A 48,393-nucleotide genomic window follows, 5' to 3' on the forward strand; every position below is an offset into this window, starting at 1 on the left:
GGGTGCTACAGGTGAAGGTTCTATTGCAGATTTAATTAAATCTGTCACATTGAATGATGATGTAGATGCTTCTGGAAAATTAGATACAAGAGAAGTTGGTCATGACGGTTTAACCAGTATTAAAATTCAGCTTAACGATCCTACAATGAATCAATTGGTTGCTGGAAATGTTGTGGTGATTAATGGTCAACCACATATTTTAACTACGGCAGAGATTGCGGCAGCAGAGCTTGATGTATTGGTTGCAGTTAAATCAGGAATGAATGCAATTGTCGTTGAAGTGACCAATAGTAAAGGTCAAGTTGAGCGAGATATTAAAGTTGTTGAAGTGATTAATTCAGATCTAATCGGTACTGTAACAGTTGTCGAAGATTTGAATAGCGATAATATTTTAAATAGCAGTGAAAAACCTACAGATAATTTAGTAGACCTCAGCGTTGAGTTAGGTGCTGACATTCAAGTCGGTGACATTATCGAAGTGGAAGGAATTACGCACACTGTTACACAAGCTGATTTGGATCAAGGTTTTGCATTAATTGAAAATGTTGGACCTCTAAAAGAAGGGATCAACAATTTTGAAATCAGCTTAAAAGATGCGGCAGGTCAGTTGATTGAGGAAATGATCATTCCTGTAGTTGTAGATACCAAAGCAACTGATTTGATTGATCAAATTAGACTTGTACAAGACCAAAATGGAGATGGTGTACTTAATCTCAAAGAGCTAGGTACAAATACGACCTCTACAAAAGTTGAAGTACTTTTAGGACAAGATGCCCAAGCAGGCGATACCATTACCATTAATGGGCAAACTTATACAATTACACAAAGTGAATGGTTGGCTGGCAAAGTCATTAAAGATGTTCCAATTAATGCGGATGCTAATACGATTACAGCAAGCATGACCGATGCTCAAGGTAATGTTGACAGTGAAAAACTTGACTTTATCGTTAATACGATAGCTACAGATTTGGTTGGAGCAATTGGTTTATTGGATGACCTTGATCCAACGGATGGTGCAATTAATCAAAAAGAATTGGGCAATGACAATAAAGTTGATATTTCAATTGCACTCACCAATGCAAATCAAGCGGGCGATATTATCAATGTCAATGGTGATAATTATGTTCTACAACAAGCGGATATTAATGCAGGACAAATAGAAGTATCTATCACTGTCCGTGAAGGCAATAATCAAGTTGTAGTGAAAGCCACTGATCAACAAGGTAATGTAGATAGCTCCGCATTAACTTTCCTTGTTGATACTAAGACTGTCAATCCTGTGGTGACGGGTATTACCACAATTGGTGGAGGGACATATGGAAATGACCAAGCCATTAATGCGGATGAGCTTGCAAATCCAGTGATTATTCAAGGGACTGCTGAGCCAAATGCAACTGTTGTGGTATCGATAGCGGGTTTAAATACACCGTTTACTGTGACTGCAAATGCAACAGGTGTTTGGAGTGTGCCGCTTACAACAAGCGATTTAACAACTTTAAATAGCTATCAACAGCAACAAGCAGATGCATCATTAAATATTGAAATTACAGCAACAGATACTGTAGGTAATGTGAGTGCAATTGTTCAAGATGATTCTATAGTCTTAGATACGGAAGCACCTGAAGTTACCATTCAGATTAATGCAAAAGGTGTGGTTGAAATCGTTACAACAGAGCCATTGTTTAAACTGGATAATGGTGCGGTGACTCCTGTTGATTTACAAGACATTGCGGATCAGCTCACGAGTGACCAAGGTAAATTTATTGTTGTGACTCCAACAGGGTCTGTACAACCTTATATTCAGTTCGTTCCAATGGATCCAAATAGTGCCATTGATCCGACAACTGTTGATTTGGCAAAGGTTGATTTTTATGGACCTGTGACTGTTGATCTTGCAATAGATACATTTACAGATGAAGTTGGCAATGGAAATCTTGCAGGGCAAAGTTCAGCCGTGACTGTCGATATGAGCTTGCCACCAACATTAACCATTACTTCTGATCGTTATGTGGTGGATGCAACTGACGATACGACGATTATTACATTTGAATTCTCTGAACTAATCACTGGCTTTGACTTGAGCGATGTCAAAGTTACGGGTGGTACATTGTCGAATTTACGTCAAGATGTAAACAATCCTGAAATTTATACGGCAGTATTTACACCAAATCAAAGTAACAATGTTGTGGGTAAAATCTCCGTAGATCCAAATGCATTTCATAGTGTGACTACAGGTAAGAGTAATGATCAAACAGCCTCACTTGCAGCACCAGGAGAGATTACTGGCGATGTTGTTGCACCTGCATCAGTTGAATTAAGTTTATTAGAAGATACTTTTGCAGTGACTTCTGGGGCTATTTCAGAGCATCAAAAACAAGATGGTATTACCAATAATCCAACGATTAAAGTCAGCGGTTTAGAGGCAGAACTAGGTTGGGAATATTCAACGGATGGTGGTCTAACATGGCTTGAAGGTGCTGCAAAAGGAAGTACTGCAACGACAGGTCAGTTTAATTTACCTGCTGCTGGCAAGTATGAATTAGGTGACATCCTTGTCCGTCAATACGATGGTGCATCTGCAAATGATGCAAATACCACAGTGAGCATATTTGATAAGGTTGTGACGCTTGATACTCAAGCACCTACTGTAAGCATTACAGAAGTTGCTGATGGGGATGGGATTGATCAGGCAGAGCGTCAGTTTGGCTATGAAGTTAAGGGAACAAGCGAAGCCAACGGAATAAAAGAAGCCAATGTACAAATCACTATTACGGTTACAGGTGCAAGTGGTAATCCGCATACCGCAACTGTGATGACAGATGCTAAGGGCAACTGGAGCTATAAAGTTCCTGCCAATGCAGTGACATATCCAAGTTCGGAGAATACTATTTCAATTAGTGCTGTAGCAAAAGACAGTGCGGGTAATGTATCAGCGTCTGTGAGCAGAACTGAAGTAGTGACTGATCTTGATAATGGCTTACTTGTTGCTGCAAATGCAACCATTGGTGTGGTTGCAGGAGATAACATCATAAATGGTGCAGAAAGTGCTGCTGCGGTGAAGATTTATGGTGATACCAATCTTGGATTAACCTACGCACGTATTTTCAAAGTCAATGCAGATGGTACGAAAGGTACACAAATTTTCCAACTCGATGGTTCTGGATGGAAGACAGGTAGCCTAATAAGTTCACAAATTACATCTCAAAATACATGGAGCGCAGATTTAACAGCTATACAGCTCGCAACAATGACGGATGGTAAATATCGTATTGAAGTTTATAACGACAATGGATCAACTAGACTTGCTAGCCGTGATTTTACGGTGAAGAAAAGTATTGCAGTGCCGACATTTGAAGTTCGTGATGATTCAGCACAAAATATCCTGACGGATAAAGCAGGCTATAGTAATGATCCAACACCAACATGGTCTGGTACAACTGAGCCAAAAGCGATTGTTGAAATCAAAGTCGGTAATATTTCCTATGGTACGGTTGTGGCAGGCGAAGATGGTTCATGGAGTATAACAGCACAACAACCGCTGCCTGAGGGCACAAATAATGTCATAGTTCAAGTGACTGATAGTGCTGGTAATCAAAACTCATCATCACACCAAATGATTGTTGATACAGTTGTGCCAGAAATCACGATTGATCAACCAATTGCTGTAGATGATATTTTGACCGCAGTGGAGTTACAACAAGGTCTTACGGTCAGTGGTAAAACAGATGCAGAAGACGGTCAAATTGTGCAAGTCACTGTAAATGGGTTAGGTCCTGTTGATGCTGTAGTGATGAATGGTGAATGGACTGCCAATGTTCCAAGTACATTATTGGATGATATCACTTGGAGTGATGATACACAGTTTAGTATCGAGGCTGTTGTCACAGATCGAGCAGGCAACATTTCAGAAGTAACGACTGTAGATTTACATTACAAAGACAATGACTTAGACCAATCAGGCACGATCGTTGAGTTTGATGAGAAAGATTTATTACTCGCAACCAATGCGACTACAGGTCTAAGCTATACAGGTCAGTTTGATCTACCAAATGTTGCGTATAGCCGTATTTATCTAGAGCCACCTGCAACGGCATTAACTTCTAAAGGACAAGATGTACTGTGGGAACACAATACAGATGGTGACTTAATCGGTTATGTGAATAACGTTGAAAATGGTCAGGTTGTTAAGTCTGAAGTGATCGTTGTTTCGATCAAAGATGACGGCACATATACTGTGAACTTAAAACAAGCCATCGGTCATGGCAAAGTTGGTACAAGTTTGGATGACGTGCTTGCTTTTGATATTCGTATGAACTTTGCCAATCATCGTGGTGATGTTTCTGAGTCTGAATATATCACTGTGAAAGTAACAGATGATCAGCCAACAACGAATACGACTGAAAACTATGTATTGACCAATAGCTATGAGGTTGAGGGCAATGTCTTTATTGAAAAAGTATCCCAACCTGATGGTAGTGTAATCAATACTGTACATAGTATTGGTGCAGATGGTGGCTTCGTAAAAACAGTGAAAGTTTCAGGTGTCACGTTTGAGTTTGATCCAGTTGCCAATACCATTACGAAAACAGGTTCATCGCCTGAAATTATCACCTATGCCTATAACTATAAAGGCTTAGAAGGTGGTGAGTTACTCGTCACAACATTGTCGGGTGAAACCATCACAGTCAATCTCGCAACAGGTCAATATCATTATTCAGTGTTTGAAGTTGACCCAACGATTTATAACAAAGCTGAACCTGTATCTGTGTCATTGGGTGGTCAGTCAGATAGCTTACTTGGTACGGTTGGCTTAAATGTCGCAGGTTTAATTGACTTACAAAATGAGCAATTATTCTCAGTACAAGGTGAGGGAATATATTCGGTTGAGGTCAGTATTTGGGCTGTAGATTTGGGAGGTTTGCTGGGTTCGCTTTTGGGTAAATCTAAAGAATTACTGTTTAATGACATTCTTAAAAATGAGTTGGGTCTAAAAGTTGTGTCACAAAAAGCAACGCTAGGTCTAGCAGAAATGAAGTTAACCATTAGCAATCCAGATGGTACACCTTTAGACGCATTAAAAGTCAATCAGTTATTAAAAACAGTCACTGTGGATGGTGGTGCTTTAGGTGGAATACTTGATTTATCTGTATTACCAACAGTGAACATCACAGCAAAAGGCGCTTCTGGAAATACACTGGCATCAAAAGGTAATACTGAACTTGCCAATGTAGGTTTACTTGGTGATTTATTATCAGGTGCTGAAGCAAGTACCGTGATTATGGACTCTGGCTCAGCAAGTTCAGAACTGCAGCCACTGGACAATAATCAGGCATATTCACTCTATGGTTTGGGTGGGAATGATACGCTGTACGGTGGCAATAAAAATGACATTTTATACGGTGGTTCAGGCAACGACACAATTTTTGGTGGCGCAGGTAATGACTTGATTGTTGGTGGTCAAGGCAATGATGTGCTAACAGGTGGTGATGGTTCTGATGTGTTCCGTTGGGAGAAGAAAGATTATCTCAATGGTTTCTTAGGTGCTGTAGATCGTATTACTGACTTTGATATGCGTGCAGTGACTTTAGGTGGGGATGTCATCGACCTTTCTGATATGTTAGTCGGCGCAGGTCGCCTAGGCTTTGGTGCAGGTAATTTGATTAATTACTTACACTTTGAGTTTGATGCAACGACCAATCAGACCTTGATTTATATCAGTGTAGATGGTGACTTTGTTGGCGGATTTAATGCTGATCTCCACATGGATAGTGTTAATCAAATTATTAAACTGGATAATGTAAATTTACTTTTACAAGGTGAAGGTGATTATGCAACACGTTTTAATTCAGATTATGAAGTGATTGGTTCACTCATTTCGAATGGTAAATTGATAGTACCTAAGTTAGATGTAGCAAGTTCAAGCAGTAACAATACGAATGTTGAAATTGTGGTCGAAGACAATGATGGTGATACATCGCAAACAGACCTCAACTTTGATACCTCTAATTTGGAAGATATAAGCTTTAATCCAAATAACCAAGCACCATTGGTTTTTGGTAAAGATACGTCGCTTTTAGGGTTGGTTGGTTTAGATGTTTTAGGCTTAATTGAACTAGGTGCACAAGATGTTTACATTTTTGATGCAGATCAAGACTTAAGAACGGTTAGCTTGAAATTTGAGCAATTACTTGGCGTTAATGTCACTAAACCAACATTTACTTATTCAACACAACTTGCTACGGAATTGGGTATTAAAGCGGAAATAAGTGCAAATGCTGGTGTTTTAGGGCTGATCGCATCTTCTGTGACAATTACACTTACCAGTACCAATCCATTGCAGCCAAATATTAGCAATGCTGCAATTAACCAACTTCTAGCAACAGTACGCTTTACCACGGAAGATGGGGCTTTGGGTATCGTGGACGGTAATCTACTTTCACTTGATTTATTAAATAATATTAAAGTGACAGCAACAGATAGCCAAAATATTTCAACTACTGAATCTTTGGGTAAATTGCTTGATTTAAGCTTAGTCACACAAGACTCAAGTTTGAATGGTCGCTTAAAACTCATAGAAGGCAATGTCGGGAATGATTCTTTAGATGCTTCTACTGCTGATCGCTCAGTGGTGATGTATGGTTATGGTGGTGATGATGTATTGACTGGTAGTCATTATAACGATGCGATCTATGGCGGTGTAGGCAACGATACGATTCATGCAGGTGCAGGAAATGACTATGTATCAGGTGGAGCTGGCAGTGACATTATTTATGGTGGAGCAGGTCATGACATTCTCTTTGGTAATGATGGAAACGATAAACTCTACGGGGATTTAGGTAATAATATCTTCAATGGTGGTGCAGGCAATGACGAGTTTTATAGTCAAGCTGTAGGACGAGATACAGTCATTTATGATTTATTGAATAATGCGGATGCAAGAGGTGGTCATGGTTCTGATACTTGGTTTGGTTTCCAAAAAGGTGCAACAGAACTAAATCAGAATGCAGATATCATTGATGTACAAGAGTTATTAACAAAATTTGATCACTCTAATTACGAGCATTTGGCTGTAGGTAATGGCGATTTAGCTGGTGCTTTAAATTATCTGTCTCAGTTTATTCAAGTCGGTAAAAGTGGTAACAATACCGTGATTAGTATTGATCGAGATGGTAGTGGTGCAAACTATAGTGCTCAAGTGTTATTAACCTTAGACAATACCGATACCACCTTAGAAGAACTGGTTCGCAACCAACAATTATTGTTCTAAGGATAGATCGTAATTCATACCAGAAAACCGTCTTTGTCAAAAGGCGGTTTTTCCGCTTATCTAATGTGATTGAAAGGATTTAGGTGCATTTATATGTCAACAATTTGCCTCAATATGATTGTTAAAAATGAAAGTCATATTATTGCTGAAACATTAGAAAATATTTACCAACACATTACACTCGATTATTGGCTAATTTCAGATACTGGCTCAACGGATAATACAGTTGAAATTATTGAAAATTTTTTTAAAGAAAAAAATATTCAAGGCGAGATACAGCATCATGCTTGGGTAAATTTTGGGCATAACCGAGACGCAGCCTTGCAGGCATGTATTGGTAAAAGTGATTACATATTATTCTTTGATGCCGATGATCATTTTACGGGTGATTTTAAACTGCCTGTTTTACAAAAAGACAGTTACTTCCTCAATATGACCAATGAAAGTGGTGGCACAAAATATGTCAGAAAACTCATTGTGAAAAATAATGGTCACTTCTTTTGGAAAGGGGTATTACATGAGTTTTTATCCAATAAAACAGATTATTCTACAGAGACTATTGAAGGTGATTATGCCGTTGTTTCAGGGCGTAAAGGCAACAGAAGTCTAGACCCAAATAAATATTTAAAAGATGCACAAATGCTTGAAAAAGCAATAGCAGAGAAAATTGATCCTGATCTAGAAGCACGGTATAGCTTTTATTGTGCACAGTCATATCAAGATGCAGGTCAAACAGAAAAGGCAATTGAATGGTATCAAAAGCGTACTGAACTAGGGGATTGGAAAGAAGAAGTTTATGTAAGTTTCATGCGTTTAGGTTCTTTATTTGAAGCGAAAAAGCAGACCATGCAAGCATTATACTATTGGCAATGTGGTGTTGCGGCTGTACCTGAACGTGCTGAATGTTGGTATCACCTTGCACGCCGTAATAATTGGGATAAAAACTACCACTTGGCATTATGCTATGCCGAACGTGCACAAAAATTAATGCTTCCTATAGGGAATAAACTATTTTTAAATCAGGATATTTATAAGTTCTGGTGCCATTATGAATTATGTATTAATGCTTTTCAGTTGGGGCATATAGAACAAGCTTATATGGCTTTTAAACAATTGGTTGAAAATGCCTCAAAAGGCTTGGTCAATCGGGTGATTCATCAACTTGATCATTATCAGGAATTGATTCAGCAAGATCATTATTTGGATGTGAAAAATTTAATTCAGGATTTGCAGGGCTTAGATTTTAAGGAACAAGCTGATATGATTTTAAATATGTATGAATAATAGTCGATTTAAATTTCAGTATTTTATTTATGGATTGAGAAAATATGGCTTTAATTGAATTATTAAATCATCTCAAAGAAAAATTTTTATATATGCAATATGTGGAGCGTATTGAAATATATCAACATCAGGTAGTTTATATTGATATAAAAACCGAGCATATCTTTTTTGCACTTGATTTAAATGAACAATATGAAATATTTCTCGTGTGTCGTAATAAAGCAACGCAGAAATTTTTATCGCAATATTTTCAGTGTTTTATAGACTTTAAATTAAAAATTTATGCTGAAAATGAAATATTAGTCAGCTTTTTAGATATTAAAAACGATACTAATATTGATAAAGTCATTGAAAAAATCATACAACAATTACTGGCATATACAAAAAATCAAACCTATTTACTAAACACCTTGAGCGATCAAGTTACACAATTAAATAAGCAGCTCAAAGCCACGACAATGAATAATATCTATTTAGATATGGCAAATACCTTAGGTGATAAATTTTTAACTATACGAGAAACATTAATACAGATTAAAGAAAAAGAACTCAGTTTAGTACGCTTTGGTGATGGTGAAATTCGTTGCATGGTCACAACAGGAGGTTGTATTTTTCAAAAGCATGATTGGAAATTAATGCAGGAATTACGTGATATTAGTCGTGATGGGACGGGAATGATGGTGTGCTATCCGAGCTTATTAATTGAAGATTCATTTTGGAATGACTTTTGGACAGAATTTTGGGCAAAATGTAAGTTTTATTTAAAACAATCACAGTTCGGTGATGCCATGATTACACGACCTGAAGCATTTTATTTTTATGGCAACGAAATTGTTGATTTATGGAAGGCAATTTGGGAAGGGAAAAAGGTGTGTTTTATTACAGGGCAAAATTCACGTTTAAATGCGGAACATACTATTTTTTCAAATATTGCTCGTGCACATTATATTTACTCTAAAAATCAAGATGCTTACACAGAGATTGATCATGTCATGCAACAATGTTTGGAGCAAAAACAAATTGATTTATTTTTAATTGCTTTAGGTCCAGCAGGTACAGCATTGGCAGCAAGATTACATCACCAAGGTCTTCGGGCTTTAGACATTGGTCATTTAAATAATAGTTATGATACGGTATTTTTAAATCAACCTCGTCCAGAGCAAATTAAATATTCAGCCAATTAAGTTTTTCGCATCATGAAATGATTTTTTATCACTAAGTTGTAGACAGAATATTTTCTTTTGAAAACTGAATAAATTAAGGTTGTAAATGCCTTTGCCTAAAATCAGAAGGTCTTATACCTGCATGTCGTTGGAAAAAACGACTGAAATAAGCGGGATCTTTAAAGCCAAGTTGATAGCAAATATGATTGATGGATGTATTGGTAAAAATTAATAATCTTTTAGCCTCTTGCATTTGACGATCAAAAATTAATTTTTTAGAGGATATTTCTGCCAATCTGCGACAAATATCATTGAGTCGTGCTTCGGTAATAGCTAAATCGTCAGCATATTGGGTGAGTGACCAATGTTTATCATAATTTGATTCGATCAATTCATTGAATTTTCTAAATATTTTTAGATCGTTACAGCCGTTTTTAATGCGTGGTGGAACAGCTTCGGCTAGATATACGATTTGCAAAAAAATCAGATTAATAAGATTTCTTAGCGCAAATTTTTTACCTTGTTTATTGGTATCAAATTCATTTTTTAATTTATTCAAATAGTCCTCTAATAAGTTCAGTTCTTGGATATTTTTGTCATTTAATTGCTGTGCTGAAACACAAATTGGATCAATATGTTGAATTTTTAAATCGACTTGTAAAAGTGGCCACACGATATTTTGCTGAATGGTCAGGACATGACCCTCGCAGCCGGGATCCGTGATGAAAGAATGTGCTACGGAAGGTGGAGTGAGAAAAAATACAGGTGCTTGAAAAATATATTTCATGTCATCTAAAAAAATACGCACTGTCCCTTGCGTGAAAAAATGAAGCTGAAAAAAGCGATCGTGCCGATGCGGTGGCATGTGTTGTCCAAAAAAATTAGCCAGCTTTGCTTGCGCTTCATAGTGGATTTCTTCATCAGCATAACGCTGATCATAAACCTCACCCATATGTAGATTTGGAATTGTGGCTGTTTTCATACCTTTTAATCCATGAAAAGTATAATTTTTTATAGCATAACGTAAAAAGTGCTTGCAATTGGTTATGATGTTAACTATAAAGTTAATATATTAACTAATTTTTAAAATGTCTAGCAAAATTATGCTGACCCAAGGATGAGAGTATCAAATGAATGATCTAAAGAAGATTGATACAAACGGTAATATTTTTGGAATCGCTTTAAATTACAAATGTTTGTATGAAACATTAAAAATGCAATTTAACGAAAAGCCGTATGTTAAAGAACCGATCAAACCTGTTCTTTTCATTAAAACTCCAAATACACGCAATCACTCAGGTGCTGTTGTGGTGAAGCAAGCAGGTGATGTTTTACAAGCTGGTCCAAGCCTTGGCATTGTGATTGGGAAAAGTACCAGTCGTGTGCAGGAAAGTGATGCTAGTGATCATATTGCGGGTTATGTGGTGGTCAATGAACTCAGCTTACCTGAGGACAGTTATTACCGTCCTGCAATCAAAGCTAAATGTCAGGATGGTTTTTGTGCGCTTGGTGATGTGGTTGCACGTGAGCAAGTGGCAGATGTGAACCATTTAGAATTACGTGTTTTGGTTAATGGTGAACTTAAACAAAGAGGTAATACTTCAAATTGGCTGCGTACACCTGAACAGATTATTGCCGAAATTTCAGATTATATGCCTTTAAATGAAGGTGACATTATTTTAACAGGAACGCCATTGGGTCGTATTGATCTACAAGCGGGTGATGTGGTGCGTATTGAAATCGACCAAGTCGGTGCGGTGGAAAATACCATTCAGGAACAAGGAGTTTAAGCCATGAAAACAGCACGTATCCGTTATCAAGATCAAGTTTTAAATGTCGAAGTTTTGGATGATTTACAGGTTAAATTGCCCAATGGTGACATTCTCAGCGAACAAGCTGTGGAATGGTTGCCACCTGCAAATGGCACGATGTTTGCCTTGGGTTTGAACTATGCTGATCATGCTCGTGAATTGGCTTTTGAGCCACCCAAAGAGCCCCTGATTTTCATCAAAGCACCGAATACTTATACAGGTCATAACCACAACACATGGCGTCCTGACAATGTTGACTATATGCACTATGAATGTGAATTGGTTGCAGTGATTGGTAAAACAGCAAAGAACGTTAAACGTGAAGATGCGTTGGACTATGTTGCAGGTTATACATTGTGTAATGACTATGCGATTCGTGACTATTTAGAAAATTACTATCGTCCAAATTTACGGGTGAAGAACCGTCATTCAACAACGCCTGTTGGTCCTTATATTGTGGATACGGCGACTGTTCCGAGCCCAAATAACCTGACTTTACGGACATGGGTCAATGGTGAATTACGTCAAGAAGGCACAACCGCTGACATGATTTTTGATGTGCCATTTTTGATTGAATACATCTCATCATTTATGACCTTACAAGTGGGTGACATGATTGCTACTGGTACACCTGAAGGCTTATCGGATGTGGTTCCAGGCGATGAAGTGATTGTAGAAATTGAAGGCATCGGACGCTTACGTAACTACATCGTTTCAGAAACAGAATTTTTTAAAAATTAAGAATAGAGAAGGAATTTGAACATGATTAAGCATTGGATTGACGGTAAAGAAGTTGAAAGCAAAGAAACATTTACCAATTATAACCCTGCGACTAACCAAGCCATTGGCGAAGTAGCAAGCGGTGGACAAGAAGAAATTAATTTAGCAGTAGCAGCAGCAAAACGTGCAGCCCCGCAATGGGCAAAAACCCCTGCCAAAGAACGTGCACGTTTAATGCGTAATTTGGGTGATTTAATCGACCAAAACGTAGCAAAAATTGCGGAGTTGGAAACCTTAGATACAGGTTTGCCAATTCATCAAACTAAAAATGTACTGATTCCTCGTGCATCGCATAACTTCAATTTTTTTGCTGAAGTGTGTACTCGAATGAATGGTCATACTTATCCTGTGGATGATCAATTCCTCAATTACACTTTGCATCAACCTGTGGGTGTTTGTGGTTTGGTATCGCCTTGGAATGTACCGTTCATGACAGCAACATGGAAAACAGCGCCGTGTTTAGCACTGGGTAATACTGCGGTGTTAAAAATGTCGGAATTGTCACCAATTACGGCTAATGAATTGGGACGTTTGGCGCTTGAAGCAGGTATTCCTGAAGGTGTGTTTAACGTAGTACAAGGCTATGGCGCAACGGCAGGTGATGCTTTGGTGAAACATCCTGATGTGCGTGCTATTTCCTTTACTGGTGGCACAGCAACAGGTCGTCGAATCATGGCGAATGCAGGGCTGAAAAAATATTCGATGGAATTAGGGGGCAAATCACCCGTTCTGATTTTTGCAGATGCAGACCTTGAGCGTGCTTTAGATGCTGCATTATTCACGATTTTCTCATTGAATGGTGAGCGTTGTACCGCGGGTAGCCGTATCTTTATTCAAGAGTCAGTATATGACGAGTTTGTCGCAGAATTTGCTCGCCGTGCGAAAAATATTATTGTCGGTGATCCGCAAGATCCAAATACCCAAGTTGGTTCTATGATCACTCAAGCGCATTATGACAAAGTAACAGGTTATATCAAAATCGGGATTGAAGAGGGTGCAAACTTACTTGCAGGTGGTTTAGAGCGTCCTGCAAATCTACCTGAACATTTGAAAAATGGTCAATTTATTCAGCCTACAGTTTTTGCAGATGTTGACAACCGTATGCGTATTGCCCAAGAAGAAATTTTTGGTCCTGTGGTGTGCTTGATCAAATTTAAAGATGAAGCAGATGCGTTACGTTTAGCCAATGAAACTGAATATGGCTTAGCATCTTATATTTGGACGCAAGACATCGGTAAAGCACATCGTTTAGCGGCAGGTATTGAAGCAGGCATGGTCTTTATTAACAGTCAAAACGTGCGTGATTTACGTCAACCATTTGGTGGCATAAAAGGTTCAGGAACAGGGCGTGAAGGTGGTGAATATAGCTTTGAAGTCTTTACTGAATTGAAAAATGTCAGCATTTCAATGGGTGCTCATCATGTGCCGAAATGGGGTGTATAAGACACTCCTTTTAAAAAGCTTAGACAAAATATTAGGACAGTAAATTTAATATTCAGGATGATTAAAAAATGGGTAAGTTGGCTTTAGCGGCAAAAATTACACACGTTCCCTCAATGTATTTATCAGAACTGCCAGGACCCACTAATGGTATTCGTCAGGCTGCAATTGATGGGCATAAAGAGATAGGTCGCCGTTGTCGTGAGCTTGGTGTAGATACTATTGTGGTATTTGACAGCCATTGGTTAGTCAATAGTGCTTTTCATATCAATGCAGGTGCAAATTTTAGCGGCATTTATACCAGCAATGAGTTACCGCATTTTATTCAAAATATGGAATTTGATTATGATGGTAATCCTGAACTCGGTCAGTTGATGCAAGAAGAAATTTGCAAAACTGGCATTCGTGCCCAAGCGCATAATATTCAAAGCCTTGAACTTGAATATGGCACATTGGTTCCAATGCGTTATATGAATGAAGACAAGCATTTTAAAGTGGTTTCAGTATCCGCATTTTTAACCTCGCATGAACTTGAAGACAGCCGTAAATTTGGCGAAGGCTTAGTGAAAGCCATTGAACGCTATGAAGGCACAGTTGCAGTATTTGCCAGTGGTTCGTTGTCACATCGTTTTATTTGGGATCGTGAATATCAACGTGGTATGGATCAATATACGCGTGAGTGGGATCGCCAAGTGGATAAACATGTGGTCGGTATGTGGGAGCGTGGCGAGTGGGCTGAATTTACAGCAATGCTACCTGAATATGCTGACTATTGTTATGGCGAAGGTGGCATGCATGACACAGCGATGTTATTGGGCGTGTTGGGTTGGGATCAATACGATCAAGCAGTGGAAATTATTACCCCTGCATTCCCAAGTTCAGGCACAGGGCAGATCAACGCTATTTTCCCATTACCTGAGCATTTAAAATAAGCATTTTTTGTCTAGATTCAGACATGACGGAAAAACGAAAAGGAGCATTCCCATGCCACATTTTATTGCTGAATACAGTGCAAACTTAGAAGATTCAATTGAATTTCAAGATTTATTTGAAATCGTGAATAACTTTTTAGGTGGTACGGGAATTTTCCCTTTGGGTGGAATCCGTAGTCGTGCCATTCGTATGGACAAATTTCGTATGGCAGATGCCAAGCATGATTATGCATTTGTACATATGACGCTCAAAGTTGGTTCAGGGCGAGATTTGGAAACACGACAGCGTGTGGCGGCAGAATTGTTTGAAAAGATTGAGGCATTTTTTCAACCATTAAAAGATCAGCGTTTATTGGCGATTTCTTTTGAAATGACGGAACTTGATCCTGTGTTGAATTTCAAATCCAACAATATTCATCAATTTTTAAAAAATAACAGTTAAAAGGATTTAAGCATGTTAGATCAAGCAAAAATTCAAGCTTTGGCATTAGAACTTGATGCAGCCGAACAATCAGGTCAACAAATTCGCCAATTTTCTTTGCAATACCCTGAGATCACCATCGAAGATGCTTATGAAATTCAAAAAGCATGGGTGGCGCATAAAATTGCCAATGGGCGTAAATTGGTTGGGCATAAAATTGGTCTAACTTCTCGTGCTATGCAAGTGTCATCTAATATTACCGAGCCTGATTATGGTGCATTGCTTGATGATATGGTATTTGACGAAGGCACAGATATCCCGATGTCACGTTTTATCGTGCCACGTGTGGAAGTGGAGTTGGCATTTATTTTAGGCAAGCCATTGTCAGGTCCAAATTGCACGATTTTTGATGTGTTAGATGCGACTGATTATGTGATTCCTGCTATCGAAATCATTGATGCTCGTTTACATAATGTCGATCCTGAAACCAAGATTACCCGTAAAGTATTTGACACGATTTCGGATAATGCAGCCAATGCGGGCATCGTATTAGGTGGTCGTCCAATCAAGCCGAATGAACTTGATTTACGCCGTATCTCTGCGATTTTGTACCGCAATGGTGTGATTGAAGAATCAGGGGTATCGGCAGCGGTGCTGAATCATCCTGCCAAAGGTGTGGCGTGGTTGGCGAATAAATTACATCCTTATGGGGTGACTTTAGAAGCAGGACAAATTATTTTAGGCGGTTCATTTACCCGTCCTGTTGCTGCACAAGCGGGCGATACTTTCCATATTGATTATGATCAATTAGGGTCGGTGGCATTCCGTTTTGTGTAATTCAATTTTGATTCATATTTGAGGCTGACAGGATGTTAAATCCCAAAAATACATTTAAACAAAAGCTGAAAACGGAACAGCAGATTGGCATGTGGGTCGGATTGGCGAATAGCTATTGTGCCGAAATTGCTGCCAATGCAGGCTATGATTGGTTGTTGATTGATGGTGAACATGCACCGAATGATGTACGTAGTATTTTAGAACAATTACAAGCCATTGCACCTTATGCGAGTCAGGCGGTGGTGCGTCCTGTTACGGGCAGTGTACCGATCATTAAACAACTATTGGATGTTGGTGCGCAAACTTTGCTGATTCCTATGGTTGAATCTGCGCAGCAAGCAGAACTGATGGTGAGTGCAACACGTTATCCACCTGAAGGGATTCGTGGTGTAGGCGCAGCATTAGCACGTGCTTCACGTTGGAATAATATTACAGATTATTTACAACATGCAGAGGATGAAATTTGTGTTTTAGTTCAAGTTGAGTCAAAAAAAGGGCTTGAAAATTTAGATGAAATCCTTGCTGTGGATGGCATAGATGGTGTGTTTATTGGTCCTGCGGATTTATCCGCAGCACTCGGCTATCGTGGTCAAGCAGGTCATCCTGAAGTGCAGAAAATTATTAATGATACGATTCAAAAAATTCGTCAAGCAGGTAAGGCAGCAGGTATTTTATCTGCGGATGAAAGCTTGGCAAAAACCTATTTAGCATTAGGCACTGAGTTTGTCGCTGTGGGTGTGGATACGAGTTTGTTAATGAAGTCGATGACCCAATTACTCGGAAAATTTAAAAACACTCAAGCGACCACCCAAACAGATACGCCAAGCGTTTATTAAGGAGCATAGGCATGCAACTTTCAAATCCAAGCTTATTGAAACAACAGGTTTTTATCGATGGTCAATGGCTTGATGCGCCTGAGCAAAAAAGCTTTGAAGTCAGTAATCCTGCGACAGGTCAAGTGATTGCACATGTACCTACCGTAAGTACATTACAAGTTGAACAAGCAGTTGAAGCTGCGGATGAAGCACTGAAAACATGGAAACTGACTACAGCCAAAGAGCGTTCATTGTTACTGAAAAAGTGGTATCAGTTAATGCTGGAACATCAGGAAGATTTAGCCATTATTTTAAGTACTGAACAAGGCAAATCAATCACTGAAAGTCGTGGTGAAATTTTGTATGGTGCGAGCTTTATCGAATGGTTTGCTGAAGAAGCTAAACGCACTTATGGTGATGTGATTCCGCACGACAAACAAGGTCGCCGTTTGGTGGTCATCCGTCAGCCTGTCGGTGTGGTGGCTGCTATTACCCCATGGAATTTTCCAAATGCCATGATCACTCGTAAAGTCGGTCCTGCACTTGCAGCAGGCTGTACAGTGGTTATTAAACCTGCATCAGAAACGCCTCTTTCAGCATTGGCTTTGGTGGCATTGGCAGAGCAAGCGGGTATTCCAAAAGGTGTAGTGAATGTTGTGACAGGCAGTGCTCGTGAAATTGGTGCAGTGTTAACGTCTCATCCTGCGGTGAAAAAAGTATCTTTCACTGGGTCGACTCAAATTGGTAAATTGCTCATGGAACAGTGTTCATCGACCATGAAAAAAGTCAGTATGGAACTCGGTGGCAATGCGCCTTTTATTGTGTTTGATGATGCTGATCTAGATCGTGCGGTAGACGGTGCAATTGCTTCAAAATTTCGTAATAGCGGGCAAACTTGTGTCTGTACCAACCGTATTTTGGTGCAGGAAAAAGTGTACGATGCTTTTATTGAAAAATTAGCAATCGCAGTGAAAAAATTAAAAGTTGCACCTGCATTTGAACAGGGGGCTGAACAAGGTCCATTGATTAATGAAAAAGCAGTGGAAAAAATTCAAGAACACATTGCGGATGCGACTGCAAAAGGTGCAAAAATTGTCGTCGGTGGACAGCGTCATGCGCTAGGGAAAACCTTCTTTGAACCCACTGTTTTAGCCGATGTTAGCCCTGAAATGCTTGTCGCAAGAGATGAAACTTTTGGACCACTTGCACCTGTATTTAAATTTTCAACTGAAGCAGAAGCCATCCACATGGCGAATGATACTGAGTTTGGCTTGGCATCTTATATTTATACCGAAAGTTTAAGCCGAGCTTGGCGTGTGGGAGAAGCACTTGAGTATGGCATGGTTGGGATCAATGAAGGCTTAATTTCCACTGAAGTTGCACCATTTGGTGGAATTAAAGAGTCAGGCTGTGGGCGTGAAGGCTCAAAATACGGCATTGAAGATTATCAAGAACTGAAATACATGTGTATGGGTATTTAAACTGCTTTATCATGATTTAAAATAAGGATTTAGCGATTCTTATCTTATTTTAAATTTTAAAAAAAATCTGGATGGAAAATAAGCTGATTTAAATCAGCTTATTTTCATCTAATCATTTTTATTTGCACTCATTGTTGAAAAAATCACTTATTTAATCAGAAAAGTATTTTCATCATAGAGTGTATGTGCTATTAATTAATATATTAACAATTTAGTGTTTTAGAATATTAGATCTTCAAGGATGCCTCAGCTATGCGTCTAGTTTTCATATATGACGGGTTTTTATTGTTAATTTGTTAATATGTTAATTAAATTGTATGAGGTTGAATGGAATAAAGCTGATTGTTTCTCTATAAGGAGATAGAAATGGAAACAACATCTACCTATGTGTCTACATCCGATAAAATGACCAAGGAAGAACGTAAAGTTGCCTATGCAACAATCGTGGGTACAACTGTAGAATGGTATGACTTCTTTATTTATGCAGCAGCAGCGGGTCTGATTTTTAAAGATCTTTTTTTTGCGCCCGCAGGTAATACACTCGGTACAATTCTTGCCTTTGCAACGGTTGGAATTAGCTTTTTATTTCGACCACTTGGCGCATTTTTAGCAGGCTATTTGGGTGATAAATATGGTCGCCGTATCGTATTAGTCATGACTTTAGTGCTGATGGGGATCGCAACAACCTGTATTGGTTTATTACCGACTTATGCCAGCATTGGTGTTGCTGCACCAATTTTGTTACTGATCCTACGGATTTTACAAGGGCTTGCCGCAGGTGGAGAATGGGGCGGGGCTGTGCTCATGGCAGTAGAACATGCACCCACACATAAACGTGGGCGCTTTGGTTCATTTCCACAAATCGGTGTACCTCTAGGACTCATTCTGGCTTCTGCGATGTTCGCTTTAATGACAGGTGTGGTTGCTCCTGGTGATGCTTTTGTTGAGTGGGGTTGGCGCATTCCATTTCTATTCAGTATAGTTTTATTATTTGTAGGACATTGGATTCGTCGTACTGTAGAAGAAAGTCCCGTTTTTGAAGAAATTAAAGAACGTAAAAGTGCATCTCAAACACCTATTCGAGATTTATTTAAAAATCATGCTTTATTGGTGTTATTAGCGGCTTTGGTTTTTGCAGGAAATAGTGCATGTGGTTATATGACTACAGGGGGGTTTATTCAAAATTATGCAACAAATCCGAATGGACCTTTGCAACTTGAACGTACACCAGTTTTAATTTGTGTGACCCTCGCTTCTTTTTGTTGGCTGATTACCACATATATTTCAGGCGCATTATCGGACAAAATCGGGCGTAAAAAGACTTATATTATGGGTTGGATCATTCAGTTGTGCGGTGTTTTTGCGCTATTTCCTTTGGTGAATACAGGTGTTATGCCGTTATTTGCTTTGGGGTTGTGTTTCCTTGCCAGTGGTATTGGTTTGACTTATGGTGTGCAATCAGCATTCTATTCTGAATTATTCCCTGCATCAGTACGTTTTTCTGGGATTTCGATTTCTTATGCTTTAGGGGCAATTTTAGGTGGAGCTTTTGCACCGATGATTGGTACATGGTTGGTTAGTGTGACGGGTTCAACATTTTCGGTCACGATTTATTTGGCAGTGATGACCAGTGTTGCGTTATTGTCGACGTTGTCTTTACGTGATCGTTCAGGGATTCCTTTAGGTCCTGACCATGAAGCTGAACAGATGAAATCACCGATTGTTTGGCATAAAAATTAATTGCTATTGCATTTAAAAAAACACCTTTTACCAGCTTCGGCTGGTTTTTTTTATGGCTAATGACAACACAAAATGAGATGTATGACAAACTTGCATAAGTAGAAAAATAAAAAGCCATGAAAAGTACAAATTAATAGGTGAAAAATGCATTAACTAAATACAAAATTCCATGAATAATAGAAAAATACTAGGAAGTTTAAATAAATATTTTTGATAAATATCTGATGATTAAGGAATAATAGTCATGGAAAATACCATTTCAACACATGTCGCTTTTGACAATGATGTCAATGAAAATACTGATTCAATTTCACTGATTTATACAGAAGCTGCAAAGCCTGTGTCATCAGAAAAAACCATGCTAGAAAAAATTAAGGAAATTTTACCGCAAATCGCAGCACGTGCTGAAGAGGCAGAACAATTACGCCGTGTACCTGACGAAAACATTACTTTATTAAAAGAAATTAATTTCCATCGAGCATTCCAACCAAAAGTATATGGTGGCTTGGAAATGAGTTTACCTGATTTTGCCAATTGTATTGTCACTTTAGCTGGTGCGTGTGCGGGTACAGCATGGGCATTTAGTTTGTTGTGTACGCATAGTCATCAAATCGCAATGTTCAGCAAACAATTGCAAGATGAAATTTGGTTAGCCAATCCTGATGCAACTGCAAGTAGCTCAATTGCACCATTTGGAAAAGTACAAGAAGTTGAAGGTGGTATTGTTTTAAATGGTGAATATGGCTGGAGTAGTGGTTGTGACCATGCTGAATATGCCATTGTTGGTTTTAACCGTTTTGATGTAGAAGGCAACAAAATTTATTGTTTTGGTGTAATTCCACGTCAAGATTATGAAATTGTAGATAATTGGTTTGCACAAGCGATTAAGAGCAGTGGTTCAAAACAATTAAAACTAGTTGATGTGTTTATTCCTGAATATCGCATCTCAAAAGCCAAAGACATGATGGAAGGAAAATCAGCAGGATTTGGTTTATATCCTGAGTCAAATATTTTCTATTCACCTTATCGTCCTTATTTTGCCAGTGGTTTCTCTGCGGTAAGTTTAGGTGTGGCAGAACGTATGATTGAAGCGTTTAAAGAAAAACAACGCAACCGTATTCGTGCTTATACAGGAGCAAGTGTAGGTTTGGCGACACCTGCATTAATGCGTATTGCAGAATCAACACATCAAGTTGCAGCAGCACGTGCATTATTGGAAAAAACTTGGGAAGACCACCGTTTACATGGCGTAAATCATGTTTATCCGAATAAAGAAACTTTGGCATTTTGGCGAACCAATCAAGCTTATGCAGTGAAAATGTGTATCGAGGCAGTGGATCGCTTGATGGCAGGAGCGGGGGCAACCAGTTGGTTAGACAGTAGTGAATTACAACGCTTATTCCGTGATTCGCACATGACAGGTGCACATGCTTATACCGATTATGATGTTTGTGCACAAATTTTAGGTCGTGAATTGATGGGCTTAGAACCAGATCCTACTATGGTTTAAGTTCATCTTTTATTCAAATAAACAAGGAGTTGTGAAATGAATAGCATGATCAATAATGTCGTGACTGAGCAAGCATTAGATCCCAAAGCGTTTCGTCGTGCCTTAGGTAATTTTGCCACAGGTGTGACCATTATGACGGCACAAAATTCCCAAGGTGAACGTGTTGGGGTGACTGCAAATAGTTTTAATTCGGTGTCTTTAGACCCTGCTTTAATTTTATGGAGCATTGATAAAAATTCATCAAGCTACCGTATTTTTGCAGAAGCCACACATTTTGCTGTGAATATTTTATCTGCTGCGCAAATTGAACTATCTAATAAATTTGCTCGTCGTGCCGAAGATAAGTTTGCAGGTGTGGAATATGATGTAGGTGCTGGAAATAGCCCTGTACTGAAAAATTGTTCAGCCGTTTTTGAATGTGAAAAGTTTAATATTGTTGAAGGTGGTGACCATTGGATTATTATTGGAAAAGTCATTCAATTTCATGATCATGGACGCTCACCATTGCTCTATCATCAAGGTGCATATTCTGCGGTATTGCCACATCCGAGTTTAAATACCAAAGCTGCACCTGATGAAAGCATATTCCCTGGACGTTTGTATGACAATATGTATTATTTGTTAACTCAAGCGGTGCGTGCTTATCAAAATGACTATCAGCCGAAACAATTGGCAAGTGGTTTTAGAACCAGTGAAGCCCGTTTATTGCTGGTATTAGAAAGTAAAACAGCGACTTGTAAAAGTGACTTACAACGTGAAGTAGCGATGCCGATCCATGAAATTGAACAAGCGACTGAAATTTTGGCACAAAAAGGCTTACTGTTAGACACAGGTCATTCTTATGAGTTGACCGCCCAAGGCAATGCTTGTGCACACATGTTATATAAAATCGCAGAGAGTCATCAGGAAGAAGTATTTACGCAATACTCAGCAGAGGATCGTGAGTTATTTAAGAAGATGTTAAAAGATTTAATTGGCATTTGATCCAATTCAAAAACAAAAAGGATTTTATCGTCAGTTAAAATCCTTTTTTTATTTTTAGAGGATAAATCTTGCTAAGGTGTAAAGATTGATATACTAATAAGCCATCATCTAAACGGATTTAGAAGATGAATAATCAACAGAATTTTTCAAATTTCATTGACTTAGCTGCTCTCATGGGGCGACCAGATTTCGATTCATCCTTATTATTTTATTTAAATACATGGGTACAATCGAAACATTTTTCTATTTTACGGGTCAAAGATAATGTGCCTGCATTATTGCTTTGCGATCAACAAAATGATCAGCAAAATATCGCATGGCATTGTGGGCAATCCTATATCAAACGTTATCATGCCTATGACGATCTCTATCAAAATTTAGCCACGCAAAATATACAGCAGCATCAAACGACTACAGGGCAGCTTTGTGCAGATGAAATCATTTTTTCACCTTATCGGCAGGAAATTTATGAGAAAAATGGTTTAATTCAGCGCCTATGTGGTTTGTATCGAGAAGATGATAATTCACCTATTTTATTTAATTTATATCGTCATAAAGAACAAGGATTTTACTCTGATCATGAGATCGAAAATTTTGAACGAATTATTCCTGCATTGGCAAAAATGATTCAAGGTCATTTGGCTTTACAAGAAAAAAGTCAGCAAAAAAATATTAAACAACAGTTATTAAAATATCAGCCTTTACTGACAACACAAGAAATAGAAGTGTGTAGCCGTATTTTAAAGGGCATGAGTTATGTGGGAATTGCTGCTGATTTAAATTTAAAAGAATCAACCATTAAGACCTATCGGAATAGAGCTTTTGAAAAATTAGGAATTAATTTTAAAAACCAGTTGTTTGCCTTATTTTTGTAGTGGCTATTTTTGATTTTGTCCTCCTTTTGGGGGACAAGTGTTATGTACAGTTTACATATACTGAATCTTATTCATATAGACCATATGAAAAGGAAGTCAGCAACTATGGAAAGTTCATTATTGGCATTGGTGGTGACGCAAGTTCAAGCGGAAGCCAAAGATACAATTGTTTTAGAATTACAACATCCGCAGCAACATGCCTTACCTGCATTTAGCGCAGGTTCGCATTTAGAGGTTTATCTTGAAAATGGTTTGATTCGACATTACTCCTTGTTGAATTGCTCCAGTGAGACACAGCGTTATGTGATTGCGGTTGGATTGGTGCAGGATGGTCGTGGTGGCTCACAATATATTCACCAAAAAATTTGTGTTGGCGATACGTTAAAAGTCAGTCCTCCTCGTAATAATTTCCCTTTGCTTGATGCTGAGGAATATTGCTTTATTGCAGGTGGTATCGGGATTACGCCTATTTTATCCATGATTCATTACTGTATTCAAAACCAGAAAAAATGGCGTTTAATTTATGCGTTAAGACATAAACAACGTGCTAGTTTTTATGAAGATTTAATGCAATTAGCACCTGAAAATATTCAATTTTATTTCAATGATGAACATGCACAGCAGCATTTAAATGTTGACGAAATTGTGCAAAATCTAAGTGAAAAAGAACATATTTATTGCTGTGGTCCAAATGCCATGATGCAAAGTGTGCAACATGCTGCGCAACATCTTCCGAAAGAACGTGTGCATTTTGAATGGTTCAGTGCGCCTGTTTTAGCAGATTCTACGATACAAACTTCTGATTCATTTACAGTAAAGCTTAAACGTTTAGGTAAAGAAATTCAGGTGATGGCAGACCAATCAATTTTAGATGCCCTAGAACAAGAAGGCTTTGAGCTGCCATTTTCCTGTCGTGCAGGGATTTGCCGAACCTGTGAAACTACAGTGTGTTCAGGAACGCCTGACCATCAAGACATGATTTTAAGTGATGAAGAACGTGCTGAAAATAAGAGCATGTTGATTTGTGTTTCCAGAGCCAAAAGCCAAATGATTGAGCTTGATCTTTAAATTAAAAATATTCAGACATCATCAGGATGATATTGTATGACCATTCCAACCGTAAATATTATCGAAGCATGCCGTAAAGCCGCAGATAAAATGGCGAACAAAGATACACCATTGATTTTAAATGAATGGTATGTCGCTGCATTTAAAGAAGAAATTGGTAGAAGTTTGTTTGCACGTAAAATTTTAAATAAGCGTGTCGTGATGTACCGTACTTTAGAAGGGCAAGCTGTAGCACTTGAGGATCGTTGTGCACATCGCTCATTTCCATTGTCAAAAAGCCATTTAGATGGAAATAATATCATCTGTGGTTATCATGGTTTTAAATATAATACCTCAGGTGATTTAGTCGAAATCCCTTCACAAAAACAATGCCCTCATGGGATTGGGATTCAAAGCTATAAATTGGTTGAAACAGGTCCTTTAGTTTGGATTTGGTTAGGTGATCAGCAACTTGCGGACGAGTCAAAAATCCCTCAGTTACCATGGTTAGAGAGCGAGCAGTGGGCATGTACTTCAGGCTATTTTTTCCATCCTGGAAACTATGTCAGTATGCACGAAAACTTAATGGATTTAACCCATTTAACGTTTTTACATGCCAATACCATTGGTACACCAGACTATGCGAGTGCACCGTATAAAACAGAATTAAAAGAGGGTCACTATAAATTAATCCGTGAAGTTGTACCGACAACTTTGTCACCTGTATGGGGTGAAACAACAGGGCTTGCAGCTAAGGAAACGGCTGCACGTATTGCTACATCAGAGTTTTTATCACCAGGATTACATCAAGTCAGTGTTTCATTTTATGACTCAGCACTTGATGAAAATACTCGGCAAACTTTTAAAATTCATACAGCACATATTTTAACGCCTGAAACCAATAATACGATGCATTATTTTATTGTACATGGACGTGATTTTGCTTTGGATGATGAGCATATTGAAGCATTTATGCATGAGCAATTATTTGCAGCTTTTCAGGAAGATGTTGAGGGTTTGGGGGCTTTAGAAGATGTACTTGATGATCGAGATCAACATCATTTTGAATTCAGTGGCAAGTGATTCCCCTGCGGTTGCAACACGCATTTATTTAAAGAAACGTGCTGAACAAGAGCAAGTTTAAAATCTAATTTTTAAAAAATCATAAAACTCTAGAGTTTAACCCTAGAGTTTTATTTTTCATTAAGTTAATATATTAATAAATTAATAGTTAATATATTAATTATTATTTAATGGATTTTTATTCGGAATAAAGAATAGAAAGACAGAAACATATTTCAAAGGATGAATTATGCCAAGTTTAAAAATAGCAATACGGCAAGTGAGTGCCATTGTTTTACATTCTACGTTAATTGGGGTGACATGTAGTCAAGCGATATATGCTGAAGATAATTGGAAATTATCACTCAAAAATGCATATATTGATCGAGATTTTGATAACAGTGCAGTAAAAGATCAGGGCAGTTGGTCGCAAGGAGTCTCTTTATTTTATACTTCAGATTATCAAAAAACTCCTTTTGATCAGTTAGAAATAGGCTTGGATGCTTCAGCACAATATGCTGTACGTTTAAGCTCAGACAAGCATGTTTCTGATAGTATTTTACCTTTTGATACGCAGTCTAAGAGCCAAGCCAATGATTTTCAAAAGTATGGTGGAACTTTAAAATTTAAATATCAAGACAATGTATTACGTGCAGGTGAATTATGGTTAGACACACCACTTACTTCTGTCGATGGTAGTCGCCAATTATTGTCATCCTATATGGGAATAAATTTTAATAGTAAGGTTAATGATCAACTTGGGATCGAAGTGGGGCATATTTCACGGGTTTCAGCACGAAATGATGAGGATTTTGAAAAGTTCTCCTATACTAAAAATGGCATTAAAAATGAATCTGATGGTTTAAATTATTTGGATGTACGTTATAAATTTAATGATGCTTTAAAAGCTGAATATTATTTTGGTAATTTGTCTGATTTATTTAATTTGCATTATGTTGGTTTAGATCACACATTTAAATTTTCTGGTGAATGGGCATTAAATTCGAAGTTAAAGTATTTTAATGCACAAGATACGGGTAAAGCAGTTTCTATTGATACACAAAATATTGGTGTATTAGAGACTGTAAAATATAAAAACCATAGTTTGGCTGTAGGTTATCAACAAATTATGGGTGATGCTTATCCGTTATTAGATGGCTTTTTACCAGAAACTTATTTTATTAACTGGAATGTGACAGGCTTTGCTAAAGAGGAAGAAAAGTCTTATCACGTGGTATATGCCTATAATTTTAAAGACCAAATTCCAGGTTTAAATACCATTGCCAAATATTCTTATGGTGATGAGATTAAAATGGCAGATGGGCGTAAAAATAAAGAAACTGAGCTTGATTTAATTCTGAGCTATAACTTACAACAACCGATGTTTAAGGGGGTTGGCGTACAGTATATGTTTGTCGATTATAATGTTGATCATGGTAATGACTTTCAGGAAAATCGTGCTTTTTTGACCTATACTAAAAAGTTCTAAACGGTTTAAGATTATTTTTTAATTTTTATAAGTGGATAATTTTTAATAGAAAATTATCCACTATTTCTGTTTGTTTATAAAATATAGATGATAATATTTTTATTATTTAAACATTAACATTCAAGTGATTTTTATTTTATATTAAGAAAAATCATTGCTCATATTGCAAAGAAAATTATAAAAATTTTATAAAATTAAGTTAATATATTTATTAAAATAAATGATTAGGTTTGATATGAACAAGATTCGCCCATCTTTAACATTGGCATTGTTACAAGCACGTGAAGCTACAATGACCTATTTTCGTCCTGCACTGAATGAAATTGGTTTGACAGAGCAGCAGTGGCGAGTCATTCGTATTTTATATCAATACGAGGAACTTGAGAGCAACCAACTTGCTGATTTTGCATGTATTTTAAAGCCAAGTCTCACGGGGATTTTAAACCGTATGATTGAGCAAAAATTAATCTTAAAGCGTAAGGATGTCAATGATCAACGTATTAATTTGATTTCTTTGACTGATGCAGGTCAAGCATGTTTCGAGCAACAAGCTGTGAAAATGGAAATATCGTATAAAAAGATTCAGGAACAATATGGCGCTGAAAAATTACAGCAGTTAATGACAATGTTGAATGATTTATCAAAAATTAAGCTTTAATACAGGTTTATTGATGGAGTTGAAGTGCAGCAATTTTTTTATCTTTAAAAAATTTAAGCAACGTAAAAGATGCGAGTAATACTGCAAAAATAAGCATGGTGTTTTTTACACCAATATATGTGGCAAGGATGCCAGCACATAATCCACCTAATGCATCAAATCCAAAGCGTAAAGAGGTATAGATCGACACAATCCGCCCACGAAAGTCACTGGGTGCATGGCGTTGAATGAGAATATTGGTCGATACATTGGTGGTGGAAATTCCAAATCCTAAACAAAACATGGCAAAATAATAAAAGAAAGCCATGTCGATTACTGCTAAGAGAGTTAACCCTAAAATACAAAATAACATATTGTAAAAAATACGATTTTTAATTTGATTTTCATTTTGTGTATTGGCAAGGAGCAGCGCAGATAGGAATGAGCCAATGCCCGCAGCACCCCATAAATAGCCTAAAGTGGTTTCATTGCCTTTTAAATAATCTTTGGCAAAAATAGGTAAAATTGCCACGTAACTTGATGCTGTTAAATTTAAAACTGCGATGGACAGCATCATCCATTTATATTCAACATGATGAAAAACATAAAGATAGCCTTCTTTCAGTACATTTGAAATTGAACCTTTTGCTTTGATGACTTGAATATTTTTCATTAGCATTAAGGCAATGATCAGGCAAAAATAAGATAAGGCATTTAAAATAAAACACAGCAGAGGATTGGCGATTACCAATAACAAACCCGCAATGGGAGGACCAATAAAACGACATGAATTAAAAATCATGGCATTTAAAGCTAGAGCATTGGCGATGTAATTTTTGTCTTCAACGAGATCACTAATGAATGATTGTCTTAAAGGCGTATCAATGGCACTTAATACGCCTAACAGCAAAGACAGAGCCAAAATACTGCTTTGATTAAGCCAATGGAAATAAGTACACAGTGCTAAACCAAGTGCTTGTATAAAAAATAAAACTTGTACAAAAATTAAAGCTTTTCTTTTATTGAGTTTATCAATCAGCGCACCGACAAAGGGGCTAATGACCAGTTGCGGCGCAAGTGCAAAAAATGTAATCAGACCTAAAAGTGCTGCGGAGTGGGTCAACTCATAAACCAACCATGCCAATGCAACCTGTTGAATCCATGTTCCTAAAGTCGATAAAGTATGCCCAATAAAGTAATTTCTAAAATTAGGATAATTTAGACTTTGGAAAATTTTTGGCAATTTTAGTCTCTTTAAATGCAAATAAAGGTTGAAAATTGATTATTTAGTTAATATATTAACATTAATTTTAATAAATATGTGAACTAATTGTGTGCTAAGCAAGGTGATTAATTTTTTATTTGCGTGAAGTGTAGAAGTACGAGTAGGAAAGGGAAAGTAAATGGAATTACAAGAATTTGATTATATCGTGTGTGGTGCAGGATCGGCAGGATGTGTAGTTGCAACCCGTTTAATTCAGCAAGGTAAAGGAACTGTTTTACTGCTCGAAGCAGGCGGCAGTGATGATAATATTTTCATTAAAATGCCCGCGGGTGTTTCTACAGTGATTCCTACAAAAACGTGGGATTACACCACTGAGCCAGATCCAAACACTAAAAACCGTCGTATGACATGTGCGCAAGGGAAAGTGCTTGGTGGCAGTAGTTCTGTGAATGGTATGATTTATATTCGTGGTCAAAAGCAAGATTATGATACTTGGGCTGAAGAATACGGTTGTACAGGGTGGGGCTATGATGACTTATTGCCATATTTTAAAAAATCAGAATGCAATGAAAGCTTGTCTGGGCATTATCATGGTACGCAAGGTCCTTTGAATGTCAGTGAAAATCGTCACCGACATCCTTTAACACAAACTTTTATTCGTGCAGGTCAAGAGTTTGGTTTGAACTATGTAAATGATTTTAATGGTGCAGACCAGCAAGGGGTTGGATTTTTCCAAACCACCACTGTCAATGGAGAGCGTGCGAGTGCTTCTCGCACATATCTCAAAATGGTGGAACATGATGCACAGCTTCAAGTGAAATTGAATGTTTTAGTGCATAAAGTTCAAATTGAACATGGTGTTGCAACAGCGATCGAATGTGAAATGAATGGTCAACGTCAGATATTTAAAGCACGTAAACAGATTATTTTAAGTGCAGGTGCGATTGGAACACCTAAAATTCTTATGTTGTCAGGCATTGGTCCTACACAACATTTACAAGAGATCGGTATTAAAACGCTACAAGATTTACCTGTAGGTAAAAATTATCATGACCATTTACATGTATCGATCAATGCAGAAACCAAAGCACCCAATTCATTATATGGGCAGGATTTAGGACTGCAAAAAATTAAAAATGGTGCGCAGTGGATGTTGACTCGTACAGGTGTGGTGAGTTCCAATATTTTAGAAGGTGGTGCATTTGTCGATACGCGTAACGAGGGTCGCCCTGATGTACAAGCACACTTTTTACCCGGTTTAGATACTTGGGATGATCCTGATGGATTAGGCAAAGGCAAAACACATGGCATTACTTTGAAAAACTGCTTTTTACGTCCAAAATCACGGGGTGAAATTTTCTTAACCAGCCAAAACCCGAAAGAATCTGTACGCATTCAAGGGCATTTATTGAGTGATGAGGAAGATGTCAAAGGGATGGTTCGTGCAACAAAATTTGGTTTAGATTTGTTGAAAATGCCTTCTTTTCAAGCACAAGTTGGTGAGGTTTTTTCTCCGCCACAGTCGATTCATCATGATGAACACGCTTTAGAAAATTTTGTGCGAAGTACCTGTAAAACGACTTATCATCCTGTAGGAACCTGTCGTATGGGCAATAACAAGCAAGATTCGGTGGTTAATCTCAATTTACAAGTGCATGGTATTGAACAGTTGAGTGTCATTGATTGCTCGGTGTTTCCGACTATTCCAAGTGGTAATACGAATGCTCCGACTATTGCAGTGGCAGAAAAAGCTGTTGAATTACTGATGCAACGGACTTAATGTTTTTGTCGGTTTTAGTAGAAATATCATCCTTTGGGATGAGTTCTAAGCTGAAATTCATCGTTAAAATAGTTTTCATTCGACTGAACATATAAGGAAATATAAATGAATACAGCTTTGATTATTCATGGTCAACAAATACAAGGTGAGGCAGCAAATTTTGCAGTCATTAATCCCGCTCATGAAACTATACTGGCAGATGTGGCAAGTGCAAGTCTAAAACAAGTAGATGAAGCCATTGAATCGGCTGCTCAAGCATTTAAAACATGGAAAAATACCGATGATCAGGCGATTCATGCACTTTTTCTAAAAATTGCAGCTGATATTCGTGCAGAAAAAGATGAAATTGCCCAACTTATTACTTTAGAGCAAGGTAAAACCTTGGCAATGGCACAGTTTGAAGTCGAAGCAGGTGCAGGTTGGATTGAGTATTTAACCAGTTTAGATATTCCTGTAGACACGATTACAGAGCCAAGTGGTAAAACCATTAAAGTATATAATCGTCCACTTGGTGTGGTGGCATCAATTACACCGTGGAACTGGCCATTTATGATTGCCGTTTGGCATATTTTCCCTGCACTCAAAACCAAAAACTGTGTGGTGAATAAGCCTTCCGAATATACGCCGCTCAGTACGATTAAATTGGTTGAAATTATTAATCGTCATTTACCACAAGGCGTATGTAATATTGTTTTGGGTAAAGGTGAAGTTGGGCAGGCATTAAGTGAACATCCTGCTGTAGATAAAGTGACATTCACAGGTTCTACTCGTACAGGACAAAGCATTTTGAGTCATTCTGTACGTTCATTAAAAAGTGTAGTACTGGAACTTGGTGGCAATGATGCGGGTATTGTGCTTGAAGATGCTAATCTAGATACAGTTGCCGAAAAGATTTTCGGTTCAGCTTTTTTAAATGCAGGTCAAACCTGTGCTGCACTGAAACGTTTATATGTACATGAAAATGTTTATGATGCTTTGGTTGAAAAGTTAGTAAATATCGCAAATCGTCAAGTTGTTGGCGATGGTACAGATCTGACCGTGAGCTTTGGTCCTGTGCAAAATAAAATGCAATATGACAAAGTTAAAGGTTTAATTCAGGATGCTATAGCGCAAGGTGGAACAGTCATGACCACAGCGCAAACTTTACCTGAAGCAGGTTATTTTATTGCGCCAACCATTGTGACCAATGTTCGTGAAGGTATTGCCTTGGTGGATGAAGAACAATTTGGTCCAGTATTGCCTGTATTAAAATTTAGTACGATAGATGAGGTATTACAACGCAGTAATGCCACAGAATTTGGTTTAGGTGGTTCAGTGTGGAGTGAAAATTTAGAACTCGCTGAGCAGATTGCCAGTCAAATGGAAACGGGTACTGTGTGGGTGAATAGTCATTCTGATTTGTCGCCAGCAGCCGTTTTTGGTGGTTGGAAGTTATCAGGTTTAGGTTATTCATTTGGTTTGGCGGGTTTATTGTTATTTACCCATAAACAAGCCGTTCATATTACGCCATAAATTTCTATCAGTCCTTTGCAGGAAGCGAAGGACTTTTTGGCGTATATCTTGCTAATCATATTTCCGAACAGGATCGGTGGAAATTATGCTTAATCATCAGTTTATAACAGATTTTACTCAAAATTTTATGCAGCAAGTGAGTCGAGTTTTTGATTTCGATGGCTACTTGCTGTATTCAATTGATAATATAAACCATGCTTATAATTATCAAAATTTTAATATCCCTGCACAATCATTAACTGAATATTTAAACCATGAAGTCGAAAATGATCCTGTATCATTTATGAAGCATTATCATCACAAAGAACATAATGTTGAGTTACTCAGTGAATATACTTGTGATGATCATTATGCTGATTTTATGCAACGTTGGAAATTAAAAGATACAGCAGAAATTTTTTTTAGAAAACGTAATGGTGAGCCTATTTTAGGTTTAAGTCTTATTCGAGAACAAGACAGCCAAATATTCACAGCACAAGAAAAAAATATGTTGGATGCATTTTGTGAACTGTCTAAAAAATATTTTTTTAATCAAACAGATAAATTGGAAATTACAAATATTTATGAGTTGTATCATTTCACTAAAAAGGAAATTGTGGTGCTCAATTTAATATTAAAAGGTTTAAATAATCAGACCATTGCAGTACATTTAAATAGTAGTCTTGCGACAATTAAAACCCATGTTCAACATATTTATCAAAAAACAGGAATAAATAATCGTCAGGAGATTATGCTGAAGTTTTTAAAATAAAAAATCATCCTTTGGGAGGATTTTTTATAGATTGAATTGCATTATTTTAAATCTATCGTCGTGTTTATTATGGATTTTGACACAATGCAATTGAATCAAATTACACAATCATTAAAAAAGTTCGCAAGTTTGAATGTTGCGATTGCTGCATTGGCTTTAGGGGTTCAGCACAATGCATGGGCGCATGGTCAAGCAGCGGAAATGGTGCCTTTATATCAAAACATGAGTGATTTTGGTGCTGATGTTAAAAAAGATGATTTTACCAATACCTATACGATTTCTAAGGGATCTTTAATCGTACGGGCAAAAGCAAATTCAGATACGGTTTTGGTGAATGGTAAACCACTCAAAGTCAGTGTGCCATTGGTTGAAAAAAATGGTCAGCCTGTTGTTAGCAAAGAATTTGCTTCAGAAGTTTTCCAATCAGGTTTGGATCAAACATTTAAAATTGAGTCCGTTGCACATCCACTGAATGGTTTAACATCGCAAGAAATTTCTCAGACTTTTAAAGTGATTAGCCAGTCAGAATATGCTTATCCAAATATGCGTTTTTCAGAAATTAAGCTCAAAGAGCCTGAAAAAGAAAAAGTGTGGAATGCTTTTATTCGCGGACAAGAGCTAAAAGAGGATCGAATTGCTGAGTTTACTTTGCTCAAAGGTAAGCAAGTGATAGAGGGTTTAGTCGATCTAAAAACACAAAAAGTCACGCAATGGAAAGTTTTAGAAAATACACATGGTATGGTGTTATATGATGATATGGTCGCCGTCCAAGAAATCGTCACGAAAGATAAAAACTATAAAAAAGCACTTGAAAAACGTGGTGTTAAAGATATTTCTAAAGTTGTAACAACCCCGTTAACTGTCGGTTATTTCGGTGGTAAAGATGGTTTAGATCGTGAACTGAATGTATTAAAAGTTGTATCTTATTTGGATACAGGTGATGGTAATTATTGGGCGCACCCGATTGAAAACCTTGTGGCAGTGGTGGATTTAGACAATAAGAAAATTATCAAATTGGAAGAAGGTGCAATTATTCCTGTGCCGATGACTGCAAACTCCATTGCAAATAAAAATGATAAAAACCAATTTAAACCTTTAAATATCGTTGAACCTGAAGGTAAAAATTTCTCCATTACTGGACAAACCATTCATTGGGGACCTTGGTGTTTCCATGTTGGTTTAGATTCACGTGTGGGTCTAAAAGTTTCAACCGTAACGTATAAAGACAAAGGTGAAAAACGTAAAGTCATGTACGAAGGGAACTTGGGTGGCATGGTTGTACCTTATGGTGATCCTGATATGGGTTGGTACTTCAAGTCTTATCTTGATTCTGGTGAATATGGCATGGGAACACTTACTTCCTCAATTGAAAAGGGGATTGATGCACCAGATAATGCTGTACTGCTTGATGCTGTGATTGCAGATTACACGGGTCAGCCACGTGTGATTCCAAATGCGATTGCAGTATTTGAACGCTATGCAGGACCTGAGTTTAAACATCAAGAAATGAATCAGCCTAATATCAGTTCAGAACGCCGTGAATTGGTCGTGCGTTGGATTAGTACAGTCGGTAACTATGACTATATCTTTGATTGGGTATTTAACAATAACGGCATTATCGGGATTAATGCAGGTGCGACAGGTATTGAAGCGGTAAAAGGCGTGAAAGCTCGTACCATGCATGATGCGACAGCCAAAGAAGATACACGTTTTGGTACACTGATTGATCATAATATTGTCGGTACAACCCATCAACATATTTATAATTTCCGTTTGGATATGGATGTGGATGGTGGTAATAACAGCTTTGTTGAAATGGACCCTGTGGTGGTTAAAAATACTCGAGGTGGCCCACGCAGTAGCGCAATGGAAGTCAACGAACGTATTGTCAATACTGAACAAGAAGCTGCTCAAAAATTTGATCCATCGACAATTCGTCTGATTTCAAATACCAACAAAGAAAACCGCATGGGTAACCCTGTGTCTTATCAAATGATTCCATTTGCAGGCGGCACACATCCTATTGCTAAAGGTGCAAACTTCTCGCCAGATGAGTGGTTATTTAAACGTTTAAGCTTTATGGATAAGCAAATTTGGGTCACGAAGCGTGATGCCAATGAATTATTCCCTGAAGGTAAATATTCAAATCGTTCGGTCAAAGATACAGGGCTTGGTGAGTTTGTTGCCAATAATGACAATATCAAAGACAAGGATTTGGTGGTGTGGATGACTACAGGTACAACCCATGTTGCCCGTGCAGAAGAATGGCCAATTATGCCAACGGAATGGGTATATACCATGTTGAAACCGTGGAACTTCTTTGATAGTACGCCAACCTTGAAAAATGACAACGACCAACAAAAGCAAAAAGATCAGCATCAACACTGATATTTATTCTGAAAGGATCAGTTTTGTACTGATCCTTTTTTATATCGAGAACAATGAGAAAAGACATGAAGAAAAGAATATATGCACTCAGCATTTTTACATTGTTGGGGAATAGTGTTGTACAGGCTGAAAATGTGCAGATCAATGAAAATTTCAGCATCAAACCTAGTATAGACATTATGTATGGTGCGATGTACAGCAAAAAAAGTTATAACAATCCCGAAGCACAAGATGATATTTCATGGCAAGAAGCCTATGCTTCTTATGGTGTTGAAGGGCAATATAGCTTAGGTACAAATGAGCTGTATGGCACAGTGAAAGGGTTGAGTTCTGCGACCTTTGGTGATGGTGATGCAGCAGGATTTACCAATGGTAGTGAGCGCAAAACAACCTTAGGTGAATGGTCACTCGGTTGGCGAAACGGCGCAGCCGATCAAGCCCAGATTGATCTAAGTATAGGTCGGCAAAATGTACAAATTGCAGATGGTTTTTTAGTTGCTGGTGATGCCTTAAATATGGGTAAAGGCATTGCGGATGGTGAGCTCAATCGTGGGGGTGGTTATTATATTGCTGCCCGTAAAAGCTTTGATTTTACAAGCGTTTTACACTATCAATTGACTGATGATTTAAAAAGCCATTGGTACTATTTAAAATCTGACAATAAAGCACAATATCAACCCACCTTATGGGCGACAGATTGGCAATATCAATTTAAAAATTATGATTTTGGATTGACCTATTTACAAATTACAGATCTTGAAGATCCATTGCATGAATCTGTACGTGATGATTTAAGTGATATTGCATTTAGAGCGAAAGCACAAGTCAATGATCAGCTTGCTTTCAGCAGCGAATATGTCTATCAAGATCAAAAAGATGAGAATGAAAATGCATGGTATATGGCATTGAATTACCACTTTGATCAAGTGCCATTTCAGCCAACGCTAGGCTATCGTTTTTCATCATTTTCTGAAAATTATGATGCATTATTTTATGGTAATACCGATGCTGGTTTTGGTACATGGTTTCAAGGTGAAGTTGCAGGAAATTATGCAGGACCTTTTAGTAGTAATGCTCGTATTCACCAAGTTTCACTGCAAGCTTCTGTAAAGGAAAATCTGCATTTAGGTCTGTTGGCATATCAATTTGATACGATTAAAAAAGATGCTGAAAATTTGGATGGTCATGAGTTCGATATGTTTGCTGTTTGGTCACCAACTCAAAATATTAACGTTATTCCTTTGGTTGGTTTTTTTAAGCCGAAAAAAGATATTTTAAACGGAGGTTCACAAGTGAATGGTACTGAAAACAATACTTATGCACAATTATTGCTACAGTATGTTTATTAGTAGAGCGTTAAATACAAAATAAAAATCCTATTTTAAAGTTAGAAAAAGCATTGTATTTAAGCAGTGCTTTTTTGATTGAGCAAAAACCTCGGGGCTTAGCCCGAGGAAGAAAGTCATACTTTATTCGATATATGAATGATGAGTGGTCATATTCATCAATGTAAACTTAGTACTTATAAGCACTTTATTCATGCGTTAGATCATTCCTAAAATTAAGCATCAACTTTGGTATCTGTAGCGTTATGGTCTAACTCATCTGCATGTAAAAAATGAGTATGCTGTGGCGCACGTTTATTTTTAGACCATTCTTCTAACATGTCATGCTTCATTTCCTCTGTAATCATCGCAATTTTTTGTGGTGCTTTTTCATCATCATATGCCAACTCCAAACGGTGACCATTTGGATCAAAGAAATAAATTGAATGAAAAATACCGTGATTAGTGATACCTAAAACATTGATACCATTGGCTTCTAAATGTGCTTTTGCTTCTACCAATGCAGCACGATCTTTTACTTTTAATGCAATATGTTGTACCCATTTTGGTGTATTTTCATCACGTCCCATCTCAGGTTGGGTCGGTAGCTCAAAAAATGCCAAAACATTGCCATTTCCAGCATCTAAGAATAAATGCATATAGGGATCAAAGGCTTTGGTTGATGGTACATAGTCTTCAGCAAAGGCTAAAATAAAATCTATATTGAGATTTTTTTTGTACCACTGCACGGTTTCTTTTGCATCTTTACAGCGATAAGCCACGTGGTGAATTTTTTCGATTTGAATTGCCATGATTTATATCCTTATAAAATATTAAGTTGCTTCAGCTTGTACTTCGGGTGCTGCACGTTGAAATGCGTCTAAGGTATTGCAATGCGCATAGATGGATTCAATTTTGGGATATGCAGATAAATCAATATTGAAGCGTTTGGCGTTATAGACTTGTGGGATGAGGCAGCAATCTGCCAATGTTGCATATTCGCCAAAACAGAATTTGCCATTCGAATGGGTCAATTGTGCTTCAAGTGCTTTAAAACCTATTTCAACCCAATGTCTATACCATGCAGATTTTTGTGTATCACTTACGGCTAAGGTATTGGTTAAATATTGCAAAATGCGTAGATTGTTGAGTGGGTGAATATCACAGGCAATACTTAAACTAAAGGCACGTCCCAACGCACGTTGTTCAAGCTCTTGCGGATGTAGTGCAATATCTGGATATTTTTCATCCAAATATTCCATTATGCTGAGAGATTGGGTCAGGGTGAAATCATCATCACAGAATGCAGGCACAAGTTCACTCGGATTAATTTCACGATAAGTCGCACTGTGGTGCTCACCACCATGATTGAGCAAATGTACAGGAATTAACTTGGCATCTAATCCCTTTAAATTGAGTGCAATACGTACTCGATAGGCGGCTGAACTGCGAAAATAGGTATACAGTTTCATGTGCACTATCCGTCTTATTCTGCAAAGTTAAACTGAACAGCAGGTAGGACTTTGCCTGACACTGCACCAAATCCAACACGTAAACCATCTTTTTCACAGAAACCTTTCATGGTTAAGGTATCGCCATCTTGAATAAAAGTGCGTTGTTCACCATTGGCAAGGGTTAATGGTTTCGTGGCATTCCATGTAATTTCGAGTAGAGAACCATAAGAATTTTCTGTTGGACCTGAAATGGTTCCTGAACCCATCAAGTCACCGACTTGAACATTACATCCTGCAATTGTGTGATGTGCCAATTGCTGTGCCATCGACCAGTACATATATTTGAAATTGGTTTCACAAATTACATCTGTTTGTGTTGCCCCTTGTGCTTGAATTTCTACAGAGAGGTGAATGTCATAGCTATTATTGCTGTGATCTTCACGTAAATAGGCAAGGGGTTGAGGTTCTTGTACTGGTGAATGTGTTTTAAATGGTTCAAGTGCTTCTAAGGTTACGATCCAAGGGGAAATAGATGATGCAAAAGTTTTGGCATTAAATGGACCAAGAGGTACATATTCCCATTGTTGCAAATCACGTGCAGACCAGTCATTAAAAAGCACCATGCCAAAAATATGATCCCACGCATTTTCAACAGAAATCGGCTCACCTAATGCATTTGCTTTACCAATGATAAAACCTGTTTCTAACTCAAAGTCGAGTTTGCGACAGGCAGAAAATTGTGGGCGGTCTGCTGTTGGTAATTTAATCTGACCTGATGGACGCACAATGTCTGTACCGCTGACGATGACTGAACTTGCACGACCGTTATAGCCCACAGGCAGCTCAGACCAGTTGGCTAAAAGGGCATTTTTAGGATCACGGAACATACAACCTACATTGGTTGCATGCTCTTTTGAGGAATAAAAATCGGTATATCCCGGTACATGCACAGGGAGGTGTAGCGTGACATCAGCTTGTTTGAAAAAAACTTGCTTACGTAATTCATCATTGTCACGTAATTCAGCATTTTGTGCTGAAAGTAAGTACTGTAATTCTGTACGTACTTTAGACCAGTTGGCTTTACCTGATTCAATAAATTTATTCAGCGTTGCTTGGTTAAAATACGTTTCGCCTTGTTTTAGGTTTAAAAAACCATGTGCTTCCAATGCAGCAAGGTCTACCACCCATTCACCTAAAGCCACACCTACACGACGTTGAGCTTTTGGACTTTCACTAAATACGCCGTATGGCAAGTTTTGGATCGGGAAGTCTGAGTCTTGTGCAACGTCGATGAATGATTTCAATTGGCTAGTCATTTCCATGTTCCTTGTGTCAAAACGCAAGCGCATTGGGTGCGCTTTATTCACTAAATTTCGGTAAATGTACGAAGACTTTAGTTGTTAAATGGCTTTTAAATTTAAATAAATCATCTAAAAACAAATGTTTATTTTAATGTTTAAAATTTATCAGCCTAATGTCTAAGAACTCTTGCTTTTTGCAATTAATCTCATCATACTCATTTCATAAAATTACGCAATACATAATTTAATTATGAATAACGTAATTTTACTAAAATTTTGAATCATCAGCAGGAGGCAAACTTCGAGTACATCACGATCATTTTCTTGTGTTTGGCACTTTGCAATCAGTGTGCTTCGAGTAGAATGCTGATCAAAGCAATGAGAGTTGAAGACTTATGTCTGAAGAAAAAACACAAGGTGGGGTGCAGTCTTTAGAAGTAGGCTTAACCGTACTTGATGCCTTAATTTCGCAGCAAGTACCCATGATGCTCAAAGAACTGGCAGAAAAATTGTCGATGCATCCTGCAAAAGTTCATCGTTATGTGGTGAGTTTGGTTCGTATGAATTACGCCAAACAGTTAGATGATGGACGTTATGCACTTGGTGATCAGGCTTGGCGTTTAGGTTTAAGTTGTATTCAACGTACCGATGCGATACAGGCTGCGCAGCCGATGATTTATGAATTGCACCGTCAGATTGAATGCGGTTTGCAAATTAGTAAATGGACATCACAAGGACCACTCATTGTGCAGTGGATTGAACCGAATCAACCCGTTTCAGTCATTACACGTGTAGGGTCAATTATGCCGTTGCTGAACTCTGCAACAGGTCGTGCCTATGCCTCATTTATGGCAGAAGACATTGTCAAACCTTTGTTACAACAAGAGTGGGCAATGAAACAAGCGCAAGGACAAACGGTATATCCAAGCAATTGGACTGAGTTTCAGGAAATGAAACACAGCATTGTGGAAAAGGGCGCTGCGACAGTTTCGGGTGACATGTTGGCAGGGATCAATTCGTTCTGTGTGCCTATTTTCAATGTGCATGGCGAAATTGAATTTTGTATAGCAGCTCTTGGCAGTGAATCTTATCTGCCGATGGATTTTGAAAATGAAAAAGTTAAGGCTTTAAAAGGAACGGCGAAAGCTTTAACAGCGTATATTACTCAGAGATAAAATTTACTGTATACAGTGCTTTCTCTCTGAGTAGACATTCAGGGAATAAGGGAAAGCACGATGAGGGAATCGAATAAATTTTTCTACGGTTGGTGGATAGTGTTGGTATTAATGGCAGTATCTGGTTCTGCGATTGCACTCACCATTACGACATTTAATATTTATTTAAATGCTTTTACCCAAAACGTAGGCATTAGTGCAACCCAGTTTGCGCTTTGTTCAACCATCATTAACATTACTGTGATGCTATTTTCTCCCAAGGTTGGGAAAATTTTGCAGCAACATACTCAAAAAGCCCTGTTGGTATTTTTAACTGGATTCTGCTTAAGTTATGCAGCTTTTTCATTGGCATCGAATGTATTTACTTTATATCTTGTTGCTGGGCTATTTGGTTTTTTTTCTACAGGGTTGACCTTTATTCCGCCTAATATTTTGGTGAATCGTTGGTTTGTCGAAAAGAAAGGCTTGGCAATGAGTATTGCACTATCAGGTAGTGCACTTTTTGGCATGCTCTTAAGTAAATATATTAGCTATTGTATTCAGTATTATAGTCTCGCTTTTGCCTATCAAACTGTCGCACTGATCATGTTTGTCGGTGGTACGGTGTTGATCGGAGTCTTTATCAAAGCATCACCTGAAAGTATTGGGTTAAAAGCTTTGGGTGCAGATCAGGCTGCATCAGAACAGCAAAATTCAACACAGAGTACGTTGGCTTTGGTCAACCTTGAACCGAAAATTTTAAAGAAAAAACCATTTTTTTGGTCAATGTTGGCAGCTCAATTTTTAGTGGGTTTTGTTGGTGGTGGCATCGTATTGCAACTGCCTGTTTATCTGCAAAATACCTTTGGTATGGCACAAGCCGCAACACTATTGGTGATTACCCTTGCAATCATGATCTTTGCCAAAGTTCTTTTAGGTTGGTTATATGACAAATTAGGTTTATTCGTAACCACTGCAATTGTTGCAGCTTCAGTGCTTTTGACTTGTATCCCTTTTATTTTTACCACTTCGTCCAGTATGTGGTTGCTCGGTTTAGTTGGTGTGATGTTTTGGGGAATAGGCAACTGTATTGGAACAGTGACACCTGCTGTCGTGGCATCAAAAACGTATGGACTTGCTCATTATGGTGAAGTGTATGGCATTTGCTTACGTTTCCAAACTTTAGGTATTGCGACTGGTGTACCTGTTATTTCAATGATTGTAACAGCTTCAGGTTCTTTTACTTTAGTTTGGATCATTTGTGCTGTACTCACTATTTTCCTTTACGGCTTTTATTTTTATGGCTTAAGTGGCAGCCAAGCGTATCGCAGTGTCATACAAGCAGAACAATCCATATTTTCTACAGATATGTCAGCAAATTTAGCTTTGGCATCTGATATCAAATCTTAAATGAAGTGTATATAAGAGAAGGAGTTCAACATGCATTTTCCAGCACAAGCGCCAAGAAAATCGCTTTATTATCAGTATCAAGTTTATCCACATTTTCATAGTCAAACAGATATTGTGACTGATGAACAAACAGTGACAGTGGTTGGTGCAGGTCCAATTGGGATGACAACAGCACTGTTGTTGGCAAAACAAGGGGTAAAAGTTATTTTACTGTCTGCTGAATTGCAGTTGTCTGAAGGTAGCCGAGCATTGGTTTATACCAAACGTTCAATGGAAATTTTGCAAGCCGCAGGTGCAGCAGAACGCATTATGTCAAAAGCATTACCTTGGACGCATGGTAATTCGATTTATAAGGGGCAAGTTGCCTTTCGTATGGCATCACCAACCAATGAACATGATCAGTTTGCACCTTTAAATAATTTACAGCAAAACTGGTTAGAGCATTTCTTATTAGAAACCATCCAAGAACAAGACAATATTGAAGTCCGTTGGGGCAATAAAGTAGTTGATCATGTGCAAGCACAAGATCAAGTCACTTTAAGCATAGAAACACCTGAAGGTACGTATCAACATACATCTAAATGGGTTGTAGCAGCCGATGGAGGTCGTTCACCAATTCGTGAAAGCATGAAATTATGGATGGAAGGGGCAAGTTACGAAGGTCGTTTTGTCATTGCAGATATTCGTATTCAATTGGATTATCCAACTGAACGTTTAGCTTTCTTCTCTCCTGATTGGAATCCAGGTAATACCATTCTAATGCATCGTGAACCTGACAATATTTGGCGTTTTGACTATCAATTAGATCCATCAATTCGCCCTGAAGATGCTTTAAAACCTGAAAATTTACATAAAGCAGTCAATGATCAATTAAAAATGATTGGTCAAGATCATCTTGAATGGGAAATGGACTGGAGTACGGTTTATTCAGCACGTGCATTGACCTTGGATAATTATGTACATAACCGCATTATTTTCGTGGGTGATGCTGCACATTTATTACCAATTTTTGGGGTGCGTGGTGCAAATACAGGTTTCCAAGATGCACAAGATTTGGCTTGGAAATTGGCAGCAGCCGTAAAAGGTTGGGCACCAGAGAAAATCTTGCAAAGTTATACTTTTGATCGTGTTGGAGCTGCACGTGAAATTATTGCTGAAGCAGGCAAATCAACTCGTTTTATGGCGCCACCAACAGATGGTTTCCGTTTATTGCGTAATGCTGTACTTTCATTATCACTAGAGCATGAATTTGTTCGTCCACTTTACCATTGGCGTACGTCACGTCCACATGCCTATACACATTCACCATTAAATAGCGTGTGTGATGACAATGCTCAAATGAATGAGCTGACTGAAAATGGTGCGTTGATTCCAAATATCAAATTCACAGAAAATTCGTTCTTGTATGATGCAATTTCAGGTAAATTTACCGTACTTGTATTTACTGAAAATGCTCAATTACCAATAGGTTTAGCACAAGAAGTTCTTGGATTAAAACAACAGGATATTCCTGTACAAATTGTTGCCTTAGCAATTGATGGGGAAATGGTGGCTGATGCAGATGTGTCATTTAGCATTGCTCCTGAGATTGCAACAGAACGCTTCTTTGCATCAGTAGGTACGGTTTATTTGGTTCGTCCTGGTCATCATATCAACGGTCGTTGGTTGAATTATCGTGAAAATGCATTAACACAAACATTTAAACAATTTACGGATGTTGTCGAAGGAGCAGCAGCATGAGTATTTCTATTGAAAACCTCGAAAAAGTATATGATCACTTGGCAGAAACGATCGATGCTGTACCATCAGAAAAACGTGAATTATTTTTGGTAAAATTGGCTCTACTCAGTGCAAATCAAATCCAAGATAGTGCTGTTTTTCAACAATTGATTCAGCAAGCAAAAAAGTTTGAGGATTAAAATCTATAGGCTATGGCGAGCTCAGATGGATTTACATGGTGTAGCTTTCCTGATCCTTGATAAAAATGTTGTGCAAAAAGCCAGATTTTGATCTGGCTTGGTTTTTCAACTTATTTTTTAAATATTGATTTATTTTTCAATGATATGATCAAGACTAAATTTACCTGCACCATGTAACATTAAGAAAAACAAGCCACCTGCCATCGCAAAATTTTTCATGAAGTTAATGCCATCCTCGGCACTACCATGAAACAAAAATGCAGTAATTAAACTAAATATACCTAAACCGAATGCTGCAAAACGGGCTTGAAAACCCAATAGCAATGCCAAGCCACCTCCCAATTCAACCAAAATAGTGAGGGGCAACATAGCACTCGGTACTCCCATAGATTCCATATAACTTGCAGTTGCACTATAAGCAGTCAGTTTCCCCCAACCAGCAACAATAAAGATATATGCTAGAAGTGCACGAGCGATGAGTGCAAGTATTGCATCAGTATTTGTTTGGTTAACGATATTTTTTACAACAACATTTGGATTTAACATGATGAGACCTAATTCACATTCTTTTTAAACAATGAGGTCATCATAGTACGGTCTTATTTTTGGATAAATATGTAAAAATCAGACTTATTGTTTTATAAATGGAACGATAATACATGCATTTATTTACTTTTTAATACTGACTTTCATAGCACAGACTGCTAGGATTTGTGCACGATTTGACGTAGCTTTTATTTCATGAATCTCATTGATTTTATTTTGCATGTTGACCAGCATTTATTTGAATTTATAACAAATTACGGTTACTGGGTTTACGGAATTTTATTCCTGATTATTTTTGTCGAAACGGGTTTGGTGGTGATGCCATTTTTACCAGGTGACAGTTTACTTTTTGCTGCAGGCGCATTGGCTGCATCAACAGGAGCAATGGACCCTGTATTGTTGGTGATTTTATTATTTATTGCGGCGGTACTAGGTGATACGCTAAATTATCATATTGGTAAATATATTGGACCACGAGTCTTTGAAATTGAGTCACGTTTTATTAATAAAGAACATTTGATTAAAACCTCACAATTCTTTGATAAACATGGTGGTAAAACCATTATTTTTGCTCGTTTTATACCTTTTGCTCGTACCTTTGCGCCATTTGTTGCAGGTGCAGGTAGTATGAATTACAAATATTTCCTGACCTATAATGTTGTCGGTGCGATTTGTTGGGTGGGTTCATTTATTACACTGGGTTATTTATTTGGTGCGCATCCATTGGTTAAAGATAACTTTACGCATCTGGTGTTCGGGATTATTTTCCTCAGTATTTTACCGGGTGTGATTGGCTTTATTCGCCATAAATTTTTCAATAAAAACAAAGCTTAAAAGAAGCGAATAACTACAGGCAACATACATAAAATCAGAAATAGTGCTGAACCTTTATATAAACGGTCAGCACTTACTCCTTTAATATTCCCCGCCAATACTGTGCGTCCCCAATAGATCCAAAACAATGAACAGGGGATTAGACACAATACAAATATCGCCATGACCAAAAAATAATGTATATAGGAATCCCATGTTTCGATAGGGAAAATACCTGCGGCAAATAAAATGGTTTTTGGATTTTTTAAAGTTGAAATAAACAGTTGAGATGGTGTTAAAGTCTTGTGTAGCTGACTATGTGTTTGTAAATGTGAGGCATTCCATAAATGAAATGCAAGCCATAATACATAAAGGGCACTAGCAAAATGTAAAATATCGATTAGGAATGGCCAGATTGGTAAAGTTAAATGAATGAGTAACGCCCAAATACTGATGCCATATAGATAACCTAAAAGCTGTGCAGGCACTAAGGCAAATGTTTTTGCAATGCCTTGATGATGTGCCGAACTGGCTAATAATGCATTGGTGGGTCCTGGAATGAGCAGCACAGCCAACATTGCAGCAATAAATAGCCAATTTTCAATCATATAGTGCTTTCAAATCAGTTTTACAGGCGCACACCTTAAACGAAAATATAAAAGCATGACAAGCTTTTAATCCTAAATTTGGTTAATTTTTAAGCTTTTTGTTGCCAATATAAAGGATTAACTTTTTGTTTTTTATTGAGTTAATCTTGAAACATTTTGCTAAATATTAAAGTGCATACTGTGCCAACTGGAGCACAGTATGCATGTATTTATTATTTTTTAACATCTTGACGCTTTGGCACATAAGGACAGTTTTTAAATTGTGCTGCCTGAGAGATTGCATCCTGTTCACCATATAAGCGAGACAATTCTGTATTTTTGGTATTAGAAGATTGTCCCATGTTGACAGAGATACTTGGACCAATGCCCCAACCAAAACCACCGCTACCCCAACCACCACCAAGTCCTACACCTACTCCCACGCCTGTACGTTTTGCGGGTTGTATGCCGTTATTGATGTATTGTTGAATGCGCTGGAACTCAGCATCTAATTGTGCACAATTCATTGCTTGATATTGTGTAGGTGATACATAACTTGGTTTTACTGTGGTGGCACATGCTGTTAAAACAGACAGTCCCACACCCAAGGCTGCCCATTTCACAACATTTAAATAGCTTATTTTCATGCTATATCTCGATCTTATCTTTGCTCAATCTCATTGAACAATGATTGATATGCCTGCGTCAATTTATGATCTGTAGCAAAATAGATGAGTGGTAGGTTTTTATGGTGTGACTCTTTCATAATTACCGATGGTGGCAACATAGTGTTGAGTACAGGAAGATTCTCATCTTTCAGTTGTTGTACGACTTCTCGTGGTAATTTTGCTTGTGCTTGAAATTGATTGACAATAATCCCTTCAATTTCTAAACGATCATTGTGATCATCTTGGGTTTCGATGACATTTTCAATCAATGTCTGTAAGGCACGCTTAGAAAAGACATCACAGTCAAAAGGAATAAGTACACGATCCGCTGTGATCAATGCTGACAAGGTAAAAAAGTTAAATGCTGGTGGTGTATCAATAAAAATACGATCATATTTTCCTGCAAGGGTTTGAATCGAATCACGTAATTTATAGATTTTATGTTTGGCTTCTAATGCATGCTCCAAACTACCTAAAGTTGGGCTTGCAGGCAATACATCTAAATTTTCAAAAGGTGACGTGTGAATATATTGATCAAAGCCTTTATTTTTAGACTTTAAAATTGAACCAATAGCATTGCCCAATAAACCTTTTTGTTGATTATTCCCTAAAATATCTTGGAAGAAGTTTTCAATATTTGGCTCAAGTGCGGTTTTATCAGCAGAATAGGTCGCATCATCTCCCAACAAATACTGGCTTGAATTGGCTTGTGGATCCAAATCGATCACCAAGGTTTTTAGCCCTGCATTGGCGCTCATTGCTGCCAAATTTACAGCAATACTTGATTTTCCTACACCACCTTTTTGGTTAAATACCACACGTGTCAGCATAATTCCCCCAAATTCATTCTTTTTTGACTTGTATGCAGTTTAACCTAGACTGCATACAAGTAGGAAATAAATGTCTAACAATCAACCAAAAACTGGCTTAATCATGATCAAGCCAATGATCGAAACAAAGGCTATCACACCCAGTATCAAACCTGCACGGCGCTGTGCTAAAAGAATGCTTTCATCTTTTTTATAGGCTTTGATTTGTGATGATAACAATACAAAAAATAGTAAAATTTTTGCATAGAACCAAGTTTGTACTTGGAATTGATTCATGACCAATAAAGTCACGCCCGTGATCACAAGTAATGTATAAGATAAGTGCTGTATAGCCACAAAAGCCACACGACCTTTCGGGTTAGGTTGTTGATTTTGCGTACCAACAAAGAGTGTGAATGCACGTAAAACAAAGACCAACATTGCCAATGCTGCACTCGACATGTGGATGATTTTGATCATTAAATGCGTATCCATAATCTGCCTTATGCTTTTGGTGCATGTGCACATTCAGGGCTAGCAGGGGCTTGACCTTGCCATTCACTTGGAAGATAGGCATGAATGGCTAAAGCATGAATTTTTCCTGGACTGAGTAAATCTTTGGCTTCAGCATAGATTTTTTGATGACGTTGTACCAAACGTAAGCCTGCAAAAGCTTCACTGACAATAATCACTTTAAAATGTGATTCTTTACCTGGAAAATAGCCACCATGACCTGCTGACTCGTTGATGACCTCTAAATGGGTCGGATCAAGCATTTGTAACTGCTCAATCAATTGTTGTTCAAGGCTCATCTCTCATTTCCTTCAATATTTAACTTGAACTGAGTATAACGGATTATATTTTTTGCCCCTAATATGAAAATGAATCATGCTGAAAGAAACCAACTTGCTTAAAGTGTGTTCAATTTTAGGAGGAATTAGCAAAAAAATAAGTCATCTGTGTTAATTTTATGCAAATGAGCGATTTTATAACAAAAAAATGTTGACCCTGATTTTTCTTAATGTATTATAAGCCCCATGCGGGAATAGCTCAGTTGGTAGAGCATAACCTTGCCAAGGTTGGGGTCGGGAGTTCGAGTCTCCTTTCCCGCTCCAAAATTTTTTCATTCAGTTTTTTATTTAAAAAAATTGGACAGACTCCGCGGGAATAGCTCAG

Annotated in this window: 40 protein-coding genes and 1 tRNA gene; 30 read left to right on the forward strand and 11 right to left on the reverse strand. The window is 37.8% G+C overall.

The window, feature by feature from the left end:
• Nucleotides 1–49 precede the first annotated feature (49 nt).
• The 3 genes from AVJ19_RS12630 to AVJ19_RS12640 all read left to right on the forward strand — a co-directional run bounded on the left by AVJ19_RS12630 (nt 50) and on the right by AVJ19_RS12640 (nt 9,735).
• Nucleotides 50–7,267, forward strand: coding sequence for an Ig-like domain-containing protein (locus AVJ19_RS12630; RefSeq protein WP_213067226.1), 7,218 nt, complete (start codon nt 50–52; stop codon nt 7,265–7,267).
• A gap of 93 nt (nt 7,268–7,360) precedes the next feature.
• Nucleotides 7,361–8,551 (forward strand): glycosyltransferase, encoded by a 1,191-nt coding sequence (locus AVJ19_RS12635; protein WP_111860048.1) that lies wholly within the window; start codon nt 7,361–7,363, stop codon nt 8,549–8,551.
• Between the two features lie 44 nt (nt 8,552–8,595).
• On the forward strand, nt 8,596–9,735 hold the full coding sequence (locus AVJ19_RS12640) for a GT-D fold domain-containing glycosyltransferase (RefSeq protein ID WP_111860049.1): 1,140 nt from the start codon (nt 8,596–8,598) through the stop codon (nt 9,733–9,735).
• A 73-nt stretch (nt 9,736–9,808) separates the two neighbouring features.
• Here the strand turns inward: AVJ19_RS12640 and hpaA are convergent, their stop codons facing one another.
• A complete protein-coding gene (gene hpaA, locus AVJ19_RS12645; protein ID WP_111860050.1) occupies nt 9,809–10,696 on the reverse strand; it encodes a 4-hydroxyphenylacetate catabolism regulatory protein HpaA in 888 nt (295 codons plus the stop codon).
• Between the two features lie 148 nt (nt 10,697–10,844).
• Between hpaA and AVJ19_RS12650 the strand changes: the two genes are divergently transcribed.
• The 16 genes from AVJ19_RS12650 to hpaR all read left to right on the forward strand — a co-directional run bounded on the left by AVJ19_RS12650 (nt 10,845) and on the right by hpaR (nt 27,596).
• The gene (locus tag AVJ19_RS12650; RefSeq protein ID WP_111860051.1) at nt 10,845–11,504 is read left to right on the forward strand and encodes a fumarylacetoacetate hydrolase family protein; all 660 of its coding nucleotides are present in this window, start codon (nt 10,845–10,847) and stop codon (nt 11,502–11,504) included.
• Nucleotides 11,505–11,507: 3 nt separating this feature from the next.
• Entirely contained in the window at nt 11,508–12,266 is a 759-nt protein-coding gene (locus AVJ19_RS12655; protein WP_111860052.1) for a fumarylacetoacetate hydrolase family protein, read from the forward strand.
• A gap of 21 nt (nt 12,267–12,287) precedes the next feature.
• Nucleotides 12,288–13,748: a 5-carboxymethyl-2-hydroxymuconate semialdehyde dehydrogenase gene (hpaE, locus tag AVJ19_RS12660; RefSeq protein WP_111860053.1), complete on the forward strand. Its 1,461-nt coding sequence runs from the start codon at nt 12,288–12,290 to the stop codon at nt 13,746–13,748.
• Between the two features lie 68 nt (nt 13,749–13,816).
• Complete coding sequence (gene hpaD, locus AVJ19_RS12665; protein WP_111860054.1) at nt 13,817–14,677, forward strand: 3,4-dihydroxyphenylacetate 2,3-dioxygenase; 861 nt, start codon at nt 13,817–13,819, stop codon at nt 14,675–14,677.
• Nucleotides 14,678–14,729: 52 nt separating this feature from the next.
• On the forward strand, nt 14,730–15,119 hold the full coding sequence (locus AVJ19_RS12670; protein WP_111860055.1) for a 5-carboxymethyl-2-hydroxymuconate Delta-isomerase: 390 nt from the start codon (nt 14,730–14,732) through the stop codon (nt 15,117–15,119).
• Between the two features lie 12 nt (nt 15,120–15,131).
• Nucleotides 15,132–15,935, forward strand: coding sequence for a 2-oxo-hept-4-ene-1,7-dioate hydratase (gene hpaH / locus AVJ19_RS12675; RefSeq protein ID WP_111860056.1), 804 nt, complete (start codon nt 15,132–15,134; stop codon nt 15,933–15,935).
• 32 nt (nt 15,936–15,967) lie between these two features.
• Nucleotides 15,968–16,771 (forward strand): 4-hydroxy-2-oxoheptanedioate aldolase, encoded by an 804-nt coding sequence (hpaI, locus tag AVJ19_RS12680; RefSeq protein WP_111860057.1) that lies wholly within the window; start codon nt 15,968–15,970, stop codon nt 16,769–16,771.
• 11 nt (nt 16,772–16,782) lie between these two features.
• Nucleotides 16,783–18,231 (forward strand): NAD-dependent succinate-semialdehyde dehydrogenase, encoded by a 1,449-nt coding sequence (locus AVJ19_RS12685; protein ID WP_111860058.1) that lies wholly within the window; start codon nt 16,783–16,785, stop codon nt 18,229–18,231.
• Between the two features lie 366 nt (nt 18,232–18,597).
• Entirely contained in the window at nt 18,598–19,971 is a 1,374-nt protein-coding gene (locus tag AVJ19_RS12690) for an MFS transporter (RefSeq protein WP_111860059.1), read from the forward strand.
• 244 nt (nt 19,972–20,215) lie between these two features.
• Nucleotides 20,216–21,481, forward strand: a complete 1,266-nt coding sequence (locus tag AVJ19_RS12695; protein WP_111860060.1) for a p-hydroxyphenylacetate 3-hydroxylase oxygenase component — start codon at nt 20,216–20,218, stop codon at nt 21,479–21,481.
• A 36-nt stretch (nt 21,482–21,517) separates the two neighbouring features.
• Complete coding sequence (locus AVJ19_RS12700; RefSeq protein WP_111860061.1) at nt 21,518–22,465, forward strand: p-hydroxyphenylacetate 3-hydroxylase reductase component; 948 nt, start codon at nt 21,518–21,520, stop codon at nt 22,463–22,465.
• A gap of 125 nt (nt 22,466–22,590) precedes the next feature.
• On the forward strand, nt 22,591–23,340 hold the full coding sequence (locus AVJ19_RS12705) for a helix-turn-helix transcriptional regulator (protein ID WP_111860062.1): 750 nt from the start codon (nt 22,591–22,593) through the stop codon (nt 23,338–23,340).
• A 105-nt stretch (nt 23,341–23,445) separates the two neighbouring features.
• Nucleotides 23,446–24,408: a PDR/VanB family oxidoreductase gene (locus AVJ19_RS22785; protein WP_111860063.1), complete on the forward strand. Its 963-nt coding sequence runs from the start codon at nt 23,446–23,448 to the stop codon at nt 24,406–24,408.
• A 36-nt stretch (nt 24,409–24,444) separates the two neighbouring features.
• The gene (locus AVJ19_RS12715; RefSeq protein ID WP_228203361.1) at nt 24,445–25,470 is read left to right on the forward strand and encodes an aromatic ring-hydroxylating dioxygenase subunit alpha; all 1,026 of its coding nucleotides are present in this window, start codon (nt 24,445–24,447) and stop codon (nt 25,468–25,470) included.
• Between the two features lie 229 nt (nt 25,471–25,699).
• Nucleotides 25,700–26,938 (forward strand): OprD family outer membrane porin, encoded by a 1,239-nt coding sequence (locus AVJ19_RS12720; protein ID WP_111860064.1) that lies wholly within the window; start codon nt 25,700–25,702, stop codon nt 26,936–26,938.
• A 235-nt stretch (nt 26,939–27,173) separates the two neighbouring features.
• The gene (gene hpaR / locus AVJ19_RS12725) at nt 27,174–27,596 is read left to right on the forward strand and encodes a homoprotocatechuate degradation operon regulator HpaR (protein ID WP_111860065.1); all 423 of its coding nucleotides are present in this window, start codon (nt 27,174–27,176) and stop codon (nt 27,594–27,596) included.
• Nucleotides 27,597–27,603: 7 nt separating this feature from the next.
• On the opposite strand, the gene AVJ19_RS12730 is transcribed toward hpaR, so the two are convergent.
• Nucleotides 27,604–28,818, reverse strand: a complete 1,215-nt coding sequence (locus AVJ19_RS12730) for an MFS transporter (RefSeq protein ID WP_228203362.1) — start codon at nt 28,816–28,818, stop codon at nt 27,604–27,606.
• Nucleotides 28,819–28,978: 160 nt separating this feature from the next.
• Between AVJ19_RS12730 and AVJ19_RS12735 the strand changes: the two genes are divergently transcribed.
• The 5 genes from AVJ19_RS12735 (at nt 28,979) to AVJ19_RS12755 (ending at nt 36,580) form a co-directional block, all read left to right on the forward strand.
• Nucleotides 28,979–30,580 carry a GMC family oxidoreductase gene (locus AVJ19_RS12735; protein WP_111860066.1) on the forward strand — a complete coding sequence of 534 codons (1,602 nt, stop codon included), beginning with the start codon at nt 28,979–28,981 and terminating at the stop codon, nt 30,578–30,580.
• Nucleotides 30,581–30,685: 105 nt separating this feature from the next.
• Nucleotides 30,686–32,092 (forward strand): aldehyde dehydrogenase family protein, encoded by a 1,407-nt coding sequence (locus AVJ19_RS12740; protein WP_111860067.1) that lies wholly within the window; start codon nt 30,686–30,688, stop codon nt 32,090–32,092.
• An 85-nt stretch (nt 32,093–32,177) separates the two neighbouring features.
• Nucleotides 32,178–32,843, forward strand: coding sequence for a helix-turn-helix transcriptional regulator (locus AVJ19_RS12745; RefSeq protein WP_111860068.1), 666 nt, complete (start codon nt 32,178–32,180; stop codon nt 32,841–32,843).
• An 84-nt stretch (nt 32,844–32,927) separates the two neighbouring features.
• The gene (tynA, locus tag AVJ19_RS12750) at nt 32,928–35,231 is read left to right on the forward strand and encodes a primary-amine oxidase (protein WP_111860069.1); all 2,304 of its coding nucleotides are present in this window, start codon (nt 32,928–32,930) and stop codon (nt 35,229–35,231) included.
• A 65-nt stretch (nt 35,232–35,296) separates the two neighbouring features.
• Nucleotides 35,297–36,580: a hypothetical protein gene (locus AVJ19_RS12755; RefSeq protein WP_111860070.1), complete on the forward strand. Its 1,284-nt coding sequence runs from the start codon at nt 35,297–35,299 to the stop codon at nt 36,578–36,580.
• A gap of 212 nt (nt 36,581–36,792) precedes the next feature.
• Here AVJ19_RS12755 and AVJ19_RS12760 read toward each other — a convergent pair whose 3' ends face one another.
• From AVJ19_RS12760 to fahA, 3 genes are read right to left on the reverse strand one after another with little or no spacing between them, the layout of a single operon-like run.
• Nucleotides 36,793–37,368, reverse strand: coding sequence for a VOC family protein (locus tag AVJ19_RS12760; protein ID WP_111860071.1), 576 nt, complete (start codon nt 37,366–37,368; stop codon nt 36,793–36,795).
• Nucleotides 37,369–37,389: 21 nt separating this feature from the next.
• On the reverse strand, nt 37,390–38,028 hold the full coding sequence (gene maiA / locus AVJ19_RS12765; RefSeq protein WP_111860072.1) for a maleylacetoacetate isomerase: 639 nt from the start codon (nt 38,026–38,028) through the stop codon (nt 37,390–37,392).
• 14 nt (nt 38,029–38,042) lie between these two features.
• A complete protein-coding gene (gene fahA / locus AVJ19_RS12770) occupies nt 38,043–39,326 on the reverse strand; it encodes a fumarylacetoacetase (RefSeq protein ID WP_111860073.1) in 1,284 nt (427 codons plus the stop codon).
• Between the two features lie 380 nt (nt 39,327–39,706).
• On the opposite strand from fahA, the gene AVJ19_RS12775 reads away from it, so the two are divergent.
• From AVJ19_RS12775 to AVJ19_RS12790, 4 genes are read left to right on the forward strand one after another with little or no spacing between them, the layout of a single operon-like run.
• Nucleotides 39,707–40,486: an IclR family transcriptional regulator gene (locus tag AVJ19_RS12775; protein ID WP_111860074.1), complete on the forward strand. Its 780-nt coding sequence runs from the start codon at nt 39,707–39,709 to the stop codon at nt 40,484–40,486.
• 60 nt (nt 40,487–40,546) lie between these two features.
• Entirely contained in the window at nt 40,547–41,875 is a 1,329-nt protein-coding gene (locus AVJ19_RS12780; RefSeq protein ID WP_111860075.1) for an MFS transporter, read from the forward strand.
• 30 nt (nt 41,876–41,905) lie between these two features.
• Nucleotides 41,906–43,615: an FAD-dependent monooxygenase gene (locus AVJ19_RS12785; protein ID WP_111860076.1), complete on the forward strand. Its 1,710-nt coding sequence runs from the start codon at nt 41,906–41,908 to the stop codon at nt 43,613–43,615.
• Nucleotides 43,612–43,794 carry a hypothetical protein gene (locus AVJ19_RS12790; protein ID WP_111860077.1) on the forward strand — a complete coding sequence of 61 codons (183 nt, stop codon included), beginning with the start codon at nt 43,612–43,614 and terminating at the stop codon, nt 43,792–43,794. The genes AVJ19_RS12785 and AVJ19_RS12790 overlap by 4 nt, the downstream gene beginning before the upstream one ends.
• 129 nt (nt 43,795–43,923) lie before the next feature.
• Here the strand turns inward: AVJ19_RS12790 and AVJ19_RS12795 are convergent, their stop codons facing one another.
• Nucleotides 43,924–44,340: a DoxX family protein gene (locus tag AVJ19_RS12795; protein WP_111860078.1), complete on the reverse strand. Its 417-nt coding sequence runs from the start codon at nt 44,338–44,340 to the stop codon at nt 43,924–43,926.
• 195 nt (nt 44,341–44,535) lie between these two features.
• Here AVJ19_RS12795 and AVJ19_RS12800 point away from each other — a divergent pair, with 195 nt between their 5' ends.
• The gene (locus AVJ19_RS12800) at nt 44,536–45,174 is read left to right on the forward strand and encodes a DedA family protein (RefSeq protein WP_111860079.1); all 639 of its coding nucleotides are present in this window, start codon (nt 44,536–44,538) and stop codon (nt 45,172–45,174) included.
• On the opposite strand, the gene AVJ19_RS12805 is transcribed toward AVJ19_RS12800, so the two are convergent.
• The 5 genes from AVJ19_RS12805 to AVJ19_RS12825 all read right to left on the reverse strand — a co-directional run bounded on the left by AVJ19_RS12805 (nt 45,171) and on the right by AVJ19_RS12825 (nt 48,029).
• A complete protein-coding gene (locus AVJ19_RS12805) occupies nt 45,171–45,761 on the reverse strand; it encodes a LysE family translocator (protein WP_111860080.1) in 591 nt (196 codons plus the stop codon). The two genes, AVJ19_RS12800 and AVJ19_RS12805, sit on opposite strands and share 4 nt — an antisense overlap.
• 212 nt (nt 45,762–45,973) lie before the next feature.
• On the reverse strand, nt 45,974–46,387 hold the full coding sequence (locus AVJ19_RS12810) for a hypothetical protein (RefSeq protein ID WP_111860081.1): 414 nt from the start codon (nt 46,385–46,387) through the stop codon (nt 45,974–45,976).
• Between the two features lie 14 nt (nt 46,388–46,401).
• Nucleotides 46,402–47,238, reverse strand: a complete 837-nt coding sequence (locus tag AVJ19_RS12815; RefSeq protein ID WP_111860082.1) for a ParA family protein — start codon at nt 47,236–47,238, stop codon at nt 46,402–46,404.
• 81 nt (nt 47,239–47,319) lie between these two features.
• Nucleotides 47,320–47,712, reverse strand: a complete 393-nt coding sequence (locus tag AVJ19_RS12820; RefSeq protein ID WP_111860083.1) for a SirB2 family protein — start codon at nt 47,710–47,712, stop codon at nt 47,320–47,322.
• An 8-nt stretch (nt 47,713–47,720) separates the two neighbouring features.
• Entirely contained in the window at nt 47,721–48,029 is a 309-nt protein-coding gene (locus AVJ19_RS12825; RefSeq protein WP_111860084.1) for a BolA family protein, read from the reverse strand.
• Between the two features lie 227 nt (nt 48,030–48,256).
• On the opposite strand from AVJ19_RS12825, the gene AVJ19_RS12830 reads away from it, so the two are divergent.
• Nucleotides 48,257–48,332 (forward strand) — tRNA-Gly (locus AVJ19_RS12830).
• The last annotated feature ends 61 nt before the right edge of the window (nt 48,333–48,393 follow it).

Source organism: Acinetobacter sp. CFCC 10889, from assembly GCF_003268395.1.
In the GTDB taxonomy this organism is placed as follows: domain Bacteria; phylum Pseudomonadota; class Gammaproteobacteria; order Pseudomonadales; family Moraxellaceae; genus Acinetobacter.

Excerpts from the sequence above, each read along its gene's own strand:
- AVJ19_RS12635 (WP_111860048.1), top strand. The coding sequence starts at position 7,361 with ATGTCAACAATTTGCCTCAATATGATTGTTAAAAATGAAAGTCATATT.
- AVJ19_RS12640 (WP_111860049.1), top strand. The coding sequence starts at position 8,596 with ATGGCTTTAATTGAATTATTAAATCATCTCAAAGAAAAATTTTTATAT.
- hpaA (WP_111860050.1), bottom strand. The coding sequence starts at position 10,696 with ATGAAAACAGCCACAATTCCAAATCTACATATGGGTGAGGTTTATGAT.
- AVJ19_RS12650 (WP_111860051.1), top strand. The coding sequence starts at position 10,845 with ATGAATGATCTAAAGAAGATTGATACAAACGGTAATATTTTTGGAATC.
- AVJ19_RS12655 (WP_111860052.1), top strand. The coding sequence starts at position 11,508 with ATGAAAACAGCACGTATCCGTTATCAAGATCAAGTTTTAAATGTCGAA.
- hpaE (WP_111860053.1), top strand. The coding sequence starts at position 12,288 with ATGATTAAGCATTGGATTGACGGTAAAGAAGTTGAAAGCAAAGAAACA.
- hpaD (WP_111860054.1), top strand. The coding sequence starts at position 13,817 with ATGGGTAAGTTGGCTTTAGCGGCAAAAATTACACACGTTCCCTCAATG.
- AVJ19_RS12670 (WP_111860055.1), top strand. The coding sequence starts at position 14,730 with ATGCCACATTTTATTGCTGAATACAGTGCAAACTTAGAAGATTCAATT.
- hpaH (WP_111860056.1), top strand. The coding sequence starts at position 15,132 with ATGTTAGATCAAGCAAAAATTCAAGCTTTGGCATTAGAACTTGATGCA.
- hpaI (WP_111860057.1), top strand. The coding sequence starts at position 15,968 with ATGTTAAATCCCAAAAATACATTTAAACAAAAGCTGAAAACGGAACAG.
- AVJ19_RS12685 (WP_111860058.1), top strand. The coding sequence starts at position 16,783 with ATGCAACTTTCAAATCCAAGCTTATTGAAACAACAGGTTTTTATCGAT.
- AVJ19_RS12690 (WP_111860059.1), top strand. The coding sequence starts at position 18,598 with ATGGAAACAACATCTACCTATGTGTCTACATCCGATAAAATGACCAAG.
- AVJ19_RS12695 (WP_111860060.1), top strand. The coding sequence starts at position 20,216 with ATGGAAAATACCATTTCAACACATGTCGCTTTTGACAATGATGTCAAT.
- AVJ19_RS12700 (WP_111860061.1), top strand. The coding sequence starts at position 21,518 with ATGAATAGCATGATCAATAATGTCGTGACTGAGCAAGCATTAGATCCC.
- AVJ19_RS12705 (WP_111860062.1), top strand. The coding sequence starts at position 22,591 with ATGAATAATCAACAGAATTTTTCAAATTTCATTGACTTAGCTGCTCTC.
- AVJ19_RS22785 (WP_111860063.1), top strand. The coding sequence starts at position 23,446 with ATGGAAAGTTCATTATTGGCATTGGTGGTGACGCAAGTTCAAGCGGAA.
- AVJ19_RS12715 (WP_228203361.1), top strand. The coding sequence starts at position 24,445 with ATGACCATTCCAACCGTAAATATTATCGAAGCATGCCGTAAAGCCGCA.
- AVJ19_RS12720 (WP_111860064.1), top strand. The coding sequence starts at position 25,700 with ATGCCAAGTTTAAAAATAGCAATACGGCAAGTGAGTGCCATTGTTTTA.
- hpaR (WP_111860065.1), top strand. The coding sequence starts at position 27,174 with ATGAACAAGATTCGCCCATCTTTAACATTGGCATTGTTACAAGCACGT.
- AVJ19_RS12735 (WP_111860066.1), top strand. The coding sequence starts at position 28,979 with ATGGAATTACAAGAATTTGATTATATCGTGTGTGGTGCAGGATCGGCA.
- AVJ19_RS12740 (WP_111860067.1), top strand. The coding sequence starts at position 30,686 with ATGAATACAGCTTTGATTATTCATGGTCAACAAATACAAGGTGAGGCA.
- AVJ19_RS12745 (WP_111860068.1), top strand. The coding sequence starts at position 32,178 with ATGCTTAATCATCAGTTTATAACAGATTTTACTCAAAATTTTATGCAG.
- tynA (WP_111860069.1), top strand. The coding sequence starts at position 32,928 with ATGCAATTGAATCAAATTACACAATCATTAAAAAAGTTCGCAAGTTTG.
- AVJ19_RS12755 (WP_111860070.1), top strand. The coding sequence starts at position 35,297 with ATGAAGAAAAGAATATATGCACTCAGCATTTTTACATTGTTGGGGAAT.
- AVJ19_RS12760 (WP_111860071.1), bottom strand. The coding sequence starts at position 37,368 with ATGGCAATTCAAATCGAAAAAATTCACCACGTGGCTTATCGCTGTAAA.
- maiA (WP_111860072.1), bottom strand. The coding sequence starts at position 38,028 with ATGAAACTGTATACCTATTTTCGCAGTTCAGCCGCCTATCGAGTACGT.
- fahA (WP_111860073.1), bottom strand. The coding sequence starts at position 39,326 with ATGACTAGCCAATTGAAATCATTCATCGACGTTGCACAAGACTCAGAC.
- AVJ19_RS12775 (WP_111860074.1), top strand. The coding sequence starts at position 39,707 with ATGTCTGAAGAAAAAACACAAGGTGGGGTGCAGTCTTTAGAAGTAGGC.
- AVJ19_RS12780 (WP_111860075.1), top strand. The coding sequence starts at position 40,547 with ATGAGGGAATCGAATAAATTTTTCTACGGTTGGTGGATAGTGTTGGTA.
- AVJ19_RS12785 (WP_111860076.1), top strand. The coding sequence starts at position 41,906 with ATGCATTTTCCAGCACAAGCGCCAAGAAAATCGCTTTATTATCAGTAT.
- AVJ19_RS12790 (WP_111860077.1), top strand. The coding sequence starts at position 43,612 with ATGAGTATTTCTATTGAAAACCTCGAAAAAGTATATGATCACTTGGCA.
- AVJ19_RS12795 (WP_111860078.1), bottom strand. The coding sequence starts at position 44,340 with ATGTTAAATCCAAATGTTGTTGTAAAAAATATCGTTAACCAAACAAAT.
- AVJ19_RS12800 (WP_111860079.1), top strand. The coding sequence starts at position 44,536 with ATGAATCTCATTGATTTTATTTTGCATGTTGACCAGCATTTATTTGAA.
- AVJ19_RS12805 (WP_111860080.1), bottom strand. The coding sequence starts at position 45,761 with ATGATTGAAAATTGGCTATTTATTGCTGCAATGTTGGCTGTGCTGCTC.
- AVJ19_RS12810 (WP_111860081.1), bottom strand. The coding sequence starts at position 46,387 with ATGAAAATAAGCTATTTAAATGTTGTGAAATGGGCAGCCTTGGGTGTG.
- AVJ19_RS12815 (WP_111860082.1), bottom strand. The coding sequence starts at position 47,238 with ATGCTGACACGTGTGGTATTTAACCAAAAAGGTGGTGTAGGAAAATCA.
- AVJ19_RS12820 (WP_111860083.1), bottom strand. The coding sequence starts at position 47,712 with ATGGATACGCATTTAATGATCAAAATCATCCACATGTCGAGTGCAGCA.
- AVJ19_RS12825 (WP_111860084.1), bottom strand. The coding sequence starts at position 48,029 with ATGAGCCTTGAACAACAATTGATTGAGCAGTTACAAATGCTTGATCCG.